A 56,944-nucleotide genomic window follows, 5' to 3' on the forward strand; every position below is an offset into this window, starting at 1 on the left:
AATGGTGACACCAACCAGTGGGGCGGCATGGACACCGTCCTCTGCGTGAACAATCTGTCGCGATTCCCGCAGCCGGTGGAACTGGACCTGCGGCGCTTCCGGGACTCGACCCCGATCGAATGCATGGGCGGCGTGCAGTTCCCCGCCATCGGAGAACTCCCCTACCTGCTGACGCTGCCGGGTCACGGGTTCTACTGGTTCCTGCTCCCGCCGCCGCCCGAGGAGCGGGACGAAGGAGTGATGTAGTCATGCGGCCGCCCGACCGTTCCCTGACCCGGCTCCTGGCGGGATGGCTGCCCCGGCAGCGGTGGTTCGGCGGCAAGGACAGCCCCATCGACGAGCTCACCATCGACACCTCGACCGAACTCGTCCCCGGCGACCCCGGCCTCCACCACCTCGTCCTCGACGTCCGCCAGAACACCACCACCGACCACTACCAGCTCCTCCTCGGCATCCGCCGCCACCTGCCCGAGCGGCTGCGCCCGCACCAGATCGGGCAGTTCGCCGGAGACACCCCCGGATACCTCTACGACGCGGCCCACGACCCGGAGCTCGCCCGCCCCCTGCTGACGCACATGGCCCGGGAGACGACCGTCGGCCCGCTGCGGTTCCGCCACACGCCCGGCGCGGACATCCGGACGGACCTGGACGGAACGCCCGTCACAGCCGAGCAGAGCAACACGTCCCTGGTCTTCGGCGGGACGTACATCTGCAAGCTCTTCCGGCGCCTGTCCCCCGGCGTGAACCCCGACCTGGAGGTCAACCTCGCCCTGTCGCGCGAGGGCTGCACGCACGTCCCGGCCGTGCACGGCTGGATCGAGATGGAGCCGCCGGACGGTGCGGGCGGCGAGCCCATCACCCTCGCGCTGCTCTCGGAGTTCCTGCGCACCGGGACGGACGGCTGGCGACTCGCGCTCACCAGCGTCCGCGACTGGTTCGCCCAACCCGAGCCGCTGCACGCCCCGCCCGGCTCTCCCGCCGCGCCACCGGGCCCGGCCGGCGCGCTGACGGTGGGCGACGCGGCGGCGGCCGGAGGCGACTTCGCCGCGGAGGCGGAACGGCTCGGCGCGGCCACCGCGCAAGTGCATCGCGACCTCGCGGCGGCGTTCGGTGTGACGCGAGCGGCGGCGGACGATCTGCGCGCGATGGCCCGAGGGATGGCCGCGCAGCTCGATCGGGTCGGTGCCGCCGTCCCCGAGCTGCGCCCGCACGCCCCGGCGATCCGCGCGGTGTTCGACCGGCTCGCGGCGAGCGACGACCCGCTGCCGGTGCAGCGCGTCCACGGCGACTACCACCTCGGCCAGGTCATGCGGACCGAGTCCGGCTGGGTGCTGCTGGACTTCGAGGGCGAGCCGGCCCGGACCCCCGCCGAGCGGCGCGCCCCCGCGCACCCGCTCCGCGACGTCGCCGGGATGCTGCGCTCGTTCGAGTACGCCGCGCGGTTCCTGCTGGCCGGAGGTGACGAGATGCCCCCGGAGTCGGCGGACGTGCTGGAGCGGCGCGCCCAGGTGTGGGCGGAGCGCAACCGGGCGGCGTTCTGCGCCGGGTACGCGGCGGCCGGCGGTCCCGACCCGGCCGCGCACACGGCGCTGGTGCGGGCGTTCGAGCTGGACAAGGCGGTGTACGAGGTCCGGTACGAGGCGCGGAACCGGCCGTCCTGGCTGCCGGTCCCGCTCCGTTCCCTGGAGCGCCTGGCGGGCGGTCAGAGGTCGATCGAGTAGTCGAGGATGACGCGGTCGGCGGGCAGGACGATGTCGCGGCACACCTCCATGACGCCGGCACCCGCCAGCATCCGGCGGGTGATGGCGAGGACGGGGACGCCGCCGGTCATACGGAGCGCTTCGGCCTCCTCGGGTGTCGGCATGCGCGAGCGGACGGCCTCCTCCACCCGTGTCGGCGGGTGGCCGAGGTAGGCCAGCTGCGCGAGCGTCCCGCCGGGCCACGGCTCGCGCCCCGGGTCGGAGATGGGAGTATCGCCGACGAGATCCCAGGGCAGGAAGTTGACGGAGATCTGCTGCGGCTCTCCGCGAGCGTAGAAGACGAACCGGCGGCGCAGCAGTTCGGTGCCGGTGGGCAGCTCGAAGAGCGCGCCCAGGTCGTCGTCGGCGCGCACGCGGGTGAACTCCTTGTCGAGGCGGTACTCCTCCCAGGTGATCCGCTGGTCCCGGGTGAAGGTCGTCTCGGGCACGGCCATCGGCCTGGTCACGGCACGGTAGCGGTCCATCGCGACGCGGCGCGCCGGCGGGATGACCCGCACGACGGTGCCACCGCCGCGGCGGGTCTCGACGAGCCCTTGCTGGCGGAGCAGCGCGATGGCCTGGCGCACGACGATCTCCGAGACACCGTGCATCTCGCACAGCTCCGCCATGGTCGGCAGCCGGGATCCTTGCGGAAGGCTGCCACCCCGTATCCCCTCTCGCAGCGTGTCGGCGATGCGCAGGTAGGCGGGACGGTCCGACACCGGCGTCACCTCCCCTTCGTTTCGGGCGCTGTTTCGGGCGCTGTTCCCGGCGCGGCCCCCCGTGTACGGCCCCCGTGATTCGACGCGGCGTTCGATCCTGACCCCGCCTCACACCCTCATCCATACCTTCTTCGCGCTATCTCAAGAGAGACGGTCCGCTTACGGACAGCTTGACACCTCTTAGACCGAGTAAGACTTTTGTATACAGAAGAGCCGCCTCGGGGAAAGGACGACCTTGATGGGCGACTTCGAGGATCAGAAGACGGCCATCGAGAGCGACTTCCCCGGCTGGCAGGTGTGGCGCAGCGATGCCGGCCGCTGGTACGCCACCCGCAGCACCGACCTGACGGACGCCCAACTCCAGGCGGGATACGCGATGACGGTGGCCGCGGACGACGCGGCCGGGCTGCGCGAGCTCCTGGCGGACCAGGCGCGCGAGGACCGGTGAGGCAGTGATGAGAGCCGCCGCGCGGTCCGGTTCGCACGCGGGAACGGGCACAGACAGGACGAACCGATACGGAAGGTACCTCTGGCGCTGAGGTGACACAGGAATGGAGGCCAGGGTGGTGGGGTCGATGTCACCCCTGGGCTCAGGAGACGTGACCGCATGGGCGACGCGTTCCGCGCGACCCCCCATCAAGAGTCGTGGCGCCCGTGCGGTCGCAACACCGGCCCCTGATCCACCACCGGTGACCCGCGTCACCTGAACAAACCGCAATCTCCTGGAAACAGGTCGCCCTCTCGCGTGAAACGTGCGGATCTCCGGGCACTCCTACTGAGGAACTGCCATCAGTGGACGAGGAGGCCATGACGTCATGGCACGGGTGACGCGCGCGGAGATCGATCGGCTCGTCGGAGGCGACCATCACGATCCGCACGGCATCCTCGGAGCCCATCCCGACGAGAGTGGCGTGACCGTGCGGGCGCTGAGGCCGCTCGCCGAACGGGTCGAGATCGTTCTGCCGAACGGCGACCGACATCCGCTCCGCCACGTCCACGAGGGCGTCTTCGCGCACACGCTGCCGGAGGGCGCCTCGCTCGCCGGTGACAGCGAGGACGATCCGCCCCTCGCGGTGCCCGACTACCGGCTCGCCGTGACGTACGGGGACGGCGTCGAGACCATCCAGGACGACCCGTACCGCCACCTTCCGACCCTCGGCGAGCTCGACCTCCACCTGATCAGCGAGGGACGGCACGAGGAGCTGTGGCGGGCACTCGGCGCGCGGGTCCGCACCTACGCCTCCGCGTTCGGCCCGGTCAACGGGGTCGGTTTCGCGGTGTGGGCACCGACCGCACGCGGTGTCCGGGTCGTGGGCGACTTCAACCACTGGGACGGCCGCGCCCACCCGATGCGCTCGCTGGGCTCCACCGGCGTCTGGGAGCTGTTCGTCCCGGGCGTCGGCGACGGCGTGTGCTACAAGTTCGAGATCCTCGGCGCGGACGGCGTGTGGCGCGCCAAGGCCGACCCGCTCGCGCAGGCCACCGAACACCCTCCGGCGACCGCGTCACGCGTGTTCACCTCCTCCTACGAATGGAGGGACGACGCGTGGATGGACGGCCGCAAGGGAAACGACTGGCTGCATGAGCCGATGAGCGCGTACGAGGTGCACCTCGGTTCGTGGCGGCCCGGCCTCGGCTACCGGGAACTGGCCGAGGAACTGACCGCGTACGTGAAGGACATGGGCTTCACGCATGTGGAGCTGATGCCCGTCGCCGAGCACCCGTACGGGCCGTCCTGGGGCTACCAGGTGACGTCCTACTACGCGCCGACCTCGCGGTTCGGGAGCCCGGACGACTTCCGGCACCTGGTCGACGAACTGCACCGGGCCGGCATCGGCGTGATCATGGACTGGGTGCCCGCGCACTTCCCCAAGGACGAGTGGGCGCTCGCGCGCTTTGACGGCACCGCCCTCTACGAGCACGACGACCCCACCCGCGGCGAGCACCCCGACTGGGGCACGCTCGTCTTCAACTTCGGTCGCGCCGAGGTCCGCAACTTCCTGGTCGCCAACGCCTCGTTCTGGCTGGAGGAGTTCCACATCGACGGGCTGCGCGTCGACGCGGTGGCCTCCATGCTGTACCTGGACTACTCCCGCAACGAGGGCGAATGGTCGCCGAACATCTACGGCGGGCGGGAGAACCTGGAGGCCATCTCGTTCCTCCAGGAGATGAACGCGACCGTCTACAAGCGCAATCCGGGCATCGTGACGATCGCCGAGGAGTCCACGGCGTGGCCAGGCGTCTCCCGTCCCACCCATCTCGGCGGGCTCGGCTTCGGCTTCAAATGGAACATGGGCTGGATGCACGACACGCTCGAATACCTGCGCCACGAGCCCGTCTTCCGGCACTACCACCACAACGAGATCACGTTCTCGATGGTGTACGCGTTCTCCGAGAACTACGTCCTGCCGCTGTCGCACGACGAGGTGGTGCACGGCAAGGGCTCACTGCTCAGCAAGATGCCGGGCGACACCTGGCAGCAGTTCGCCGGGCTCCGCGCCCTGCTCGCCTACATGTGGTCCCACCCGGGCAAGCAACTGCTGTTCATGGGCCAGGAGTTCGGCCAGGGCGCCGAATGGGCCGAGGAGCGCCCCCTGGACTGGTGGCTCCTGGAGAACGCCGCCGAGGGCGCCCTCCACCTCGGGCTCCAGAAGCTCGTCCGCGAGATGAACCGCGCCTACAAGGCGGAGCCCGCACTGTGGACGCGCGACAGCGACCACGAGGGCTTCCGCTGGATCGACGGCAACGATGCGAGCGGCAACACCCTGTCCTACGTGCGGTACGGGACGGCCGAGACCGGTGATCCCCCCGCCCTCGCCTGCGTCGTCAACTTCGCGGGTAACCCGCACGAGGACTACCGGCTCGGCCTCCCCTACGAGGGCGGCTGGCGCGAGGTCCTCAACACCGACGCCTATGAGTACGGCGGCAGCGGCGTCGGCAACCTCGGCCGTGTCGAGGCGACGGCCGAACCCTGGCACGGCCTCCCCGCCTCCGCCGTCCTCCGCATCCCGCCCCTGGGCGCCATATGGCTGGCGCCTTCGGATTCGATCCCGGCCCAAGAGGGCTCGCCTGGCGGCTCGCCCCCCTGACCGTGCTTGGGCGAGCGCTACAGCGCGTGGGGGCGGAGGTCGCTGGATCTGAGCTCCGTGGGGGTGGGCCGGGCGAATAGGGTGACGGGATGATCGCCGCCCAGCGCCTGCATATCGTTCCATCCCAGTTCATGGTGGAGCACCTGCCGAACGCGACGTTCCCCGAGGACGATGAATGGATCGCGCTCGTGCGGGCACCCGAGGGCCTCACCGTCGTCCGGGACGCCTCGCCGTTCGCGGAGGCGGAGCGGTGGATCGGCTTCTACGGCGACGCGGGCCACGGCCTGGACACCCCCGGGATGCTGGCGGCGATCGTCGGCCCCCTGGCCGAGGCGGGCGTGCCGGTGTTCGTCGCGTCCACCTACCACGCCGACCTGGTGCTGGTCCCCGAACATCGGCTGAAGCACGCCACCGACACCCTCACGGACGCCGGTCACCGCGTCACGGCTCCCTGACGGTCAGGGGAGGCGGTCGAGGAGCCAGCGGGGACCGGTGACGGCGGCGCCGGCACCCTCACAGCGGGCGCGGAGCCCCCGGTCGGCCGTCACGACCAGGTGGACGGTGTCCGGGCGCGGGTCGGTGAGCAGGCCGACGATATGGTCATCACCGCTGCCGGGCGCCGCGACGACGCTCACGCCGTCCCCCTGCTCGTCGGCCACCTTCCGCGCCGCGCCCTCGACCACCAGGACGACTTCCGGAAAAGCCTGGTCGTAGGAGACGAGCCCTCCTGGCACGCCCTGAACACCCCTGTTCAGCACCGAAAGCTCGTCACGAAGACGGGCGTTGGCGCCCGCACGGTCCTTCCACCAGCCGTCCGCGCGCGCGCCGACGACGTTCGCCGCGTCCACGACGAGGACGAGCTTCTTCATCGCGTCCTGAAGGCGGGGCCAAGAACGGGCGAACGGCGCGAACAGTTTGCGCTCCTCGACCTCCTCGGCGCGCACCCACTCGGCCCTGCGCGTCTCCCGTGACGCCGGTTCTACATGGACCCGCTCGGGCACGGCGGCCGTCACGGACGTGAACGACCAGCCGCCGTGATCCTCGACGCTGGTGCCCTGCACGTCCACGTCCCCGGGCGCGAGCGTGCACTCCTCGGACGTCTCCCGGAGCGCGCCGGTCACGGGGTCTTCATGGCTGTGCAGCGCGCCACCGAACATGCCCCACGTGCCGCCGCCGAGCCCCCACCAGGCCCGCTGCTGGAGCAGCACCCAGACCTGCCCGTCCGTGTCGCGGTGGTAGGCCAGCAGCCCGGCGGCGCCGAACCGGCCCCAGTGTGTGTGGCCCTGCCCGCATCCGGCCCAGCCGTCGCCGTCTCCCATGGGGCCGACGATATCCGCTGGACGATCCCAGTACGGTGGAGGCGTCGTTGGGGGGCGACGCCGGTGGACCCTGTCCATGTGAGACAGTCCCGAGGAGCCTGCAATGCCCGTCCTGCCGCTGGATCACGACGATCCCCGCGCCGCCGGCCGCTACCGGCTGACCGGCCGGCTCGGCGAGGGCGGTCAAGGCGTGGTGTACCTCGGGGAGGGGCCGTCCGGGGAACGCGTCGCGGTCAAGATGCTGAAGACCACCGATTCCTCGGCCCGCACGCGCTTCGCGCGGGAGATGCGCGCGGCCCAGCAGGTCGCCGCGTTCTGCACGGCGGCCATCCTCGATTCCTCGGCCGACGACGAGCTGCCCTACGTGGTCAGCGAGTTCATCGACGGGCCGTCCCTCCAGCAGCGCGTCCTGGAGCACGGGCCGCTGCGCGGCGGCGACCTGGAGCGGCTGGCGGTCAATACCGCGAGCGCGCTCGCCGCCATCCACGGCGCCGGGATCGTGCACCGCGACCTCAAGCCCGCGAACGTCCTGCTCGGCCCGGACGGGCCCCGCGTCGTCGACTTCGGCATCGCGCGTGCCATCGACGCCGAGACCCACACCCAGCTCGTCGGCACGCCTGCGTACTTCGCCCCCGAATGGCTGGACGGGCACCCTCCGACGGACCGCTCCGACGTGTTCGCCTGGGCGGGCACCATGGTGTACGCGGCCACCGGCCATCCGCCGTTCGGGCCGGCGACCAGCGTCCCGGCCACCCTGCACCGCATCGCCAACGGTGAACCCGACCTCGGCGGGGTGCCGCCGTCCCTGCTCCCGCTGCTCGCCGAGTGTCTCGCCAAGGACCCGTCCAGACGCCCCGCCGCCCGCGACCTGATGGTGCGGCTCGTCGACCCGTCCGCCGGTCCGCCCACCGTCCCGAACCCGATGGGCGCGCCGGTCCCGCCGCCGGGACACGGCATGCCGGGACTCCCACCGACCACGGACACCGCCGCCCCCGCGACGGCCCGCGGCCGCGGGCGGCTCGTCGCCGCCGCCGTCGCCCTGTGCCTCGTCGCGGCCGTGGCGGCGAGCGCGGCGGTGTACGTCCTGACAAAGGACGAAAAGGATTCGCCGTCACGGGCGGGCAGGCCGCCCAGCGCCACGGCCGGCCGGAACTCGACCACGCCGCCCACCGCCACGGCGGGGTCGACGGGCGGGCCGTCCTCGGCCGGCGGGGTTCCGGCCGGGTTCGACGGGACCTGGAAGGGCACGCTGACGCAGACGGGCGGGATCACCATGGGCGACTCGTCCACGACCGCGACGGTGAAGCTGAAGGCGGGCACCAACGGGGGTACCTCCGAATACGAGACGTGGGGCTGCCACGACACGCTCGTCGCCACCAGCGTGTCCGGGTCGACGGTCGTGTTCCAGGAGACTCCGCAGGACAGCAACGGGACGACCGGGTTCTGCATCGGCGGCACGGTGACGCTGAGACTGGTGTCCGGCACGCTGGAGTACACCTCGCCCGGCGTGGGGACGACCAGGGGAACGCTCCGCCGCGAAGGCTGAGCCCGTGACGAACCGCACAGTGCCGCCCGGTGCTCCGCGCGCATACGCTGCGGGGAGTCTCATGATCAGGGGGATCGAGTGAGGGTCGAGGCGAGCCCGGACCTCTCGTCCGGCGGGGAGACGATCAGCGGGGACGCGGTCGAGCTGTGGAACACGCTCTCGGGGGCGGAGCTGATCCAGGCCATGAGCGATGGGCGTTTCCCGCAGATCTCCGACATCAACGACTACATCCGCCAGGTGATCGTGTCCGCGGAGCCGGGCCGGGTGGAGATCTCCTGGACGCCGCACGAGGGCCTGTGCAACCCCGGCGGGACCGTCCACGGCGGCTACATCGCCATGATCCTGGACAACGCGGTGTGCCTCGCCGCCAGCAGTACGTGCGAGCACTTCATGCCGATGCTCACCCTCAACCTGAACATCGACTACCTGCGCGCCGTCAGCGCCGGTGAGACCTACACCGTGACCGGGACGTCCGTGCACCCCGGAAGCACCCGCATGGTCGCCACCGCGGTCATCGCCGATGCGCGGGGCCGCCCCGTCGCGCAGGCGTCGGGAAGCGTCCTGCCCAACCGCGCCTTCGCACGCTGAGGGCCCCCTCGCCAGCGCATAGGGTGGGGTCATGGTGGATCCCGGCACAGTCGTCAACGTCATCAAGCAGGCCCGGGACCGGCGGACGGCCCCGCTGATCCTGGAGCTGGACCTCACCGAGGGCCTGATGGAGTCCGCGCCCGCGGACCCGATCTCGGCGATCATGTCCATGCGTCGGACGAGCCTGCGCGACGTCCTGGACGGGCTGCGTCGCGCCCGCTCCGACAGCCGGGTGCGGGCCCTGGTCGTAAAGGTCACCGGCGGGGTCGGCCTGGCGCTCGCGCAGGAACTGCGGGAGGCCGTCCAGGGGTTCCGCGAGGCGGGCAAGCTCGCCGTCGCCTGGGCGGAGACCTTCGGCGAGGGCGGCCGCGGCACCGTCCCGTTCTACCTGGCCACCGGCTTCGACAAGGTCTACCTGCAACCCACGGGCGAGGTGGGCCTCACCGGCGTGGCGCTGGAGGAGCCCTTCTTCGCGGGCGCGCTGGAGAAGGCGGGCGTCCAGCCGCGCTTCGCCAAGCGGTACGAGTACAAGACCATGGCCAACACGTTCATGGAGAAGACGTACACGCCCGAGCACGAGGAGTCGTCCCAGCGGCTCGTGACGTCGATCGGCGAGCAGATCACCGCGGGCATCGCCGCCGCCCGCGACCTGCCCGTCGACAGGGTCCGCGAGCTCACCGACCGCGGCCCGCTCCTCGCCGACGAGGCACTGGAGGAGGGCCTGGTCGACCGGCTCGGCTACCGCGACGAGGTGTACGCCGACCTCCGCGAGCAGTTCGGGGAGTCGGTCCAGCTCCGCTACGTGGCCCGCTACAACCGCACGCACGGCCTCGCCCGCCGCATCCCGCAGCCGGGCCGGCAGGACGTCGTCGCCCTCATCAACGGGCACGGCCCGATCCGTCTCGGCCGCAGCGGTCGCGGCGGCCCGCTGCCGAACTCCGGCCCCGCGATGGGCTCGGACACGGTCGGCGCCGCGTTCCGGGCCGCCACCAAGGACGACCGCGTCAAGGCGATCGTCTTCCGCGTGAACAGCCCCGGTGGCTCCGCCGTGGCGTCCGACGCGATCTGGCGCGAGGTGGTGCTGGCCCGCCGCGCGGGCAAACCCGTGATCGTCTCGATGGGCGACGTCGCCGCCTCCGGCGGCTACTACGTGGCGATGGCCGCGGACACGATCGTCGCGCAGCCCGGCACGATCACCGGTTCGATCGGCGTCGTCGTCGGCAAGGCCGTCGTGAACGACCTGCTGGCCCGCGTCGGCATCGGCCTCGGCTCGGTCGCCGACGGCGAGCACGCCCGCATGTTCAGCGCCACCAAGGACTTCAGCGACTCCGAGTGGGAGCGGATCAACGCCTCCCTCGACCGGATCTACGACGACTTCACGGCCAAGGTCGCCGAGGGACGCGAGCTGCCGCGCGACCGCGTCCACGAGCTCGCCCGGGGCCGCGTCTGGACGGGCGCCGACGCCAAGGACGGCGGCCTGGTGGACGAGCTGGGCGGCCTCGACCTGGCCCTCGACCTGGCCCGCAAGAAGTCCGGTCTGGCCGCCGACGCCCCGGTCCGCACCTACCCGCACACCTCGCCGCTGGAGCGGCTGCGTCCGCCGGAGTCCAGCGAGGACCGCACCGCCGCGTCCGCCCGTTTCGACGGCTGGGGCTCCCTCGGCGGCCTCGCCGCCCGCCTCGGCCTGCCCGCCACCGGCCCCCTCACCCTCCCGGGTTCCTGGGAGATCCGCTGAGCACCGACTTCGTCGAGGCCGTCGCGGGCTTTGCCACAGGCGTGGTCGTGCTGACCGTCCGCGACGGCCGCGACGACCTCGGTACGACCGTGACCTCGTTCATGTCGGTGTCCCTTGAGCCGCCGATGGTCCTGGCGGGCGTGGCGTCATCGTCCTACCTGACCGAGGTCCTGCACCGCCGGGAGCGCTGGGCGGCGACCGTCCTCGCCGTGGGCCAGCGCGCCCTCGCGGGCCGCTTCGCCGCCGAGGGCCGCCCGAGCGCCCGCCTCCTCCTCGCGAGCGAGCCCCACCACCGCGGCTCCCTCTCGGACGCCCTGCTCCCCGACACCGGACTGGCCGCCCTGGAATGCGAGACCCGCCAGACCATCGAGGCGGGCGACCACACCCTCTTCATCGCCGAAGTCCTCGCGGCGGACTACATCACCCGCGGCGAAAAACCACTAATAAGAGTCAATCGCCGCTATCTCGGGGGTGAATAGAGTGCCGGATCGCGATGATGGCGACATGACAGCACACTCGCCGGAACTGCCCTTCGCTCTCACCCTCGACGACTACCTCGCCGCCGGTGAGGAGAAGTGGAACGACTTCGAGGTGGCAGAGGGCAACCTCGTCCTCCGCGAAGAGCGCAGTCGTCCCCACCAGAAGACGGCGTTCCGCCTCGCCGGCGCCTTCGAGACAGCGGTGCGAAAGTACCGGTCGACGCACCCGGGGGCCAACGCCCCCTGCTATGAGATCAACACCGAGGTGAACCTCCTGCTCTGGGAGGTCCCGCTGACGATTCGCAAGCCCGACGTCATCGTCCACCGCTGCCGGGAACAGTTCGAGATGCTCCAGGCAGGGGACGCGATCATTGTCGCCGAAGTGATCTCCCGTTGGTCGGAATCACGCGACCGCATCCACAAGATGGGCGAATACGCCAAGTCACGCATTCCGCACTATCTCATTATCCAGTTTGATGAGGTCGGGGCGACAATTGTGGAGCATTATGCCCTGATCGCCTCGGACACCACCTATTCCCGGATCAGCGTCACCCACCGAGACCGGGACATCTGGGCGCTCGACATCACCGTACCCTTCGAGATCCAGATCGGCTGGCAGGACCTCGATGTGGGGCCACCCGTCTGAATGGGGCGGGTTCAGACCTTGCGGCCGGCCTTCCAGACTGCGGCCACCTGGGGGACGCCAGGACGGTAGGCCAGGTGGATGTGGGACGGGGCGTCCAGCACCAGGACGTCCGCGCGTGCACCGGGGGCCAGATGACCGACATCGGTGCGGCGCAGGGCGCGGGCGCCGCCGGCGGTGGCGGACCAGACGGCTTCGGCAGGGGTCATGTGCATGTCGCGGACGGCGACGGCGATGCAGAACGCCATGCTGGAGCTGTAGCAGGAGCCGGGATTGCAGTCGGTGGCGAGCGCGACGGTGGCGCCGGCGTCCAGGAGGCGGCGGGCGTCCGGATAGGGCTGGCGAGTGGAGAACTCGACGCCCGGGAGAAGCGTCGCCACGGTGCGGGAGGACGCGAGGGCGTCGACGTCGGCGTCGCTGAGGAACGTGCAGTGGTCGGCGGACGCGGCGTCGAGCTCCACGGCGAGGCCGACGCCGGGGCCCTGGGCGAGCTGGTTGGCGTGGACGCGGGGGGCCAGGCCCGCCTTCATGCCGGCCTGGAGGACGGTACGGGCCTGATCGACGTCGAAGGCGCCGTCCTCGCAGAAGACGTCCACCCAGCGGGCGTGGGGCGCACAGGCGGCGAGCATGTCGGTGGTGACGAGGCCGACGTAGGCGTCGGTGTCGCCCCCGTACTCCGACGGGACCACGTGGGCGCCGAGGTAGGTGACCTCGTCGGCCAGTTCGGCGGCGATGCGGACGGCGCGTTCCTCATGCTCGACCGTGAGACCGTAGCCGGACTTGCACTCGACCGTCGTGTTCCCCTGCCGGGCCATCTCGTCCACGAGGCGGCGCAGGTTGGCGCGCAGATCGTCGTCGGACGCGGCGCGGGTACGGGCGACCGTGGTGCGGATGCCCCCCGCGCCGTAGGGGACGCCGCTCATGCGGGCGGCGAACTCCTCGGCGCGCTCGCCCGCGAAGACGAGGTGGGCGTGGGAGTCCACGAAGCCGGGGAGGACGGCCCGTCCGGCGGCGTCGAAGGACTCGTCGGCGGCGGGGGCCTCGGCGGTCGGACCCGTCCAGGCGATCGTGCCGCCGTCGATCACGACGGCGGCGTCGTGGAGGACGCCGAGGGGGCCTTCTCCGGTGCCGGGCTCGTTGGTGACCAGTTCCCCGATGTTCGTGATGGCGATGCTCACCACGGCAGGATCTCACGCTCCCGTCACGGTGCTGACGGCGCCTGCCAGGATGGCCGGAACGTCGTCGATGAGCAGGTGGCGACCGTCGTGGACGATCTGGCGCCCGGAGACGACCACGTGCCGGACGTCGGCCGCGGTGGCGGCGAAGACGGCGGTCTCGGCGAGATGCCCCGGGCCGGCCCCGGCGGTGCGGACCGAGCCGAGGTCCACGGTGACGAGGTCGGCGTAGGCGCCGGGTTCCAGGCGGCCCGCCTCGGGCCAGCCGAGGCCGTAGTGGCCGGCGGACGTGGCGGCGGTGATCAATTCCCCGGCCGTCCAGTGCCCGCGGACGCGGGTGCGGAGCCGCTCGTTCAGCTCGACGGCGCGGGCCTCCTCGAACAGGTCGAGGACGGCGTGCTGGTCGGAGCCGAGGCAGATCGGCGAGCCCGCGTCGGCGAGGTCGCGGGCGGGGCCGATGCCGTCGGCGAGGTCGCGTTCGGTGGTGGGGCACATGCACACACCGGTCATGGTGGTGCCGAGCAGGCCGATGTCCTCCTCGGTGAGATGGGTGGCGTGGACGGCGGTGGTCAACGCGCCCAGGGCACCGGCCTCGGCGAGGAGCCGCGTGGGCGTCATGTCGTAGACGTCCAGGCAGTCCTGGTTCTCGGCGGGCTGCTCCGACAAGTGGACGTGCAGCGGCGCCCGATGGTCGCGCGCCCAGGACGCGACGGCGCGCAGCTGCTCGGGGGGCACCGCGCGGACGGAGTGGATCGCGGCGCCGACGCGGGCGTGCAGGCGCGCCTTGTCGGTGTGCTCGTAGAGGCTGTCGACGCGGCGCGCCCAGTTGCCCGCGGTGCCGTCGCCGAAGCGGAGCTGCGGCCCCTGGAGCGGCTGCCCGATGCCGCCGGTGAGGTAGCAGGTGTCGAGGAGGGTGATCCTGATGCCCGCGTCCCCGGCGGCGGCGATCAGGGCTTCGCCCATCGCGTTGGGGTCGTCGTAGGGGGCGCCGCCGGGCTGGTGGTGCAGGTAGTGGAACTCGCCGACGCAACTGATCCCGGCGAGGGCCATCTCGGCGAACACCGCCCTGGCCAGCGCACGGTAGGAGTCGGGGTCGAGCCGGTCGGCGACCTTGTACATCTGGTCACGCCACGTCCAGAAGGTCCCCCGCTGGGTCTGCACACGGCTGCGCAGGGCGCGATGGAAGGCGTGGGAATGGGCGTTGGCCAGACCCGGCAGGGTCAGGCCGGGCAGGTGGAGCGCGTCCCCCGGGGAGGAGACGTCGCGGGTGACGCTCGTGATCCGTTCGCCGTCGGCCTCGATGAGCACGTCCGGGGCGACACCGTCACCGAGCCAGGCGAACTGGGCATGCCATTGCATATTGGATCTCTACCCGCAAGCCAGGTCAGCAAGTACCACGGTTAGTGCCTCCACTCCCGCCAGACAGTCGGCGGGCTCGGCGTGTTCGGCGGGCGCGTGCGAGATCCCGGTCGGGTTCCGGACGAACAGCATCGCCGCCGGCACGCGGGCCGACAGGACACCCGCGTCGTGGCCCGCCCCCGTCGGCAGGACGGGAACGCCTCCTGCCTGACAGGAGCCGACGGCCGTGCCGACGCGGTCGCGCAGCGCGAGGTTGAAGTCGACGATCTCGGTGTAGGACTCCTCGGCCAGGTCCACGCTCACCCGGTGCGCGCGGGCGGCGACCCTGGCCGCCTCGTCCACCTCCGCGACCGTCCGGCGGACGGCCTCGTCGGCGGGTCCGCGCGCGTCCAGCCAGGCGGTGACGGACGAGGCGATGGCGTTCACCCCGCCCGGCTCGACCCTGACCTTGCCGACGGTCGCGACGGTGCCGTTGCGCTCGGCGGCCTCCCGTGCGGCAAGGACCATCCCGGCGAACGGCGGCATCGGGTCGCGGCGGTCGCGCAGCAGGGTCGTCCCGGCGTGGTTGCCCTCGCCGGAGAAGTCGAACCGCCACCGGCCGTGCGGGACGATCGCGCTCGCCACCCCGACGGGCTGCCGGAGCGCGCGTCCTTGCTCGACATGGAGTTCGATGTAGCAGCCGATGCGCCCGAGGAGGTCCTCATCGGGTCCGATCGCCTGGGGGTCGAGCCCGGCGTTGTGCATGACCTCGGCGAAGGTGTGCCCGCCGGCGTCGGTGAGGCCGCGGGCCCGCTCCGGGTCGATCGCCCCCGACAGCAGCCGCGACCCGAGGCACGCGACCCCGAACCGCGCGCCCTCCTCCTCCGCGAAGGCCCCGATCCCGATGGGCCGCCGGGGTGTGGCACCGCGTTCGCGCAGCGAGTCGACGGCCGCGAATGCCGAGACGACGCCGAGCGGCCCGTCGAACGCGCCGCCGCCGGGCACCGAGTCCAGGTGGCTCCCGGTCAGGACGGCGTCGCCGCGCGCCCCGCCGTCCGGGTACCACCAGGCGACCATGTTGCCGTTGGCGTCGTGCTCCACCGGCAGGTCGCGGCGGCGCGCCTCGTCCACGAACCAGGCGCGGCACTCCAGCTCCGGCGGCGTCCACGCGAACCGGTGGTAGCCGCCGGTCGCCTCATCCCGTCCGACGGGCAGCAGCGCCGCCCACATCTCCTCGAAGCTCATGCCGTCTCATTGTGGGGGGACGACCCCCCACTCCCCCCGGACACCCGCGCATCATCGAGGGGGGACGACCCCCCACTCCCCCCGGACACCCGCGCATCATTGTGGGGGGACGACCCCCCACTCCCCCCGGACACCCTCATGGGAACCCGGACACCCCGCTCGTCCGCCACCTCGACAGCGCGCTCGTATCCCGCGTCGACATGCCGCATGACGCCGGTTCCCGGGTCGTTGGTGAGGACGCGCCGGAGCTTCTCCCCGGCGAGCGGTGTACCGTCGGCGACGCACACCTGGCCCGCGTGGATGGACCGTCCGATGCCGACGCCGCCGCCGTGGTGGATGGACACCCAGGTGGCGCCGGACGCGGTGTTGAGCATCGCGTTCAGCAGCGGCCAGTCGGCGATGGCGTCCGAGCCGTCCGCCATGCCCTCGGTCTCACGGTAGGGGCTGGCGACCGAGCCGCAGTCGAGGTGGTCGCGGCCGAGCACGATCGGCGCGCTGATCTCGCCGCGCGCGACGAGGTCGTTGAACAGTTCCCCGGCGCGGTCGCGCTCACCGTAGCCGAGCCAGCAGATCCGGGACGGCAGGCCCTGGAAGTGGACCCGCTCCCCCGCCATCCTGATCCACCGGGTCAGCGGCTCGTTGTCGGGGAACAGCTCCAGGATGGCCCGGTCGGTGCGGGCGATGTCCTTCGGGTCGCCTGACAGCGCCGCCCACCGGAACGGGCCCTTGCCCTCGCAGAACAGCGGGCGAATGTAGGCGGGGACGAACCCGGGGAAGTCGAACGCCCGCGTGTACCCGGCGAGCTGCGCCTCCCCGCGGATCGAGTTGCCGTAGTCGAACACCTCGGCGCCCGCGTCCTGGAAGCCGACCATCGCCTCGACGTGCGCGGCCATCGACGCGCGGGCGCGGGTGGTGAAGCCGGCCGGGTCCTTGTCGCGCTCGGCGGCCATGTCCGCGAACTCGACGCCCTGCGGCAGGTACATCAGCGGGTCGTGCGCGCTGGTCTGGTCGGTGACGACGTCGATCGGCGCGCCCCGCCGCAGCAGTTCGGGGACGAGGTCGGCGGCGTTCCCCAGCACGGCGATCGACAGCGGACGCCGCTGCGCCCTGGCCTCCTCGGCGAGCCGGAGCGCCTCGTCCAGGGAGTCGGCCCGCACGTCGCAGTACCGGTGGGCGACGCGCCGCTCGATGCGGGACGGGTCGCACTCGATACAGATCGCCACGCCCCCGTTCATCGTGACGGCGAGCGGCTGCGCGCCGCCCATCCCGCCGAGCCCTGCGGTCAGCGTGATCGTCCCGGCGAGGGTGCCGCCGAACCGCTTCTCGGCGACGGCCGCGAACGTCTCGTAGGTGCCCTGGAGGATGCCCTGCGTGCCGATGTAGATCCACGATCCGGCGGTCATCTGCCCGAACATCGTGAGGCCGAGCGACTCGAGGCGGCGGAACTCCTCCCAGGTCGCCCACTGCGGCACCAGGTTGGAGTTAGCGATCAGGACCCGGGGCGCCCACTCATGCGTCCGGAAGATCCCGACGGGCTTGCCCGACTGGACGAGCAGGGTCTCGTCCCCCTCCAGATCCGTCAGGGACCGGATGATCCCGTCGAACGCGTCCCAGCTGCGCGCGGCCTTCCCGGACCCGCCGTAGACGACCAGCTCGTCGGGGTGCTCGGCGACCTCCGGGTCGAGGTTGTTCTGGATCATGCGCAGGGCGGCCTCCTGCGGCCAGCCCTTAGCGGTCAGCGACGTGCCGCGCGGCGCGCGGACGGGACGGGGACCGGACATTGCGGACTCCTTAGGAGAGGGGGCCGGTGACGGCCTCGGCGGCGGCGACGAGCGCGCCGTCCCGGACGAGTTCGGTGGTGGCTGCGATCTCGGGCGCGAGGTAGCGGTCCGGGCCGGGCGGCGGGACGACCTCCCGCAGCCGCGCGACGACGGCGGCGGTCGCCGGGCCGGGGCGCAGCGGAGTGCGCAGGTCCAGGGCCCGCGCGGCGGTGAGGATCTCGACGGCGAGCACCTGGGTCAGCCCGTCCACCGCCTTGCGGAGCTTGCGGGCCGCGTTCCATCCCATGGACACGTGGTCCTCCTGCATCGCCGAACTGGGGATGGAGTCGGCGCTCGCGGGGACGGCCAGCCGCTTCAGCTCGGAGACGATCCCGGCCTGCGTGTACTGGGCGATCATGTGCCCGGAGTCGACGCCCGGGTCGTCGGCGAGGAAGGCCGGCAGCCCGGACGAGCGGCCCTTGTCGAGCATCCGGTCGGTGCGCCGCTCGGACATCGACGCGACGTCGGCGGCCGGGACCGCCAAGAAGTCCAGCACATAGGCGACGGGGGCGCCGTGGAAGTTGCCGTTGGACTCCACCCGCCCGTCCGGCAGCACGACGGGGTTGTCGACGGCCGACGCCAGCTCCCGTCCGGCGACCAACTCGGCATGGGCCAGGGTGTCCCGCGCGGCGCCGTTCACCTGGGGTGCGCAGCGCAGCGAATAGGCGTCCTGGACGCGGGTGCAGTCGGGCCCCCGGTGCGACTCCATGATCTCCGAGTCGGCCAGCAGCGCCCGCAGATTCGCGGCCGACGTGGCCTGCCCGGGGTGCGGCCGAAGTTCCTGCAGGTCGGCGGCGAACACCCGATCGGTACCCAGCAACGCCTCAACGGTCATCGCCGCCGCGACGTCCGCCGCGGTCAGCAGCCGGTGCAGATCCCCGATGGCGAGGACGAGCATGCCGAGCATCCCGTCCGTCCCGTTCAGCAGGGCGAGGCCCTCCTTGGCGCCCAGCGTCACCGGCTCGATCCCCGCCGCGGCCAGCGCGACCGCCGCGGGCTTGAGCTCGCCACCGGCGTCCCTGACCGACCCTTCGCCGATCAACGCCAGCGCGACATGCGCGAGCGGAGCGAGATCCCCCGAACACCCGAGGCTCCCGTACTCGAACACCTGCGGAGTGATGCCCGCATTGAGCAGCGCGGCCAGCGTCTTGGCGGTGGCGGGCTGCACTCCGGTCCGTCCGGTGGCCAGCGTCCGCAACCTGAGCAGCATGAGCGCCCGGACGACCTCCCGCTCCACCTCGGGCCCCGATCCCGCCGCGTGCGACCGGACGATGTTCAGCTGCAACTGGGCCCGCTTCTCGGGCGCGATGTGCCGGGTCGCCAGTGCCCCGAACCCGGTCGAGACGCCGTAGACGGGTGTGGGACGCGCCGACAGTTCCTCGATATGCGCCCGCGATTCGCCGATCAGCTTCAGCGCCTCATCGGTCAGCGCAACCTTCGCACCGTCCCGCGCGACCGCCGCGACCTGATCGAACGTCAGCGGATCCGGTCCGACGCGGACATCCGTGTCCCCCATAGCGAAACCCATACCCACCATCTGACCCTCTGGCCGGCCCCGAAGGCAGGGCCGCCCGGCGGCCTCTGTCTCGCATACGAGACAATCGGACAATGAGCCAGGTCCCCGCCGCCCGCCGGGCCCTCGCCGTCCTGCGCCTCCTGGCCGGGTCCGCGGGCCCGCTGCCCGCGTCCGCGATAGCCCGCACCCTCGACCTCCCCCGCTCCAGCACCTACCACCTGCTGACCGCGATGGCCGTGGACGGCTTCGTCGCCTACCTTCCCGAGGAGCGCCGCTGGGGCCTCGGCGTCGCCGCGTTCGAGGTCGGCTCCGCTTACCTGCGTCACGAACCCCTCGAACGCCTGGCCCGCCCTCTCCTGCGCCGCCTGGTGGACCGTGTCGGCGAGATCGCGCAACTGGGCGTCCTGCACGGCGCCGAGACCCTCTACCTGCTCAAGGAGCAACCGCCCCGGCACGCCACCCTCGTCACCGACGTGGGCGTCCGCATGCCCGCCCAGCTCACCGCGAGCGGCCGCTCCATGCTCGCCCACCTGCCCCGGGCCCAGGTCCGCGCCCTGTTCCCCGGCCTCTTCGTCGACCGCACCGGCAAGGGCCCCGCGACCCTGCGCGACCTCCGCCGCGTCCTGGCCGACGACACCCGCCGCGGCTGGTCGATCGAGGACGGCCACATCACCGCGGGTTTCGCGAGCATCGCCGCCTGCGCCTTCGACCACACCGGCCACCCCACGGCCGCCATCACGGTCACCTTCCGCCGCGAAGACCGCCCCGAAGACACCTGGCCGGCCCTGGCTGCCCCCGTCCAGGAAACGGCAAGAGCCCTGACGACCCGCCTAACTGGCCGCCCCCCTCAAATCCTCTGACCGGCGCTCACACATCCCTCGTTGCCGCAAACCCCGGCAGCTTGAACCTCAGCCGCCAGTTACGGGACAGGCACGCGCAGCGAGCTCTGCGAGCGGAGCGGGCATGCCCGGCGCGCCGCGCCCCCCGCAGCGAGCGCCAGCGAGCGAGGAGGTGGCGAGCCGCGCAGCCGGGGGGATTGGGAGGTCGCCCCCCAGGAAACAACAGAGCGAGTCCTACGAGCGAACACCAGAGGGGAAGGTGGCGCGGACGGTGCGTCCTTCGATGCCTCCTGTCCACGACCAGGTGGCGGCGAGCGCGTCCACGGTGAGGAGCCCGCGTCCGCCTTCTTCCAGGGCGAAGATGCTCCGCAGGTGCGGCTCCCAAGGCCCGCCCTGGTCGGCGACGTAGACGATCACGCCGGCGACGTCCATGCTGATGTCCACGGTGAATCGGCCGCCCGCCTGTCCGGAGCGGGTGTGGCGGATCGCGTTGACGGCCAGCTCGTCCAGGACGAGCAGCACGTCGTCCAGGGAGGGGAAGTCGACCAGCAGATGCCCGGCGAACGCGCGGACGAGCCGGATCTGGTCGGGCCTTCCTTGAAATTCTCTCCGCCAGTACATCGAGAGGGCAGGTTCCGCGGGAGCAACAGCGAGCAGCATGGGTTCACCTCAAAGGACGGGTGTCATCAGGCAGTTCCAATCCTCGGCGGCACCGCCACGCCAGTCCGCGAAGCCCCGGCCAGGCCGCCCGCTGCGAGGCCGGGCACACCGCCACCACGAACGTCCCGCCGGTTCACGTGTGTGTGAACGGAACTGTTCGCCTACCCAACATTCGCTCGCCGAGCGCTACTGGATTGCCGCGCGCTGGATTCTTTACGCGTTCGATCCGGTCCGGCTATCTCGCCGCGGCCGCGACCAGCTCCCGACTCGACAGTCCCGCCTTGGCCCGGTCCTTCCGCGGCCGGTGGGGCGCAAGGCCGAGGCCGGCACCGCCGCCCAGGTGCCCGACGCGGTCGAGCGCCACCGGCCCGACGTCGTCCTGATGGACATCATGCTTCCCGACTCGTCCGGCATCGAGGCCACGCGCACGCTCGGCGAGCGCGCACCCGACGTGCGCCCAGGACATCGGGCGCCGCAAAGTCGACCTCGTTCACATCACCGCCGGTAGCGGCGACGAAGGCGAGGCGGCACGATGCGGTCCGTTCAGGACGGAGAGAGGCACTCCCGAGTCCTGAGCACTGCGCCGGTCCGGCGGTGACCCGCGAGCGGGGGCGCGGGTCACCGCCCATTCGCCCGGGTGAAACGTCCGTGGGCGCCTCCCGGAGAGGGAGGCGCCCACGGAACGTGCGTGGCCCGGAGTCAGGCGAGGCCGGACTTCTTCAGCCAGTCCTTGGCGACCGCTTCCTGGTCGTCCTTGTCGATGGCGACGCGCTTCATCATGTCCAGGAGGTCCTGGGTGGTGAGCTTGGCCGAAACGGCGTTGAGCGCGGCGCGGGCGTCGGCGTACACCGCCGACTTGTTGATGAGCGGCGTGACGTTCTGGGCGCTGAAGACGTTCTGCGGGTCTTCGAGGACGACCAGCTTCTTCTGCTCGATGGTCGGGTCGGTGGTGAACAGGTCCGCGGCCTGGATCTTGTCCTCGGTCAGCAGCTTGACCAGCGTGGCCTGGGCGCCGGCGTCGAACGGCTGGAACTTCTTGAACTCCAGACCGTACTTGGCCTTGAGGCCGACGAGGCCCTGCTGGCGGGTCTTGAACTCGGACGGGCCGGCGATGATGAGCTGGTTCGCGACCGGCTTGAGGTCGGCGATGGACTTCAGCTTGTACTTCGTCGCGGTCTGCGGGTTGACGGTGACCGAGTCCTTGTCCTCCGCCTTGGCCGAGTCCAGGATCTCCACGCTCGCCGGCAGCTTGGCCTTCAGCGCGGCGTTGATCTCCTCGGTGGTGGCGGCGGTGCTGGCCTTGTCCACGGACGTGGTGAGCAGCGCGCCGTTGTACTCGGGCATCACGCTGATGCCGCCCTTGACGACCTGGTCGTAGTAGATCTCGCGGGCACCGATGTTGAACTTGCGCTGGACCTTCAGGCCCTTGGCCTCCAGCGCCTGCGCGTACAGCTCACCGATCAGGCCGCTCTCGGGGAAGTTGGCGCCGCCGACCGTGATCGTGCCCTTCTCACCGCCACCGGACAGCGGGTTCTTGCTATCGTCGTCGTCCCCGCCGCCGCAGGCGGACAACGCCAGGACCGTTACGAGGCCGAGGGCCGCTCCACGGATGATGTTCTTCATTGTCATTCCTTCTTTCGGGGCCGTTCACGACGAACGGGCTGAACCGAGCAGGCCCGGCGAGACGACGAGGCGGCGCAGCGCCGCGAAGATCAGCTGGACGATGACGGCGAGCAGCACGACCAGGACCGTTCCTCCGACGACGAGCTGGTAGTCGTTGCGGGCCAGGCCGTCGATGATGTAGCGGCCGAGGCCACCGAAACCGGGGTAGGCGGCGATGGTGGCGGTGGCCACGACCTGGATCGCGGACGTGCGCAGGCCGAGCAGGATGAGCGGCAGGGCCATGGGCACCTCGGCCCGCCACAGCACCTCCCATTCCGACATGCCCACCCCGCGCGCGGCGTCCTTGGCGTCGGGGTCGACACCGCGGAGCCCCTCGAAGGTGTTGACGAGGATCGGCGGGACGGCGAGGGCGACGAGGGCGATCAGCACCGGGGTGATGCTGTACTCGATCACCACGATGAACAGCACCAGGCCGAAGGTCGGTATCGCGCGGGCGATGTTGGCCACGCTGATCGCGAGGAAGCCGCCCCGGCCGGTGTGGCCGACCAGCAGGCCGAGCGCGAGCCCGATCACGGCCGCGAACAGCAGGGACACCCCGCTGTAGAACAGGTGCTGGAGCAGCCGGTGCGGGATGCCGTCCTCGCCGTGCCACTGGGACGAGGCGGTCAGCCAGCTCCAGGACAGGTCGATCTGGTTCCACAGATCGTTCATGACGCCCTCCCGCGCGCCCGGGCCCAGGGGGTGAGCAGCCGCTGGACGGTGACCAGGATCGCGTCGGTGACCAGGGCCAGCGCGACGATCAGCACCGAGGCGGCGATGATCTGGGTCTGGAATTGCAACTGATAGCCGCGGATGATGTCGTAGCCGAGCCCGCCCTGGCCGATGAGCTGGCCCACGGCGACGAGGCTGATGGAGGAGACCGCGGCGACCCGGACCCCGGCGATCACGATGGGCACCGCGATGGGCAGCTCGACCCGCAGCAGCCGCCGCAGCGTCCCGAATCCCATCGCGATGGCCGCCTGCCGGACGGGTTCGGAGACCGAGCCGAGTCCGTCCACCACGTTCGGGATGAGCACCGACAGGCTGTAGAGGGTCAGCGGGATCATGACCGTGGCCGCTTCCAGCCCGGTGTACTGGATGAAGATCATGAACAGCGCGAGCGACGGGACCGCGTAGAACACGTTCGACATGGTCAGGACGGGCGGGTAGAGCCAGCCCCAGCGGCGGCACAGCACCCCGAGCGGCAGCGAGATCAGCAGGCCGAACAGCACCGGCAGGAGCGCGAGCCGCAGGTGGATGAGCGCGTGGTCGGTGAGCGTGTCGGTGTGGTCGCCGATCCAGCCCCAGTCGATGTCCATCAGTCGGAGGCACCGTTCTCGGCGGCGGACCCCGGGGCGTCCTGCCCGGCCGCCGGGCGCGCTCCGGTCTCGCCCAGGCGGTGGTGGCCCGCGCCGTGGGTGGGCACGGCGAGCAACTCGGCCCCGCCGGTCACGCCGACGACAGCGCCGCCCTCGTCGACCCCGACCGCGAGTCCGGACGGGGACAGCACGGCGGCGTCCAGGGCGCCGCGCACCGAGTCGGTCCCGACCTCGAACGTCGCGCCGACCGGCGCCAGCGCCTCCTCCGCGAGCGGGCCGGCGACCTCAGGCCCCCGGGTCCACCCGAGCGGGCGCCGGCCCTCGTCGACGACCAGCACCCATTCCAGGTCCGCGGTGTCCGCGCCGGTGGCGGTCACCGGGAGGACGAGGTCGTCGCGCAGGCTCAGGTCGGCGGTGTCGGCGAAGGAGAGGCTGCGGATGCCGCGGTTCTGGCCGACGAAGCCCGCCACGAAGTCGTCGGCGGGGTGGGCCAGCAGGTCCTCGGGGCTCGCGACCTGGACGAGTTTGCCGCCCGTCCGGAACACCGCGATCCGGTCGCCGAGTTTGATGGCCTCATCGATGTCGTGGGTGACGAACACGATGGTCTTGTGCAGTTGCGCCTGGAGCCGCAGGAACTCGTCCTGGAGTTCGCCGCGGACGATGGGGTCGACGGCGCTGAACGGCTCGTCCATCAGCATGACCGGCGGGTCGGCGGCCAGCGCGCGGGCGACGCCGACGCGCTGCTGCTGCCCGCCCGACAGCTGGAACGGGTAGCGTTTGGCCATCCCGGGTTCGAGCCCGACCCGTTCCATCAGCTCGTGGGCGGTGTCGCGGGCCTTCTTCTTGTTCCAGCGCAGCAGGTAGGGGACGGTCGCGATGTTGTCCTCGATCGTCCGGTGCGGGAACAGCCCGGCGTGCTGGATGACGTAGCCGATCCCGCGCCGCAGTTCGGCGGGCTTGCGTTCGCGGACATCCTGCCCGTCGATGAGCACCCGGCCGCCGGTGGGCTCCACCATCCGGTTGATGGTGCGCAGCGCCGTCGTCTTGCCCCCGCCGGAGGTGCCGACGAACACCGTGATCTGGCCCGTGGGGCATTCGAGGCTCACGTCGTCGAGCGCGACGGTGCCGTCCGGGTAGCGCTTGGTCACGCTCTCAAAGGTGATCAAACGATTCACGTCCTCGTTGGGCGCCGCAACGCCGATGATCGATTTCGGCCTTTTACCCAACCGTAGCCAACGGCTACCGTCGACTCGGAGCCCCGGCGTGTCCGGAACATCGTATGTTGAGCATAACTATCTGAAATAAGGGGAAAGTAGCGTAGGCCCGTGGAGAACAGCCGAATCGTTATCGACGGCACCGCGCTCACCTGCGTCCAGGTCGTGCGAGTCGCGCGCGAGGACGTGACGATCGCCATAGATCCGGCGGGGATCGAGCGTGCGCGCGCCGCCTGGCGGGTCGCGCGCGAGGTATCGGAGACGCAGCCGGTGTACGGGCGGACGACGGGGGTCGGCGCCAACCGCGTCGTGGACGTCGAATGGGAGGACGCCGACGCGCACGGGCTGCGGCTGCTGCGCAGCCACGCGGCGGGCGCGGGGCCACTGGTCGCCCCGGAGATCGTGCGGGCGATGCTGACCGTCCGGTCGAACCAGATCGCCGCGGGCGGCTCGGGAGTCGAGAGTGGAGCGCTCCAAGCTCTCGCGGACGTCCTCAACCTGGGGCTTCTCCCTCCGGTGCCGGTGTACGGGGCGATCGGCACCGGTGACCTCACGGCGCTGGCGTCCACCGCGCTGTGCCTGCTCGGGGAACGTTCCTGGGTGGCCGGGCCGGACGGCGTGCCCGAACGGGGCCCCGGCTACACGCTGCACTCCGCCGACGCGCTGGCCTTCATCAGCTCCAACGCCGCCACCCTCGGCGAGGCGGCACTCGCCACCGCCGACCTGCGGGAGATGCTCCGGGCCTCCACCATCGTCGCCGCGCTGTCGCACTTCGCCGTCCGGGGTTCGGTGGAGCCGTACGCGCCGCCCGTCCACGACGCGTGCCCGCACCCCGGGCAGCGGGAGGCCGCCGCCACGATGCGGGCGCTGCTGGCGTTCGAGCCGCCGGCTCCCGCGCGCATCCAGGATCCCTACGGATACCGTGCGTTCCCGCAGGTCCACGGCCCGGCGCTGGAGGCGGCCGGGTACGCCGAGGAGGTCGTCACCCGCGAGATCAACGCCGCCGCCGAGAACCCCCTCGTGGACGTCACCGGACGGACCGTCTGGCACAACGGCAACTTCCACACCGCCTACGTCGGCCTCGCTCTGGACGCGGCACGCGCCGCGCTCTTCCAGACGATGGCGCTGGCCGCCGCCCGGCTCGGCACGCTCGCCGAGCCGTCCTTCACCGGCCTCTACCCGTTCCAGGGCGCCACCGAGGCGTCGTCCGGGATCATGATCCTGGAGTATGTGGCGCACTCATGCCTCGCCGACGTCCGGCGGCTCGCCACCCCCGCGGCGCTTGGCAGCGCGGTGCTGTCACGCGGCGTCGAGGAGCACGCCGGCTTCTCCACCCAGTCGGCCCGCGCGACCACCGACGCCGTCGCCGCCTACAGGCTCGGCCTGGGCTGCGAGCTGGTGGCGGCCGTCCGGGCGTTGCGGATGCAGGGCCGCGCACCCTCCGGCGGCCCGCTCCGATCGGCCTTCGACCAGGCCGGCGCCGTGCTGGACCCGCGCATAGACGACCGCCCGCTGGACGCCGACATCGCCGTGGCCGCGGACCTCCTCCCGAGCCTGACCCGCCTTCAGTTCTGACCCGATCAACAAGCCTGACCTCGTCTGCGACCTCGTCCCCACGCGAGCGCGCGATGACGCGCTCGCCCAAGCACGGTCAAGGGGGCGAGCCGCCGGGCGAGCCCCTCTGGGCCGGGATTGGACTAAACACAGCCCGTCGAGTCGCGCACGCGCAGCGAGGGCTCGCGGACGACGCGGCGCTTGCGCGGCTTGCCGTCGATGACGTCCACGATCAGCCGGACGGCGGCGTGCACGATGCCCTCGATGTCCCAGTCGACGGTGGTGAGCGGCGGGGTGAGCAGTGCCGACATCGGATGGTTGTCGTAGCCGCAGACCGCGACATCGCCTGGCACGGCGAGGCCGAGCTCGCGGGTGGCGGCGTAGACGCCGTAGGCGATGGAGTCGGCGAAGCAGAAGACCGCCGAGGGACGGTCCGGCCCCCCGAGCACCCGCAGGGCGATCTCGGTGGCCTCGCCCAGCGACTGCGGTGCCACCACCACGTCCACGCGCAGCCCGAGCCGCTCGGCCTCGGCGTTGACGTGCACGTCGGCGGGACGGTCGGGGGTGCTCGCCCGGGTCGGGGTGAACACGGTGAGCCGCTGGTGGCCGAGGTCGCGCAGGTGCTCCAGCGCCAGCGTGACGCCTCGGCGGTTGTCGAACACGACCTCGCCCTGCGCCTGACCGCCGCGCAGCGCGTCACCGATGGACACGACCGGGATCGTGTCGGCCAGCTCCGACCACAGCGCGGCGGACGGGTCGAGCGGCTGGACGATCAAGCCGTCCACCCGCTGATCGCGCAGCCGCCGGGCGAGGGCCAGTTCCCGCTCGGGGTCGCCGCCGGCGTCCACGATCAGGGCGTAGCGGTCGCGGGCGAGCAGCGCGCGGCCGATGCCGACCGCGAGGGACTGCTGCCAGTAGTCCTCCAGCGATCCGCACAGCATGCCGACCTGGTCGGTTCGGCCGCTGGCCAGGGCGCGCGCGATCGGGTGCGCCTCGTAGCCGAGTTCCTCGGCCGCCGCGCGGACCCGCTCCTGCGTCTCCTCCGATGTCTGGATGCCGCGCAGCGCATAGGACACGGCGGCAGGCGACAACCCTGTCGCCTGCGCCACCTCGCGGATGGTCGCGCGCTTGCGCCTGTCTGGCACCCCTCAACCCTAGAGGCCCACGCCGACGAAACCGGGGACGCGACTTGACGACCCGCCCTCTGAACCGGTTCACTGAAACGGTTAACTGATACGGTTCAGTAACGTGGGCGAGAGGAGGGCCCCTGCATGAGGGCGCGTGACGAAACACACATCGACGTGCACCAGCATCTGTGGAGCGCGCCGCTCGTCGCGGCACTTCGCCGTCGCCCCGCTCCCCCTTACCTGGACGGCTGGAAACTCCATCTGGCCGGAGAGCCGCCCCACGACATCGATCCCGCCGCCCACGACGTCGCGCTGCGCGCGGCACGCCTCCGCGACGACGACCTCGACCGGGCGCTGATCTCGCTCTCGTCCCCCCTCGGCGTGGAGTCACTGCCGCCGTCCGAGGCACGCCCGATCCTGGACGCCTACCACGAGGGCGCCGCCGCGCTCCCCGCCCCCTTCGGCGCCTGGGCCGCCGCCTGCGTCTGCGAGCCCGACCCCGCGTCCCTCGACCGGACGCTCGGTGAGGGGTTCGCCGGGCTCCAACTCCCCGCCACCGCGCTCGCGGACCCTCGGTCCATGGAACGATCCAGCCCCCTGTTGGCCGTCCTGGAGGACCATGACCTGCCCCTTCTCGTCCATCCCGGACCCGCGCCGCGGGACACGACGGGCGCGCCGGGATGGTGGGGGCCGCTGGTGCCCTACGTGCAGCAGATGCATGCGGCCTGGTTCGCGTTCCGGGCGTTCGGACGGCCGCGACATCCGAGGTTGCGTGTCTGCTTCACGATGCTCGCCGGGCTGGCGCCGCTGCACGGGGAACGGCTCGCGGCGCGCGGCGGGGGGCGCGGTGTCGTCGACCCGGACGTGTTCGTCGAGACGTCGTCCTACGGGCCGAAGGCCGTGGACGCGATGGTCCGCGCCCTCGGCGTGGACGTGATCGCACATGGCACCGACCTGCCGTACGCCGGCCCCCGCGACCTCGGTCTCGGCGAGGCCGCGCGCCACGCGTTCCGCGTGGCCAACCCGCATCGTCTGTTGTTCGGAGAGGAGCCACACCGTGTCGTCTGAGGTCCTGCCCCGCACGCCCGCCTTCGAGGGGCTCCCCGCCCGTACGCTGGACAAGCGCGAGCTGCGCGCGCTGGTCGACGAACTGGCCGGGCGTCCCGGCACGTGGCGGCAGCACGTGGCGTTCTCCGACGACCGGCGGCACTACGCGTCCCTCTACCGGGACGAGTACGTGGACATCTGGCTGCTCTGCTGGACCCGGCAGAACGACACCGGCTGGCACGACCACGACGTCTCCTCGGGGGCGGTCCGGGTCGTCGCCGGGGCGCTGGAGGAGAACAACCCGCGGATCGGCGGCGCCCACGTGCGGACGGTCGTGCCCGAAGGCCAGTCCTTCTGCTTCGGCCCCGACCACATCCACCGGCTCGTGGGGGCGGCGAACACGAGCGTGTCCATCCACGCGTACTCGCCGCCGCTATGGCGGCTCGGCCAGTACTCCATCGACAAGACGGGACTGATGCGCCGCCTCTCGGTCAGCTACGCCGACGAACTGCGCCCGCTGGACGCGGTGCCCTGACGTGCCGGTGCCCTGACGTGCGGGTGTCGTGACGTCCGGCCTCCGGCGGGCCCGACCGGGGGAGACGGACCCGCCGGAGGTGGGCGGTCGTCCGATGCCCGCTCACATCGGCCGGCCGCCCACACTTCCCTCAGCGACCCCCCGCACAAAAACGTCACACATCGGTCCAATCGACCACCCACTGGCGCAGTTCGCCGAACGCCGCGACCGGATCGGACCGGTAGGCGGCCCAGGGCCGCTCGGTGACGCGGTGGCCGATCAGCTCGAACATCTCCACCGCGGCGGGCAGTTCGCCGGCCATCACGAAGGCGAACGCGAACGCGTTGTGGATCACCGGCCAGCCGGGACGGGCCTGGTAGGCGGCATGCCAGATCGAGTGGTCCGCCGCCGAGAGCAGATCGTCGCGGACGGCCTCCTCCGCCATGTAGGGGCCGCGTCCGGCGCGCGGAAGCGACTGCCATAGGCCGATGTGGGCGTTCGCGACGAGGATCCCCAGCGGGCTGCCCGCCGGGGATCCGCCGACCGCGTCGCGGGCGAATCCCAACGCCTCGTCGTGGCCGCCCTGCTGTCCGAGATAGGCGAGCATCTCCGCATGCGCTACCAGATGACCGGGATGGAGGGCCACGACCCGCTCGAAGCGCCACTTCGCCTCCTGGGCGTCGAGCCGTCCGGCGCGGGCCGCCCCGAGAAGCAGGGCCCAGGCGACGGCATCGTCGGCGTCACGCGCGACGACCGCGCTCAGGCACTCCTCCGCGAGGCCCGGGGCGTTGCGCGACAGAGCGTGCGCGCCGCGGATCACCATGGGGAGCGTGGCCGCCGGCTGCGCCCGGCACCACTCGGTGATCCAGTCCTGTACGCCGGGCGCGCCCGCGCACACGCCGATGTGGAACGCCCGGTCGTCGGGGTCGGTGATCGCCTCGAAGAAGGCGGTCACCTCCGTCCAGTCGTGGCGCCGCATGGCCTCGCGGACCCGGTGCGCCGCCGGGTCGTCCATGCACGGGTCGAGCACCGCATCCGGCGGCGGATCCAGTTCCGAGCCGTGCCGGCTGAAGGGCGGCATACATCACCTCCTCGCCTGTGGCCCCGAATACCCAGGTCAGCGTTGACCAGCGCGAAAGCGTACCGCGGGCCCACCTCGCCGAACGGTGGTGCCGCCGTCAGTTGCGCACGAGTTCGGCGTCCGGCGGACGCGCGGCGGGCACGGATCCGACCGGCGCGGGCGACGCGGAGGACCCCGAGCCGGCCTGCCCGGACTGCGCCGTGGTCTCCCTCATCGGCTGGAGAGAGGCCAGCAGCCGCGCCCGCATCCACCGCGCACCCGGCTTCTCGATCAGCCGGTGCAGCGCGTACGCGAGCACCAGCGACGCCGTGATCGCGACCGCGAGCGCCGCCCACCTGTTCAGGCCCGGGTACACCGCGTCCAGCAGGGGAAGCGCGAGCTGCGAATGGACGAGGTAGAGCGGGTAGGTGAGCGCACCGAGCACCGTCAGGCCGCTCCAGCTGACGCGGCTCAACCGCCCTGTCGCGACCAGGATCATGACCAGGAAGATCCCCGTGACGACCACGGAGACGACCAGGTCGTCCGCCCCCTTGAACGCGTTCCCCGCCCGCCATGCGCCCCAGTGCAGCGCCAGCAGCCAGGACGCCGCCACATACCCCCACAGCAGCAGCGTCGGACCGAACCGGTGGATCATGTAGAGCGCCATGCCCGCGATGAAGTACGGACTCCACGTCGGCACCAGCATGATCTGCAGCAGTTCGTTCCCGGCCTCGTCGGCGAACACCCCGCCGAACATCCACGCGGCCATGAAGATCAGGCAGGACCGGTAGGTGATCCCGATGCCCGCGAGGACGGCGACCAGGACGTAGAAGTGCATCTCGACCCAGAGCGTCCAGTACACGGCGTCCACGTTCCGGAGGCCGAGCCCGCCCTGCATCATCGTCATGTTGGGCACCACCAGGCCAGGGACCCCGTTCCCCTCCCGGAACACCGCGTACACGGCCGCGCCGAGCAGCACGCTCGCCCAGTACGCGGGCATCAGCCGGACCAGCCGGGAGATCCCGAACTCGCCGGGCCCGCGTCCCCAGGCGCTCATCAGGATGACGAACCCGCTGATCACGAAGAACAGGTCCACGCCGAGGTATCCGTACCGCGTGATCCCGTCCAACTCCGGGAAGACGTTCCGCGCGGGCTCGGGCCACGGCCCGCCTCCGCCGAAGCCGGTGAAGTGGTAGAACACCACCGCCAGAGCCGCCACGAAGCGGAGTAGATCGAGTTCGCGCAGCCGCGCACGCCGGGTCACCCGCGGCACTGTCCCGGTGCCCGGTTGCGGTGTCCCGGCCGGGGGGTGAGGGCGCGGTGAACGGCGGGTGTAGGAAACGATGCGGTCTCGATCGGGGGAGGAAGCGCCCAGTCGGCGTGGACGGCCACGGGTTCGCGGCCCGGATCAGTAGGATGCCCGTACATTCCCCCCGGAACACTTGGTGGTCCTCCATGACATCTCGCCGCGCCCGACGCGGCGCGGCGATCCTCATGCTGTGCCTGAGCTTGCCCGTCGGCCTCTCGCTGGCAGGCTGCGGCGGGCTCGCGGGGCCGGTGCACCGGTCCGCCGCGGCGGCGGGCCCGGCCAAGGGACCGGGCCGATCCGTCCCGCCGGTGGTGATGTTCCTCGGTGACAGCTACACCGTCGGGGAGCGGGGCGCGGTCCCCGAGACCACCTACGCGCCGGCCACCGCGCGGCTGCTCGGCTGGCAGGTCATCGTCGGCGGCCGCGCGGGCACCGGGTTCGTCGCGCGGGGCGGGCAGGCGCACCGTGAGGCGTTCCTGGAGCTGTTCGAGAGCCAGCTCGGATGGCGGCCCGCACCCGACCTGCTCATCGTGTCCGGCGGGCACAACGACTGGCGTTTCCCGGCCACGAGGGTCGCGGTGGCGGCCCACATCGTACTGGAGCGCGCCCGGCAGCGCTGGCCGGGCACGCGGCTGGTGCTGATGGGCCCGTTGTGGGGCAACGGGAACCCGCCGGCGAGCGCGCTCGCCATCCGGGACGGGCTGAAGGCGCTGGCCACGCAGCTCGGGATCCCGTTCATCGACCCGATCGGCGAGCAGTGGATCACCGGCAGCCGGTTGTCCGGTCCCGGGAACGCGCACCAGTTCATCCGCGGTGACGGCACCCATCCGAACCAGGCGGGCCACCGCTACGTGGCGACCCGCCTGGTCGGCGACCTCACCCGGCTGAACCTCACCCGTCCCGCTCGCGGCTAGTCGTCGCGGCTACTCGCGCAACTAGTCGACTGTGGGGCGGGCCAGCGTCAGGGAGAAATCGCCGGCCTCGTCCGTCCAGAACGCGGCCAGTTCGAGGCCGGAGGCCGCGAGTTCGGACTCCATCCGCTCGCGCCGGAACTTCGAGGAGACCTCGGTGCGCATCTCCTCACCCGCCGCGAACGACACGTCCAGGTCGAGCCCGGCGACGCGGACGCGCTGGTCGCGGGTGGAGCGCAGCCGCATCTCGATCCACTCCTCGGCGGGGTCCCAGCGGGCGACGTGCTCGAACGCGGACGGGTCGAAGTCGGCGTCCAGTTCCCGGTTGATGACGCGCAGCACGTTGCGGTTGAAATCGGCGGTCACGCCGGCCGCGTCGTCGTAGGCGCGGACGAGCCGTCCGGTGTCCTTGACGAGGTCGGCGCCGAGGAGGAGGAAGTCGCCCTCGCCCATGGTGGCGCGCAGGCCGCCGAGGAAACCGACGCGGGCGGCCGGCGGCATGTTGCCGATCGTCCCGCCGAGGAAGGCGATGAGGCGCCGCTCCCCCGCGGGCAGCAGGTGCAGGTGCTGCTCGTAGTCGGCGACGACGGTCCGGACGACGAGGTCGGGGTGGTCGGCGGCGATGCCCGCGGCGGCCTCTTCGAGGAAGTCGCCGCTGACGTCCACCGGAATGTAGGAGTGCAGGGTGCCGTCGAGGGCGTCCAGGAGAAGGCGGGTCTTCTCACCGGAGCCCGCGCCGAGTTCCAGCAGCGTCCGGGCGCGGGTGGCGGCGGCGATCTCGGGAGCACGCGCGACGAGGATCTCCCGTTCACGGCGCGTCGGGTAGTACTCCGCCAGCCGGGTGATCTCCTCGAAGAGCGCGCTGCCGCGCTCGTCGTAGAACCACTTGGGCGGCAGTGTCTTGGGCGTGCCGGTGAGCCCCTCCCGGACGTCCTGGCGGAGCGTCTTGGCGAGGTCGTCGGCGGTCAGGAACCTGTCCACGCGGTTCTCCTTCAGAGCGGGTCGATACGAACGCCGGACGCGAGCGCGGCGGTGACGAGCGACCGGTCGGGGACGGCCTGCCAGCCGGGATCGCCGTCGAGCGGCTCGGAGGCGATCTGGATCTCGTCGTCGCCCTCGCGGACGAACAGCGAGTCGCCCCAGGTGGTGGCGGCCAGGGTCGTTCCGTCCGAGGCGAGCAGGTTGTAGCGGCCGGGAGCGAGCGTGGTGATGGTGTCGACGGCCGCGGCGAGGCCCTCGGCGAGCGGGTCGCCCTCCTCCCACTGCCGCGCGGCCAGGCCGAACAGCGGGGCGGAGTCGAGCGGCGCCCGCACGTCCGGGACGTCGGCGAGGTCACCGGCCAGCTCGCGCAGCTTGCCCTCCACCCCGGCGTAGCCTTCGATCTTGCCGTTGTGGCTGAACAGCCGCTTCCCTGCGCGGAACGGCTGCGCGCACGACTCGTCGACGGGGAACCCCACGGTCGCCGAGCGGATCGCCGCGACCACGCAGGTCGTCCGGATGGCGCCGGCGACCTCACGGAACGACTGGTCCGTCCAGATCGGCTGGGCACGCCGGAACCGGATCGCCGCGCCTTCCTGGTACCAGCCGACGCCGTACCCGTCGGCGTTGAGCAGGTTCCCCTGGGTCATGCGCGGCGCGTACGCCTGGTGCTCCAGGGAGTGCTCACCCTCGTAGATGAGCGAGTGGAGCGTCCGCTCGGGACCGAGGTATCCAAGGTGACGGCACATTCAGATCCCCTCCCCCGCCGACCTCGCGCAGCGGAAACCGCAGAAGATCTGGCGTCGGATCGGATAGTCCCAGTTGCGGAAGGAACCGCGTACGGCGAGCGGGTGCGTCGCCCAGGAGCCGCCTCGCAGGACCTTGTATTCGGGCCCGAAGAAGACCTCCGAGTATTCCTTGTAGGGGAAGGAGCGGAACCCGGGATATCCGTGGAAGTCCGACGACGTCCATTCCCACACGTCCCCGAGCAGGCGCCTCACCCCGTACGCCGACGCACCGGCGGTGTAAGAGCCGCTGTTGGACGGGTGGAGCATCTGTTGCCCCAGGTTGGCGCGTCCCTCCTCGTACACCTCACCCCAGGGGTAGCGCCGCGAGTGCTGTGCGGCGGGATCCCAGCGGGCGGCCTTCTCCCACTCGGCCTCGGTCGGAAGCCGCTTCCCGGCCCACCGCGCATAGGCGTCCGCCTCGTACCAGCACACGTGCTGGACGGCTTCCTCGGGCGGGACGGGTTCGAGGCGTCCGAATCGGCGCCGCACCCACTGGTCGCGTTCGCGGGCCCAGAAGCCGGGGGCCTGTTTGCCGCTGGAGTTGCGCCACTCCCATCCCGCGGGATCCCACCAGCGCGGGTCGTCGTATCCACCGGCTTCGATGAACGCCGTGTACGCGGCGTTCGTCACGGGCTCGACGTCGATGTAGAACGCAGGGACGTCCACCAGATGGACGGGGCGCTCGTTGTCGTAGGCCCATGGGTCATCCGAGGTGCCCATCTGGAACGGGCCCGCCTCGACCAGCACCTCGTCCGTACCGCTGGGTCCGCCAGGTTTCTGCAGGGGCTCGGCGGGCGGGTCGAGAAGCGCCGGGGCTCCCTTGCGGAGCTGGTGCGTGGCCAGCATCGTCTCGTCGTGCATGTGCTCGTGCTGGACGACCATGCCGTAGACGAACCCGCCGGACGTCAGCGGGTTTCCGGGGTCGAACCGGACGGACGACAGCGAGTCGAGCACCTTGGCGCGGACGGTCTCGATGTAGGAACGCGCCTCGCCGGGCGGCAGCAGCGGCAGGGACGGGCGCTCGGCGCGCGGATGCTCGAACGCGTCGTAGAGGCCGTCGATCTCCGGGCGCATCGGCTCGATCCCGGCGGCCGCGCGGAGCAGCCACAATTCCTCGTAGTTGCCGATGTGCGCGAGGTCCCACACGAGCGGCGACATCAGCGGCGAGACCTGCGCGGTGAGGTCGGTCTCCGGAAGGACGTCGGTGGTCAGGCCCAGGCTGCGGCCGCGGACCGCGCCGAGCTCGCGGGCGATCAGTTCCTTGAGCGCGTCCTCGTCGTGCTCGGCGGTCGAGCCCGGGGATCTCATTGGGGCCATGCTGAGTCCTCCTCGGACATCGGGGAATGGGGGGCGGCGTCGTCGGCGGGGCTGCGGCCACGTTCGACGTAGCGGACGGCGTACTCCTCCACCAGCGGGACGAGCCTGGGCGCGCCGAGCCGGGGCAGCGCGTCCAGTGCGGCGCGGAAACACGTCCGCGCGGCGCCGGCCAGCGCGGCGTGGGCGAGACCGCACCGCGCGGCCTCCGTCCACAGGTGCGCGACCGGCTCGGTGGCGGCCTCGGCCGTGTCCGCCGCGACGGGGTCGTCCAGCAGCGCGGTGGCGACAGCGACTGGAACCGGCCAGTACGGGCCGGGCAGCGCGTCGATCATCCTCAGCTCCAGCCATCCGCGCGGGCGGACGGGCGGGAACAGCGTGGACAGGTGGTATTCCAGGTCCTCCTCGTCGGGCTCGCCCTTGTCGAGCCACTCCCGGAAGGACATCCCGGGATGGGACACCCATTTGCCCTCAGCCGTGTGGACGAGCATGACCTGCGCGTCCAGCGCGTAGCGCATCCACGCCTCGGCCGGGTCGGTGTCGGTGCCGAGGCGCAGGACGGGCAACGTGCGGCACGGGTCCAGCTCCGTCCAGATGCCCTGCCGCGACGAGCGCAGCCCGGTGCGCCGGCCGGAGTGCAGCGGCGAGTTGGCGAACGCGGCGACCAGTACCGGGCCGAGCGCGTGCGCGAGGCGCCAGCGCCGGAGCGCGTCGGCGTCGTCGTTGCCGATGTCCAGGCACACCTGGACGGACGCGGTGGAGCACATCATCGCCAGGCCCACGTCGGCGAAGCCGCCCGACACGTAGTAGTCGCGCATGCACTGGTAGCGCGGGTGCTCGGCCTGGAAGTGCGGGCGCCGCACCGGGTCGACGCCGTGCCCGGCGAGCGCGAGCCCGGCCGGTTCCAGCGCGTCCTCGATGTGTGTGATGTCCCCCTGGAGCGCGCGGTGCAGCCGCTTGAGACCGCGGAACGGGGCGGAGCTGAGCTCCAGTTGGCCGCCGGGCTCGTAGGTCACCTTGCTCCCGCCGGACGGCGGGCCGGCCGCCTCCACGAGGTCGCGCACCCGCTCACCGGGGACATGCGCGGCGGGGTCGCGCGCATCGACCACGAACCACTCGGTCTCCGCGCCGACCGTGCCGGGCGGGCCCGTCTTAAAACAAACGCCGCATATGTGCTGGTAGACATCGTCCACCGTCAACCGGGTCACCCTCGACTCCTCCGAAATTCGATCACGGGTTCGAATCCTTCCCTGCTGAACCGGATCAGGAATCCGACAAATTTCGGGAACTTCCTTAAATCTCCATGAACGTCACTCTCCGCTGGTAGGCCGCATACCATTCGCGCCCGCGAGGCCTTCCCACCCGTCCCCCGGCGTCGCAGCTCTTGACGGGAGCCGCTAGAGTCCCGGTACCCGGCGGTATGTCCGCTTGCGGACGTTCGACACCGGCAGCGATACCACCGACCACAATTCCGGGAGGTCACATGCGCGGGGACCTTGGCTCCCTCTACGACGCGCACGCCGCCCGCCTCTACGCCTACTGCTGGTCACTGGTCGGCGACAGGGAGGCGGCCGCGGCGGTCGGCGACACCTTCGCCGCGGCGGTGCACCAGCCCCCGCGGGGCGACCGCGTGCTCTGGCTGTACTCGCTGGCCCGCACGGCCTGCGCCGGGGGCGACACGACCGACCGCATGTCCGGGCAGCTGTCCGGCGGACGTGGCACGCCGCTGTTCAGCGGCTCCGACCCGCTGCTGCGCGCCGCGGGCGGCCTGCGCTCCGACCACCGCGAGGTCCTGCTCCTCTGGGCGGGCGAGTGGCTCGAACCGCACGACATCGCCCGCGTTCTCGGCATCGCGCCCGACACCCTGGCCCAGTTGCTGAACGCCGCCCGGACGCGGCTGGAGCGGGCCGTCCTCGACACTCTCATGCGCGGGGCGCCGCACCTCGACCTCATCACCGCGTTCGAGAAGGGCACCCTGCCCCGGCTGCTCGCCCAGCGCGCGCCGTCACGCCCGCCCGGCTGGCTGCGCGACCAGGTCCTCGCCGCCTGCGAGGAGGAGGCCGTCCGGCCACTGCCGAGCGTCGCCGCGCCGAGCCCGCTCGTCGTCATCGGCCCCGACCGCAGGACCCGCCAGAACCGCGGCGGTGGGCTGTCCAAGGGCGCCGGAGCGGTCGCGGGCCTCGCCGCCTCGGCGGCCGCGGTCCTCGGACTGCTGGCGACCTGGCCGTCGGCGAAGGGCGGCAGCGCCGCGTCCCTGATGCCCACGGCCAGCACCGGTCACACCGAGCAGGCGTCGACGGGCGCGAACGGCGCCCAGGGCCGGCCGTCCGGCCTGACGGGCGCCGAGCGCGGCACGCACCCGGGCGCACCGGCCACGACCGAGCACGGGAATCCGGCTCAGCCGGTCGGCACATCTCCCGGCGGCACCACGCCGGGAGCGCCCGCCCGCTCCCCGTCCGGCACCCCCGTGCCGAGCGAGGAGCCGGTGACGTCCAAGCCGTCCAAGCCGAAGCCCTCCACTCCGGCGCCGGGCACGCCCACCACGTCCCCGACCGGCCCCACCGGCCCGACGACCCCACCGGGACCCACCGACCCGACGACGCCCCCGGGGACTCCGACCGACCCGCCCGCGCAGGAACCGGGCACGTCGAGCCCGAGCCCCACGGCCAACCCGGCACCGAGCCCCGGGCAGGGCTGAGCGTCCTTCTCCGGACGGCGGCGCTCGCGTGCCAGCAGTACGGCACCGACGAGCGCCCCGGTGAGCATGGCGACCAGGTGCCCGACGGCCGCGACCTCCAGCGCGGGCAGGCCGTCGAAGAGCACCGGCGCCAGCGCGCACCAGCCCGCCAGGGGCAGCAGCCGCCGGTACCGGCCGGGCCCGTAGAGGACGGCCGCGACGAGTGCCGCGCACAGCACGTACGACGGCCCGACGTCGGGAACAGTGCGAACGGACTCTGACAGCTGGCCCAGCTCGATCCGGACGAGCGCGATCCCCTGGCTGACCAGCGTTCCGAGGACGTGCGACAGGCCGACGAGCAGCACCGCGCGCGCATTGCCGAACCGGCGTGTCGTCGGGAACAGACCCAGCGCCGCGACGACCAGGAGCACGCCCTGCGCGCCCGGCGATCCAGACGAGGTCACGAACGCCGACGCGACCATCGTCCCGACCGGGTTCACCGCCAGGTTGGCGAGGTTCGTGCTGGCCCACGCGACGAGCGCGTCTCGCGCGTCCGGTGGCAGGAGCAGGCCCTCCACCAGCCACATCGCGGCGCACAGACCGAGGAAGACCAGCGGCATCGGATATCGCCTGACGAACCCGCCCATGACTCCCGCAGCCTATGTCCTCGCGATGTCAGGTGCTTGTAGGCAGGTGCCCGTGAAGCGACGCGGTACGCCGTCCCGGGGCGGCATTCATGGGACGGCGTACCGCGGGTCTTACGCGACGGCGGCGCCCTCGACGGGGGACACGCCGCGGCGGACGAGCAGGGCCGCCAGGATCGCGACCAGGGCGACGGCCCCCGCGACGGTCAGGGACGTCTGGAAGCCGTCCATGAACGCGAGGTGGCTGCCGGTCGTGATGGCGTCGGCGGCCGGTGCGGGGGTGCCCGGCGGGACGGGCGCGACGCCCTGCGCGACGAGCCCGCCCTGCCCGGACAACCGCTCCGCCGCGGGCCCGGGCAGGCCCTCGCCCGTCAGCCGGCTGACCAGCACGTCCCCGACCTTGGTGGACATCAGCACTCCGAGCACCGACGTGCCGAGCACGCCACCGACCTGCGCGGCGGTCTGCTGGAGGCCGCCCGCGACCCCGGCGAGATGGGCCGGGGCGTTGCCGACGATGGCCTCGGTCCCCGCGACGATCACCATTCCGAAGGCCAGGCCGACCAGCACGAACCACGGCCAGAGCTGAACGTACGGGGCGTCCACCCCGATGCGTGACAGGCCGAACATCGCGGTCGCGGTGAAGGCCATCCCGAGGACGAGCGGCAGCCGCGGCCCGTACCGGTTCGTCAGCGCGCCCGCCACCGGGGAGGCGACGATGAAGATGCCGGTCATGGGCAGCATCCGGACGCCCGCGCCGACCGGGCTCATCCCGTGCACCTGCTGGAGGTACAGGGTGATGAAGAAGATCGTCCCGAACATCCCGAAGAAGCCGAGGACGATGAGGCCGGTCGCCGCCGACAGCGACACCGACTTGAAGAGTCCGAGCGGCAGCAGCGGGCGCTCGACGCGCAGTTCGTTCCACACGAACGCCGCGAATAGCACGACCGAAGCCGCGAACGACACCAGCGGCACCGCGTCGCCGAACCCGTTCTCACCGGCCTTGATCAGACCCCAGACCAGCGCGAACAGCGCGCCGGTCAGCAGCGCGACGCCGGGCAGGTCGAACGAGCCCGTGGACTCCTCGTCCCGGGACTCGCGGATCACCCACAGGCCCATGACGAGCGCGAGCAGGCCGAGCGGCGCGTTCAGGAAGAACACCGACTCCCAGTTGACGTTCTCCACCAGCAGCCCGGCGACGATGGGGCCGCCGGCGATGGAGATGCCGACCGTGGAACCCCAGATGCCGATCGCGGCGTTGAGCTTGGCGGGAGGGAAGGTGTTGCGCAGGATGGCCAGGCTGGCGGGCTGTAGGAGTGCCCCCGCGAACCCCTGCACGACGCGCCAGAAGATGACCATGCCGAGGCCGCCGGACAGCCCGATCAGCACCGAGGAGACGGCGAAGCCGATCACTCCGGCGAGGAAGGTGCGCTTGCGCCCGAACCGGTCGGCGATCTTTCCGGCCGGGATCAGCGTGACGGCGAGCGCGAGGAGGTAGGCGTTGGTGACCCACTGCAGGCCGGACAGGCTCGCCCCGAGGTCCTTGGCGATGGCGGGGTTGGCGATGGAGACCACCGTGGCGTCCAGGCCGACCATCATGACGCCGAGCGCCACGGCGACGAGCGTGAGCCAGGGGTGCCCGTGCCCCGATCTTGTGCGCCGTCCGGGCGGCGCGGCGGGCTGGGAGGCACTCGGGTGGAGCACCTCGGCGCCCTGCGGCTGAGTCATCTTCGGCCTCCGTACGAGGGTGAGCGGCTGTGAAGGCTCCAAAACTGTCACAGCACGACACTTGTCGTCAAATGCCTGTCGTCAGGCAACGACATGATTCATATCACGACAGTATCCGGCAACGGCCGGTTGGCCTGAGGTCCACCGCTCGTTACACTTCGCACATGACCGCGACTGCCCCCGAGGCCCAGTCCGCGTGCCACGGCACCCCGCCCCCGGGCAGGCGCGAACGCAAGAAGCAGCGCACCCGGGAGGCGCTCGTCGACGCCGCGTTCACCCTCTTCGCAGAGAAGGGGTTCGACGCGACCACCGTCGAGGAGATCGCCGACGCCGTGGACGTCTCGTCCCGGACCTTCTTCCGCTACTTCGCCTCGAAGGAGGACGTCGCGCTCACCTTCCAGGAGGAGCAGACCCGCGCCGTCATGGCGGCGCTGGCCGACCGCCCGGCCCACGAGCCGATCATGACGGCGCTGCGCCACACGGTGGTGGAGATCGCCGGCGCCTGCGAGCGCGGCGAGCTGGGCTTCAAGCCCGAGCGCTTCCAGTGCCTGCTCAGCATGATGGCCGACAGCCCCACCCTGATGGCGGGCAGCCTGGAACACGCACAGAGGAAGCAGCTGCTGCTGACCCAGATCATCGCCGAGCGGATGGGGTTGGACCCCGCCTCCGACCTGCACCCGCACGTGGTCGCCGCCGCCGCGACCTGCGGCTTCCAGGCGGCGGCCGACGCCACCCGCCGGCACGAGGCGGCCTTCGGCTCGCTCGCGGAGGCGGTCGACCAGGCGTTCGCCATCCTGGAGCGCGGCCTCAACACCCCGCCCGACAAGACCTGCTGACGCCGGCGCGCGCCGAGGCTCGTCAGGACGAGACCGCTGGTGGCACGCTCGTTCCCACCACGACGATGATGTTGCGCATGTCCGGTACCGAGCCGGCCGAGGCGCCGCGCCACTGGCGGGCGGCCTCGGCCACCCCGTTCATGCCGTGGATGTACGCCTCACCCAGCTGACCCCTGCGGGGGTCGGCCGGGAGCCTGCCGCCGAGCTCAATGCCGCCGTCCCTGATGTAGTTCTTGACCTCACCCCGCCCGCCAGAACCCCGGTTCTTCACACTGAACCAGGACGAACGGGGTGAAATGATCGTAGAGGATCGCGGCCCGCACGTCATCGACCGACAGGCCGGACCGCCGCCCTCTCAGCGCGGGGCGCGGGGCAGCCCGAGACCGAGCATCGCGATCAGCTCACGCTGGATCTCGTTCACGCCACCGCCGAACGTGAGGACGACCGCGCCCTTCACCCGGTGGTCGAGCACCTCGATGAACCGGGCGGTCGCCGGGTCGCCGGGGTCGCCGTACCGGGCGAGCACGTCGCCGAGGATCCGGCCGACGTCCTGCATCCGCTCCGAACCGTAGATCTTGGTGGCGGACGCGTCGGCGGCGCCGAGCCAGCCGAGGTCCTGGTTCGCGGCGACCTGCCAGTTGAGGAACTCGTTGACGCGCAGGTAGGCGTAGACCCGCGCGACGGCGCGGCGGACGGCGGGTTCCTCGATGAGCGGGCGGCCGTCCGGGCCGGAGGTGGTGCGGGCCCAGTGCGCGAACCGGTCGTGCAGGTGGCCGATGTTCCCGGCGGGGCCGAGCGTGACGCGCTCGTGGTTGAGCTGGTTGACGATGAGGTCCCAACCCTTGTTCTCCTCCCCGACCAGCATGTCCGCGGAGACGCGAACGTCCTGGTAGTAGGTGGAGTTGGTGTGGTGCCGCCCGTCCATCGTGACGATCGGCGTCCAGGAGAACCCCGGATCGGCGCAGTCCACGATGAGTATCGAGATGCCCTGGTGCTTCCTCGCGGCGGGATCGGTGCGGGCGGCGAGCCAGACGTAGTCGGAGTGGTGCGCGCCCGAGGTGAAGACCTTCTGGCCGTTGACGATGTAGTGGTCGCCGTCCTTGGCGGCGATGGTGCGCAGGGACGCGAGGTCGGTGCCGGCGCCAGGCTCGCTGTACCCGATGGCGAAGTGGCACTCCCCCGCGAGGATGCGCGGGAGAAAGAACTCCCTCTGCGCGTCCGTCCCGTACTGCAGGATCGTCGGCGCGACGGAGTTCAGCGTGATGAGCGGGTACGGGACCTCGGCGCGGGCGATCTCGTTGGCGAAGATCTGCTGCTCCATCGGACCATAACCGCGCCCGCCGTACTCCACGGGCAGCGCGACGCCGAGCATCCCGTCTCGGCCGAGGCGCCTGCAGTGCTCCATGTAGGACGCGCCGAACGGGTCGCCGGCGATGGCGGCGCGCTGATCCTCGTCAAGGCAGCCGTTGAAGTACTCCCGCAGTTCGGCGCGGAGCCGCTGCTGCTCGCCGGTCAGGTCGATGAACATCAGGCCTCCTGTGCGACGAGCGCGCCCAGGGTGTCGAGGCGGTCTTCGGCGCCGCCGAGCAGGTGCCCGCAGTGTTTCGCCCAGGCGAAGTAGCGGTGCAGCGGGTACGTGACGTCGAGCCCGATGCCTCCGTGCAGGTGCTGGCAGGTGTAGAGCGCCCGCACGGCGGGGTCGCAGGCGTTGTAGGCGGCGATGGCGAGGACCTCGTCGACGTCGTCCGCGCCCTCGGCGAGGCGCCACACGCCCGCCCAGACCGCCACGTCCAGCGCGCGCTTGGCGATGTAGACGTCACCGATCTGCATCGTGACCGCCTGGAACTGCGCGAGCACCCGTTCGAACTGCTCGCGGGAGTTGACGTACTCCCTGGTGAGGTCGAGCGCCCCCGCGACGACACCGGAGGACAGGGCGACCGCGCCCGCGACGGCGGAGCGGCGGAGGGTCTTCCAGGCTGCGCTGTCGGCGGCGCCGAGCAGCGCATCGCGGCCGACCCGTGCGCCGCCGAGCGCGAGACGCGACAGCGGCTCGGCCGTCGCGGACGGTTGTGGAGTGATCGACACCTCGGACGGCTCGACCACGAACACCCCGACATCCGCGCCCTCGACGCGAGCGGGAATCAGGATTCTTGACGCCTCCCGCGCGTACGGGACGAACGTCTTGACGCCGTCGAGCACGTAGCCGTGGCCGTCCGGACGAGCCGTCGCGGCGACCGCCCCGGCCGGTCCGACCTCGCGGTAGGCGGCCGTCAGGACGATCTCCCCCTCGGCGAGCGGGGCGAGCAGCGCGCGCTGGGCGGGGGTACCGTGCCGTCCGATCGGGAGTGCCGCGAGCGCGAGCGACGCGTACACCGGAACGGGTGCGACCCGCGCTCCGACCTCCCGGAGGAGGACCGCCAGCTCGATCGGGCCGAGCCCCGCGCCGCCCGCGTCCTCGGGGAGCACGGCGCCGAGCAGCCCCGCCCGCGCGAGCGCCCGCCAGATGCCGGCGTCATAGGACCCGCCGCCCTTCTCGAACGCCTTCAACCGTTCCGGCGTGGCCTCACGCGTGAGCACGTCGGCGGCGAGCCCGCGCAGATCTTGCTGGGCCTCGTCCAGGTCGAAGTCCACTCGTCCGCTCCCTCTCCCGCTACGCTCGCGGGGCCGCCACCGTCCCGGCGCGCCTCTCGGCCAGAAACTAGAACAGATTCTAGTCTGTGTCCAGAGGTGTTGCCGGCACAAGTAAGTCCCCACTTCGCCTCGTACACAGGTGCCCGGCGCCCGTTTGCCACACCACCAGACGCGCCGGTATCGGACGATCAGATAACAGGTTCTCGCGAGGGCGGTACGCTGGATCACGAATCGGGCAGGGTGAACGGCGCGGGCCCGCCGAGCAGGGCGGGGCCCGTCCACGAAGGGAAGACGACCGTGACCGCAGATCCGACGGTGACCGGGGACGGGACCTCACGTCAGCCTGCGGCGGAGCGGGCGGCGGGGCAGAGCGTCCGCTCCCGCAGCCAGCACCAGCGGCGCAAGCGCATCGTGCAGGCCGCCGCCGCGCTGGCCTCGCGCGGCGGCGTCGAGGCGATGCAGATGCGCACCGTGGCGGAGCGGGCCGGGGTCGCGCTCGGGACCCTCTACCGCTACTTCCCCTCGAAGATGGACCTGGTCGTCGCTGTGGTCGGCGAGGAGCTCGACCTGCTGGAGAGCAGCATCGAGCGCCGCCCGCCACGCGCCGGAGCGCGCCCGCAGCGCGCCGTGGACGTACTGATGCGCGCCACCCGCGGCCTGATGCGCGAGCCAGAGCTGGCGGAGGCGCTGATCCGGTCGCTGCTGCTGTCGGACGTCCAGACCGACTTCGGCGACCGGATGACCGGGTTGCTGCTGCGCGCCGCCGTGGGGCCCGAAGCAGACATTCCGGCCGATGACCCGCGCCGCGTCGTGGCCAGGGCGCTGGCCGGCATCTGGACGATGGAAATGATCGAGATGCTGCGCGGGCACGCCACCGCCGAAGAGATCCAGAGCCGGCTGGAGATCTCCGCCGCGCGCCTGCTCACCGACGTCTGACGCCGGGCCGGGTGGGAGCACCCGCCGCGGATCAGGGCCGCTCACCGGCTCGTCGACGACACCCGCGCGAGCCGCGTACCCGAGGCCTCTCCTCCGCCGACGCCCCGCCGCGCGCCGGCGCTGCCCTTCTCGACCTCTTCGCTCCCCCTGTCCGAATCCATTCGACTAGAACGCAATCAACACTGAAAAACCACTTTAGAGCGATGAATTGTGGCCATTCTGACGTGGCCGTACAGTCCGGGCAGGGCAGCCCTTTTCTCTCCCCACCCCCCGCCACCACCCCCAGGAGAGTGACATGTCCCGCAAACACCTTGTGCTGGGCATAGGTGCCGCGGCCGGTCTCGTCGCGGCGCTGGTGACCCCAGCGCAGGCCGGCGAACCGGCCTTCCCGGCCGCACGTCAACAGGCCGCACCGGCCGCGCCCGTCGCCCCCGGCCCCGGCGACCGTGCGGCACGCGTGCAGAAGCAGCTCCGGCTGAGCCTCGGCGCGAAGTTCGGCGGTGCCTGGATCGCGCAGGGATCACAGGTCGTCGTCGCCACCACCGACGCGTCCGCCGTCAAGAAGATCGAGGCCGCCGGCGCACAGGCGAAGGTCGTGACGTACGCCGAGGCGAAGCTGACCTCCGTCCAGGCGGGACTGAACCGGCACGCCGCCTCCGCCGCCAAGACGGTGACCTCGTGGCGCGTCGACACCACGAGCAACCGGGTCGTCGTCAACGCCTCCTCCACGGCCGCCGCGAAGCGGTTCGTCGCCGCGAGCGGCGTGGACGCCAGCACGGTGAAGATCGTCCGTTCCACCGCGCAGCCCCGGCTCGTCCACGACATCGTCGGCGGCGAGCGCTACTGGACGACCCAGTACGGCTGCTCCGTCGCCTTCTCCGTCACCGGCGGATTCATCAGCGCGGGCCACTGCGGCAAGACCGGCGAGACGACCAAGGGCTCCAACCAGGTCGCGCAGGGCACCTTCGGCGGCTCGTCCTTCCCCGGCGACGACTACGCCTGGATCGACACCAACAGCCAGTGGACGCCGACGCCCAAGGTCACCAAGTGGAACGGCTCGTACGAGACCGTCCGCGGCGCGACCGACGCGGCCATCGGCGCGCGTACCTGCCGCTCCGGCGGCACCACGAACACCCAGATCTGGTGCGGCCCGATCCAGGCCCGGAACGTCACCGTCAACTACCAGGAAGGCGCGGTCAACGGCCTCATCCAGGCCAACATCTGCGCCGATCCCGGTGACTCCGGCGGCGCACTGATCACCGAGACCGGCGGCCAGGCGCAGGGCATCACCTCGGGCACCTCGGGCTCCTGCAAGAACGGGCAGGACTCCCAGGACACGACCTACTTCCAGCCGGTCGACGAGGTTCTGCAGATCATCGCCAAGAACGGCCGCCAGCTCATCACCCAGGGCAGCGGACCGGTCAACCCATGCGACGGCTTCCAGACCAAGGCCGCCGGGTCGCTGACCTCCGGCTCCAGCAGCTACCAGCCGGGCGGCAGCTACGCCACGACCGCCGCCGGCACCCACACCGCCTGCCTGGACGGCCCGGAAGGCGTCGACTTCGACCTGTACCTGCAGAAGCAGAACGGCGGCACCTGGACGACGGTCGCCAGTTCCACCAGCCCCAACCCCGACGAGAGCATCACCTACAACGGCGCCGCCGGCACCTACCGGTACCGCGTGCACTCCTACGACGGCACCGGTGAGTACACCCTGGGCTTCAGCAAGCCCTGACCGGCACGCCTGTCCGGCGCCTCCTGATCGTCCCCGGCCGTCCCTCCCCACACTGGGCGGCCGGGGACTGCTTTTCCAGTGGCGCGGGTCCCGCTCCCACTAGCCTTGGCGGTATCCAGGAGCCGGGACGAAGAAGGTGTGCAGTGACCGAGCAGGAACCGATCCTCAGCGACGGGGTCATCATCGAGTTCGTCGATGGCAAGGACGTGCCCGTCCAGCACAAGGACTTCGGTGAGCGGGCCGTCGTGATGCGCGACGCCAAGAACCCCGAGGGGCCGATCCTCTACTTCACCGAGGCCGAGTGGGACGCCTTCATCGCGGGCGTCAAGGACGGCGAGTTCGACGACCTGCTGGAGGAGGAACCCGCCGAAGGGGCCTGACGACCAGCGCCCGCGGCTCCGCCACGGGCCGCGGGGCCGTCACCGTCACCGGTGGGCGGCACCGGCAACGCTCAGTTCATATCCGGCTTGGGCGGAGAACTGGGCGACCACCTCGAACCGGTCACCCCGCACCAGCGTGCGGCGCCATTCCAGCGGGCGCCGTCCCTGCACGGCGAGCCGGTCGACCGCGAAGGCGGCGACACCGGCCTCGACACCGAGCAGCCGACGCTCGGCCGACGTGGGCACGACCGCGCGAATGTGTTCGCGCCCCCCGGTCGGCCGGACGCCACAACGCTTCGCCAGCTCGTCGTACAGACCGGTGTGGGCGAAATCCGCGTCCAGCAAAGGCGCGGCGACGCGAGCGGGAAGCCACACGCGGTCGAGGGCGAGCGGCTCCTCGTCGGCCAGGCGCAGCCGCTCCAGATGGAGCAGCGGCGTGGACTCCTCCAGCCCGAGCCGCGCGGCGACCACCCCGTCCGCCCGGACGTCGAGGACGCGAACGACGCTGCGCTGGTGCTGCCCGGCCGCCTCCACCGACGCGAACAGGCTGTACAGGGCGCCGACCGGCTGCTCGATCGCGACCGGCTCGGCGAGCCGGGGCACCCGACCGCGCTCGCCGACCACGATCCCGTCCGCCCGCAGGCGCCGCACCGCCTCCCGCACCGTGTGCCGGCTCACCCCGTACTCGGCGACCAGGGCCAGTTCGCCCGGGAAGACCCGCTGGAACTCCTCGTCCTCCAGCCGGCGGACCAGATCGGCGTGCAGCTGGGCCCACAGCGGCAGGGCGCTGGAGCGGTCAACCGCCCGTGCCCCCGGCATCCTTGACCCCCCATCCCCCACTCGCACCACGATTGCGCATAATGTACGTACATTCGGACCTTTAGGCAACAGGGATGGACATCGTGGACGTCGAGACCATCGAGACCGCGTCGCTGGGCGACCGCAGCTACGTCGCGCATGACGGCGAGCAGGCGATCGTCGTGGACCCGCAGCGCGACCTGGACCGCGTCCGGCGCCTGCTGGACGACCGGAACCTGCGCTGCGCGCTTGTGCTGGAGACGCACATCCACAACGACTACGTGTCCGGCGGCCTCCACCTGGCCCGCTCGACCGGCGCGACCTACGCGGTGTCGGCAGCCGCCCCCGTCGCCTTCGTCCGAAGGCCCGTCGCGGACGGCGACGCGCTGCGGGTGGGCGACCTGTGGATCCGGGTGGTCGCGACTCCCGGGCACACCGAGAACCACCTGGCCTACATCGTGAACGAGTCCGCCGTGTTCACCGGCGGGTCCCTGCTGTACGGCAGCGTGGGCCGCACCGACCTGGTCGACCCCGCCCGCACCGACGCGCTGACCCGGGCGCAGTTCCGCTCCGCCCAGCGCCTCGCCGAACTCTGCGAGGACGACGCGCGGGTGTACCCGACGCACGGCTTCGGGAGCTTCTGCTCGTCCGGCTCCATCACGGACGGCGCGTCCGTCTCCACCATCGGCGAGGAGCGGACCCGCAACGACGCGCTGGTCGAGACCGACGAGGACGCCTTCGTGTCACGCCTCGTGGCCGGGCTCACCGCCTACCCGCGCTACTACGCCCACATGGGTGCGCTGAACCTGGACGGTGCCGGCCCCGCCGACCTGTCACCCCCGTCGCCCGTGGCGCCCGAAGACCTCGCCAAGAGGATCGTCGCCGGCGACTGGGTCGTGGATCTGCGCAGCCGCACCGCCTACGCCGCCGGGCACCTGCTGGGCACCATCGGCATCGAGCTCGGCCAGAACTTCGCCACCTACCTCGGCTGGCTGATCCCGTGGGGCACGCCGCTCACCCTGCTCGGCGACAGCCCATCCGACGTCGCGGACGCGCAGCGCCAGCTCACCCGCATCGGCATCGACCGCCCGTCCGCCGCCCTCGGTCTACCGCCCGCGGACCTGCGCGGCTATCGCACCGCCACGTTCGCCGGCATCCCGCCCGGCGCCAACGTCCTCGACGTCCGCCGCGACGACGAACGCGCCGCCGGCTCCCTCCCGGGCTCGACGCACATCCCCCTGCACTCCCTCACGTCCCGGCTGGACGAGGTCCCGCCCGGCGAAGTGTGGGTGCACTGCGCGACCGGCTACCGAGCCTCCATCGCCGCAAGCCTCCTCGACCGCGCCGGCCGCGAAGTCGTCCTCATCGACGACACCTACTGACAACGACCGAAGGTCCTTTATGGGCGTCGCCGAAAATGCAGCCGCCCCCGCCATTCAGAGATCGCAAATAGAACTTTATCGACATTCGCAACCAGCCCACACTTTCCGGCGTCCGAAGAAAGGAACGGCACTCCGAGGAAGGGAGATCCCGCACATGGAGCGTCCTCCCCCGGAGCCGGGCGGCGTGCTGGTCGAGCGGATCGAGGGCGCGTTCCTGGGGGTGTACCTGACCCTGATCAGCATGATCCAGGGCGTCGGCCTCAGTGTCCTCGCGGAGCGCGCCTCGGCGTCGCCGTCCCCGGCGCCCCACGAGTGGATCGGCTACGCGATCTGCCTGATCGCCCTGATCGTCGTGTGGCAGGAGTACATGGTCGGCTCGGTCCAGTTCGCGTGGACGCCCACCATCCTGGACGCCGTCGTGCCGTTCACCGTCGGGATCATCGAGTTCATGCTCATCGCGTCCGTCCGCAAGTCGGCCGGCACCTTCCTGGTGTTCTATGCGGCCTTTCTCGGAGCGGGCATCGTCGGCTACCTCAACTGGCTGATCCACGCCCAGCGCGGCGCCCCCATGAACCGCACGTCGTACCCGCAGCTCAAGTGGTACATCTGGTTCGGCACCGCCGTCTGCGCGCTCGGATTCATGAGCACCATCGGCCTCATCGGCCTGCACGCCGCCGCCCCCGACCTGGCGGAGGTCTACCTGATGATCGCCGCGCTCCTGATCATCCTGCCGCTCTTCCTGCACTCCCTGGTCACCTGGACGCTGCCGCTCTACACCTTCCACCGCCGGCGCACGGACCCCGACTGGAAGTTCCGCCCCTGGCCCCGCCGCCGCCCGACCTAGGCGCGCCGGACCACCGAACGGCCCCCCGCACCTCAGGCGAAGACTTCGCGGAGAGCCTCAGCTGTGGCAGCACGCCGTCCCCACTCGGCGAGTTGCCGCTCGTCAACGCAGGTCGTGATCCGCTCACGCATCTCGTCCGACACGCAAAGCCCACGCCCCTCCAACACAAGAAGCAACATCTTGGCCTGGCCTATGGCCTGGCCTCGGGCCTCGCCTATGGCCTGGTTGCGGAGGGCGAAGTCGCTCTTGAACCTGTAGTCGGCGGTACTCACGGCTCAGGAGAAGATGTCGTCGGCGGATTCGGCTGTGCCGGCACGCCGTCCCCACTCGGCGAGTTGCCGCTCGTCAGCGCAGGTCGTGATCCGCTCACGCATCTCGTCCGACACGCAAAGCCCACGCCCCTCCAACACAAGAAGCAACATCTTGGCCTCGCCTATGGCCTGGCCTCGGGCCTCGCCTATGGCCTGGCCTCGGGCCTCGCCTATGGCCTGGCCTCGGGCCTCGCCTATGGCCTGGTTGCGGAGGGCGAAGTCGCTCTTGAACTTGTAGTCGGCGGTACCTGTGGTCACGAGCTCCTCCAGGATCTTCCGGGCGGCTTGTGGGAGCACGCCGAGCACCATGTCAGTGTACAGCGTGGCGTTTTCGTGCCCTGTGTTCTCGATGGTCGCCAGGGCGGCGTGGGTGATCTCCAGGGACTCTTCTGTGTGGGGGCTGACGTTGGTCAGGGCCGCGACGATGGTCAGTTCCGGCATCTCGGCCGCCTGGGCCGTGGACGTGACGAGGGGGCCGGTGCCGGGGCCGACCACGAGGGGGGTGAGGGTGAAGCCGGGGTGGCCGATGACGACGGGTTTGCGGGCCCAGTCGGCGACGCGGCGGGCGGGGCAGAAGACCAGGAGGTAGCTCGGGCAGCCGGATCTCGCGTGGAGGGCCGTCAGGTAGACGGGCCAGCTGCGGCATTTCCTCGGATCGACGGCGCGCTGCGTCTCGGCGACGACACTGATCTTCGGGGTGGGGGAACCCCGTTCGCGGATCTCGACGACGTTGTCGGCGCGGTAGGCGGCCGGGGTGATCTGGGTGAAGTCCTCCGAGACCGTCCGGACCACGATGTCGTCGGGCACCTTGATGTCGAAGGCGGTGCGGAGTAACTGCACGAGGACCTCGGGGTGGTCGCGGACGATCTGGATCGGCGACTCGTGTTCGACGGTGACCATGCGCAGAACGCTACGTTGCGACCAGCATTGGATACCGTCACTATTGAATGACTCTACGTGTGGTCTATGTCACGTTCCGTGGCAGAGTTCTTGCCACCAGGTGGTGAGGTGCCGCTCGGCCTCGGGGGTCAGGTCACCCCACAGGCGGAGGCGGGAGATGCCGCCGTCCGGGTGGATGTCCAGGCGGACGTGGGTGACCTCGGGGGACGTGAGGCGGAAGCGGTGGCGGGTGTCCGGCTGGAGGGGGGTCCGGGGCAGGAGGGGGGTGGTGGTGCCGTGTTCGTCGATGCCGGTGAGGGCGAAAGCGGCGGGGGCGTTGAATTTCAGGTGGGTGGTGTCGATCTCGGCGAGGCGGATGATGCCGGGGGCCGCGAGGGCGATCAGGGCCCAGTCGTTGGCGCCGTCGCGGCGGCGGGCGGTCTCCCATCCCTCGGCCTGGTTGCGGGCCAGGCCGGGGAACAGCATGTTGTCGGGGGACGAGTAGAACATGTTGGAGCATTCGGTGACGCGCGCGCCGTTCTCCAGGGCGGCCAGGTCGACGGTGAGGCCGGCCAGGTACGTGGGGTCCGGGACCACCTCGCCGTGGACGCGGAGCCGTGCGATACCGCCGTCCGGGAACATGTTCAGCCGGACGTGGGTGACCAGGCGGCCGTTGTCGACGAGGAAGGAATGGGCGGTGCCGCCCTTGAGGGGGGACCTGGGGACGATCTCGCGCCAGTCGGCGGCGGCGAGTTCCGCCGGGGAGGGGTGGCCGTCCAGGGCGCATGCCTCCACGGACGCGTGGGTGGGGAAGTTGCCCTCGAACCAGGCGGTGTCGATGACGACGCCGTGGACGATGCCGGGCAGGCCGAGGCGGATGAGGGCCCAGTCGTGGTCCCCGTCGCGGCGGCGGGCGGTCTCCCAGCCGTCGTACTCCTGACCCTTGGGGCCGAACGTTTCGGGGCGGAACGCCGGAGTCCAGGGGTTGAGCAGGTTCTCCTTGGCCGCGAAGGACTCGTCGCTCGCCGCGATGACGGATCCTCCGAGGGTCCGGACGGCGAGGTCCGGGAGCGTGGTGAAGCCGGTCAAGGTGTCTCCGTTCGGCTGAGCAGGCGTCCGCCGGGCACGTCGCCAGCGGGGGTGCCGCGCAGCCAGGTGGCTCGGACGGCACCGGTGAGAGTGTGGCCCTCGTACGGGGTGACGGGGTGGCGGTGGTGGAGGGACGCGGGGTCCACGGTGAACGCGGCGTCGGGGTCGAAGGCGACGAGGTCGGCGTCGCGGCCGGGGGCGATGCGGCCCTTGGGGAGGCCGGCGAGGGCGGCGGGCGCCTCGGACATCCAGCGGACGACGGCGGCCAGGTCGTGGCCGCGGGCGCGGGCGGCCGTCCAGACGACGGGAAGGCCGAGTTGGAGGGAGGAGACGCCGCCCCAGGCGGTGGCGAAGTCGCCGTGTTTGAGGTCGGGCGTACAGGGTGAGTGGTCGGTGACGACGCAGGAGATCACGCCGGCGGCGAGGCCGAGCCAGAGTTCGTGGCGGTTGGCGGCGTCGCGGATGGGCGGGCAGCACTTGTAGGACGGCCCGCGCACCTCCTCCGCGGACAGGGTCAGGTAGTGCGGGCAGGTCTCCGCGGTGACGCGCAGGCCCGCGGCCTGGGCCTCCGCGAGGGGGATGAGGCAGTCGGCGGCGGACAGGTGCAGGATGTGCGCGCGGACGCCGGTCTCCTCCGCCAGCCGGATGACCCGTTCGACCGCCAGGCGCTCCGCTGAGGGCGGGCGGGAGGTCAGGAAGGCCGCGTATCCGCCGTCGGACGGTGTCCCGAGGGCGGCCGGGTCCTCGGCGTGCACGATGACGAGGCCGTCGAACGAGGCGATCTCGTGGAACGCCTCGCGCATTCCGGGGAGGTCGAGCGGCGGGAACTCCGGGACGCCGGAGTCGGAGGTGAAGCACTTGAACCCGAACACGCCGGCTTCGTGGAGCGCGCGCAGATGCGGGACGTTGCCGGGGATCGCCCCGCCCCAGAAGCCGACGTCCACGGAGCACTTCCGGTCGGCCGCGGCGCGCTTGACGGCCAGGGCGGACGGGTCGACCGTCGGCGGCAGCGAGTTCAGCGGCATGTCGATCAGGGTCGTGACGCCTCCGGACGCGGCGGCGCGGGTCGCGGTGGCGAAGCCCTCCCACTCGGTGCGGCCGGGTTCGTTGATGTGGACGTGGGTGTCGACGAGTCCCGGCAGCAGGGCCGTCCGGCCGAGGCTGACCTCGGACCTGGCGGGCAGAGGGGCGTCGTGGTCGGCGACCTCGGCGACGCGGCCGTCCCGGACGGCGACCGCGGCGGGGCGCTCGCCGTCCGGCAGGACGGTCCTCAGGGACCTGATGACGAGATCGTGCGTCATGGGGTGCGGGTGATGTGCTCGGGACGTACCGGCACCCGGGTGAGGGCCTGGCCCGTGGCGTCGCGGACGGCGGCGACGATCGCGGGCGTGGAGGAGAGGGTGGGCGGTTCCCCGGCGCCGCGGAGCCCGTAGGGCGCCTCGGGGTCGGGGTTCTGGAGGATGTCGAGCCGCATCGGCGGCATGTCGAGGATGGTCGGGATGAGGTAGTCGGTGAAGGACGGGTTGCGGACGAGCCCGTCGGACACGACGATCTCCTCCATCAGGGCGAGGCCGAGGCCCTGCGCGGTGCCGCCGTGGATCTGGCCCTCCAGCGACAGCCGGTTGAGGATCTTGCCGACGTCCTGGACGGCGGCCAGCTCGACGACCTTGACCAGCCCGAGGTCCACGTCGACGTCCACGACGGCCCGGTGGACGCAGAGGGCGAGCTGGGTGTGACTGTCGCCCTGGCCGGTGACGGGGTCCATCGGCTCGGTGCGGCGGTGGTGGTACTCGCGGGTCTCCTCAAGGACGGTGTCGCCGAGGATGTCCTCGATCGTCGCGAGCACTCCGCCCGCGTGCGAGACGATCTTGCCGCCGGCGACGTGCAGGTCGGCCGTGGCGCGGGCCGTGCCGAGGTGCTGCCGGGCGAGCGCGAACAGTTCGGCGCGGACGGCCTCGCAGGCGGCCTTCACCGCGCCGCCGGACATGTAGGACTGGCGGGACGCGCTGGACGAGCCCGCGTCGCCGACCCGGTCGTCGGCCGGGGCGATGGTGACCCGCTGGACGCCGAGCTCGGTGCGGGCAATCTGCGCCTGGACCGTGACGAGGCCCTGCCCGACCTCGGCGGCGGCAGTGTGGACGAGCGCGGTCGCCTCCCCGCCGATGACCTCCAGCCGGACGCGGGCGGTGGACAGGTCGTCGAAGCCCTCGGAGAAGCAGATGTTCTTGATCCCGACGCCGTATCCGACGCCGCGGACGACGCCCTCGCCGTGCGTGGTCTGGGAGACGCCGCCGGGCAGGTGGCGAAGGTCGCCCGGGTCGAGGGCCGGGGGCATCGGCGTGGCCTCCAGCCGCGTCAGCATCTCCGCGAGCGGCGCGGGGGCCTCGATGAGCTGGCCCGTCGCGAGCCGGGAGCCCTGCGACACGGCGTTGCGGCGGCGGATCTCGACCGGGCCGATGCCGCAGGCCGCGCCGAGCTTGTCCATCATCGACTCGTAGGCGAAGCACGCCTGCACCGCGCCGAAGCCGCGCATGGCGCCGCACGGCGGGTTGTTCGTGTAGACGCCGTAGGCGTCGATGCTGATGTTGGGGATCTCGTACGGGCCGACGCCGAGCGAGGCGGCGTTGCCGGTGACGTTGATGGTGGACGAGGTGTACGCGCCGCCGTCCAGGATGATCTCGACGTCGGCGTAGAGGAGGCGTCCGTCCGCCGTGGCGCCGTACTCGTATCGCATGTGCGCGGGATGCCGGTGGACGTGCCCGAAGAACGACTCGTACCGGTTGTAGGACATCTTCACCGGCTTGCCGGTGCGCAGCGCGAGCATGCCCGCGTGGATCTGCATGGACAGGTCCTCGCGGCCGCCGAACGCGCCGCCGACGCCCGCGAGGGTCATATGGACCTGGTCCTCGGCGAGGCCGAGGCACGGCGCGATCTGCCTGAGGTCGTTGTGGATCCACTGCGTGGAGACGTACAGGTCGATGCCGCCGTCCTCGGACGGGATCGCCAGGCCCGCCTCGGGGCCGAGGAACGCCTGGTCCTGGATGCCGACCTCGTACTCCGAGGACACGACGACCTCGGCCGCCGCGCGCGCCGCCGCCACGTCGCCGACGCGGACGGGCTGGTGGCGGGTGATGCCGCCGCGGTCTTGGACCTTCAGCCGGTCGGGGTCGGCGATCACGGCGCGGGGGTCGGTGATCGGCTCCAGCACCTCGTACTCGACGGTGATCGCCTTCAGCGCGCGCCGGGCGGTCTCGGGGTGGTCCGCGGCGACGAGCGCGACGGGCTCGCCCTGGTGGCGGACCTGGTCGATGGCGAGGACGGGCTGGTCCTCGGTGTGGTCGATGCCGAACATCTTGCGGCCCGGCACGTCCTCGTGGGTGAGGACGGCCCGGACGCCGGGCATCGCGACCGCGGCGCCGATGTCGATCGCGTGGATGAGCGCGCGGGGGTGCGGGCTGCGCAGCGTCGCACCCCACAGCATCCCGTCGATCCACAGGTCGGACGCGTACGCGAACTCGCCCGCGACCTTCAGCGTGCCGTCCGGGCGCAGGGTGCTCGCGCCGACGCCGCCCACTCCCGGGGCCTCGACGTGACCGGGACTCTTCAACGGGGCCACCATCAGAGGACCTCCTCAGCGAGTGCCATCAACCGGCGGTGTGCGGCGGCGCCGCGCCGTCCCGCCTCGTCTTGCGGGACGGTGACGAGGGCGTCATCGCGCACGATCGTCCGGCCGCCGACGAACAGGCGCCGCAGCGGCGGGGTCTGCCCGAAGGTGAGGGCGACCACCGGGTCGTCGAGCGCGGCGTGGAAGCCGTCGACCCGCCACAGCGCGATGTCGGCGAGCTTGCCCGGCTCCAGGGAGCCGATCTCGCCGTCGCGGCCGAGGCAGCGGGCGCCGCCGAGGGTCGCCATCTCCAGGGCTTGGCGCGCGGTCAGCGCGTCCGGACCGTAGCGGGCGCGCTGCATGTAGATCGCCTGCCGCATCTCCCCGGCGAGCGGGACCAGTTCGGCGGACGCGGGCCCGTCCACGCCCAGCCCGACCGGCACGCCGGCCTCCAGCAGGTGGGACACGCGGGCGATGCCGGATCCGAGCCGGGCGTTGGAGCTCGGGCAGTGCGCGGCGCCCGTGCGCGTCTCGGCGAGGCGCTTGATGTCAGCGTCGTGCAGGTGAACGCAGTGGGCGAGCCAGACGTCGGGGCCGAGCCAGCCGATCGAGTCCATGTACTCGGCCGGGGTCATGCCGAACTGCTCGGCGGTGTGCTCCTCCTCGTCGAGGGTCTCGGCGAGGTGGGTGTGGAGCCGGACGCCCCGGTCGCGCGCCAGCTCCGCCGACCTGACCAGCAGTTCCCGGCTGACGGAGAACGGGGAGCAGGGGGCGACGGCGACGCGGAGCATCGAGCCGGGCGAGGGGTCGTGGTAGCGGTCGATGGCGGCGCCGGTCTCGGCGAGGATCGTGTCGAGGTCCTCGACGACCTCGTCCGGGGGGAGCCCGCCGTCGGACTCGCCGCGGTCCATCGAGCCCCGGCAGGGGTGGAAGCGCAGGCCGAGCTCGGCGGCGGCGTGGATCTCGGCGGCGAACAGGTCGCCGCGCCCCTTGGGGAAGATGTAGTGGTGGTCGGTGGAGGTGGTACAGCCCGACTTGGCGAGCCAGGCGAGCCCGGCGGTGGCCGCGCCCGCGGCGATCTCCGCGTCCATCTTCGCCCAGGGCTTGTAAAGCGTGGTCAACCACTCGAACAGCGTGCCGCCGGTGGCGATGCCCTGGCTCGCCCACTGGTAGAGGTGATGGTGGGTGTTGACCAGCCCCGGCGTGGCGAGGCAGCCGCGGCC

The 56,944-nt window shown here is 71.7% G+C and carries 53 protein-coding genes (1 of these 53 cut by a window edge); 22 read left to right on the forward strand and 31 right to left on the reverse strand.

All coding sequences use genetic code 11. From position 1 onward, the window contains the following. Positions 1-246, forward strand: a 246-nt coding sequence (locus AMA02S_RS09200; RefSeq protein WP_169806802.1) for an alpha-glucosidase C-terminal domain-containing protein, incomplete at its 5' end; no start/stop codon positions are given. Positions 247-248: 2 nt separating this feature from the next. Beyond that, positions 249-1,721 (forward strand): maltokinase N-terminal cap-like domain-containing protein, encoded by a 1,473-nt coding sequence (locus AMA02S_RS09205; RefSeq protein ID WP_067454827.1) that lies wholly within the window; start codon positions 249-251, stop codon positions 1,719-1,721. Here the strand turns inward: AMA02S_RS09205 and AMA02S_RS09210 are convergent. Continuing rightward, the gene (locus tag AMA02S_RS09210; protein ID WP_067456794.1) at positions 1,703-2,461 is read right to left on the reverse strand and encodes a GntR family transcriptional regulator; all 759 of its coding nucleotides are present in this window, start codon (positions 2,459-2,461) and stop codon (positions 1,703-1,705) included. The genes AMA02S_RS09205 and AMA02S_RS09210 overlap by 19 nt on opposite strands. Before the next feature lie 238 nt (positions 2,462-2,699). Between AMA02S_RS09210 and AMA02S_RS09215 the strand changes: the two genes are divergently transcribed. The 3 genes from AMA02S_RS09215 (at position 2,700) to AMA02S_RS09225 (ending at position 6,005) form a co-directional block, all read left to right on the forward strand. Further along, on the forward strand, positions 2,700-2,909 hold the full coding sequence (locus tag AMA02S_RS09215; RefSeq protein ID WP_067454830.1) for a hypothetical protein: 210 nt from the start codon (positions 2,700-2,702) through the stop codon (positions 2,907-2,909). 367 nt (positions 2,910-3,276) lie between these two features. Beyond that, positions 3,277-5,550, forward strand: coding sequence for a 1,4-alpha-glucan branching protein GlgB (gene glgB, locus AMA02S_RS09220; RefSeq protein WP_067454833.1), 2,274 nt, complete (start codon positions 3,277-3,279; stop codon positions 5,548-5,550). 89 nt (positions 5,551-5,639) lie between these two features. Then, complete coding sequence (locus AMA02S_RS09225) at positions 5,640-6,005, forward strand: ACT domain-containing protein (RefSeq protein ID WP_067454836.1); 366 nt, start codon at positions 5,640-5,642, stop codon at positions 6,003-6,005. A 3-nt stretch (positions 6,006-6,008) separates the two neighbouring features. Here AMA02S_RS09225 and AMA02S_RS09230 read toward each other — a convergent pair whose 3' ends face one another. After that, positions 6,009-6,869, reverse strand: a complete 861-nt coding sequence (locus tag AMA02S_RS09230; RefSeq protein ID WP_067454839.1) for an NUDIX domain-containing protein — start codon at positions 6,867-6,869, stop codon at positions 6,009-6,011. A 103-nt stretch (positions 6,870-6,972) separates the two neighbouring features. Here AMA02S_RS09230 and AMA02S_RS09235 point away from each other — a divergent pair, with 103 nt between their 5' ends. The 5 genes from AMA02S_RS09235 (at position 6,973) to AMA02S_RS09255 (ending at position 11,863) form a co-directional block, all read left to right on the forward strand. Beyond that, positions 6,973-8,415 (forward strand): serine/threonine-protein kinase, encoded by a 1,443-nt coding sequence (locus AMA02S_RS09235; protein ID WP_067454842.1) that lies wholly within the window; start codon positions 6,973-6,975, stop codon positions 8,413-8,415. A 78-nt stretch (positions 8,416-8,493) separates the two neighbouring features. Then, positions 8,494-9,003 carry a PaaI family thioesterase gene (locus AMA02S_RS09240; RefSeq protein WP_245667422.1) on the forward strand — a complete coding sequence of 170 codons (510 nt, stop codon included), beginning with the start codon at positions 8,494-8,496 and terminating at the stop codon, positions 9,001-9,003. A gap of 31 nt (positions 9,004-9,034) precedes the next feature. Continuing rightward, entirely contained in the window at positions 9,035-10,738 is a 1,704-nt protein-coding gene (sppA, locus tag AMA02S_RS09245) for a signal peptide peptidase SppA (RefSeq protein ID WP_067454845.1), read from the forward strand. Beyond that, on the forward strand, positions 10,723-11,217 hold the full coding sequence (locus AMA02S_RS09250; protein ID WP_067456800.1) for a flavin reductase family protein: 495 nt from the start codon (positions 10,723-10,725) through the stop codon (positions 11,215-11,217). Before sppA ends, AMA02S_RS09250 begins: the two co-directional genes overlap by 16 nt. 1 nt (position 11,218) lies before the next feature. Continuing rightward, a complete protein-coding gene (locus AMA02S_RS09255) occupies positions 11,219-11,863 on the forward strand; it encodes a Uma2 family endonuclease (RefSeq protein ID WP_157430481.1) in 645 nt (214 codons plus the stop codon). Between the two features lie 11 nt (positions 11,864-11,874). Here the strand turns inward: AMA02S_RS09255 and hutI are convergent, their stop codons facing one another. The 5 genes from hutI to hutH are packed head-to-tail and all read right to left on the reverse strand — an operon-like array spanning position 11,875 to position 18,954. Beyond that, on the reverse strand, positions 11,875-13,038 hold the full coding sequence (hutI, locus tag AMA02S_RS09260; protein WP_218004896.1) for an imidazolonepropionase: 1,164 nt from the start codon (positions 13,036-13,038) through the stop codon (positions 11,875-11,877). A 12-nt stretch (positions 13,039-13,050) separates the two neighbouring features. After that, entirely contained in the window at positions 13,051-14,394 is a 1,344-nt protein-coding gene (locus AMA02S_RS09265; protein WP_067454869.1) for a formimidoylglutamate deiminase, read from the reverse strand. 9 nt (positions 14,395-14,403) lie between these two features. Further along, complete coding sequence (locus tag AMA02S_RS09270) at positions 14,404-15,618, reverse strand: allantoate amidohydrolase (protein WP_067454872.1); 1,215 nt, start codon at positions 15,616-15,618, stop codon at positions 14,404-14,406. Further along, a complete protein-coding gene (gene hutU / locus AMA02S_RS09275; protein ID WP_245667424.1) occupies positions 15,615-17,399 on the reverse strand; it encodes a urocanate hydratase in 1,785 nt (594 codons plus the stop codon). The genes AMA02S_RS09270 and hutU overlap by 4 nt, the downstream gene beginning before the upstream one ends. 10 nt (positions 17,400-17,409) lie before the next feature. Next, a complete protein-coding gene (gene hutH, locus AMA02S_RS09280) occupies positions 17,410-18,954 on the reverse strand; it encodes a histidine ammonia-lyase (RefSeq protein WP_067454875.1) in 1,545 nt (514 codons plus the stop codon). 92 nt (positions 18,955-19,046) lie between these two features. Between hutH and AMA02S_RS09285 the strand changes: the two genes are divergently transcribed. Beyond that, positions 19,047-19,814 (forward strand): IclR family transcriptional regulator, encoded by a 768-nt coding sequence (locus tag AMA02S_RS09285; protein ID WP_067454879.1) that lies wholly within the window; start codon positions 19,047-19,049, stop codon positions 19,812-19,814. Positions 19,815-20,027: 213 nt separating this feature from the next. Here the strand turns inward: AMA02S_RS09285 and AMA02S_RS09290 are convergent, their stop codons facing one another. Beyond that, a complete protein-coding gene (locus tag AMA02S_RS09290; RefSeq protein ID WP_084264932.1) occupies positions 20,028-20,453 on the reverse strand; it encodes an ATP-binding protein in 426 nt (141 codons plus the stop codon). 304 nt (positions 20,454-20,757) lie between these two features. On the opposite strand from AMA02S_RS09290, the gene AMA02S_RS44940 reads away from it, so the two are divergent. After that, positions 20,758-20,961 (forward strand): response regulator, encoded by a 204-nt coding sequence (locus AMA02S_RS44940; RefSeq protein ID WP_174550948.1) that lies wholly within the window; start codon positions 20,758-20,760, stop codon positions 20,959-20,961. A gap of 191 nt (positions 20,962-21,152) precedes the next feature. Here the strand turns inward: AMA02S_RS44940 and AMA02S_RS09300 are convergent, their stop codons facing one another. From AMA02S_RS09300 to AMA02S_RS09315, 4 genes are read right to left on the reverse strand one after another with little or no spacing between them, the layout of a single operon-like run. After that, the gene (locus AMA02S_RS09300) at positions 21,153-22,076 is read right to left on the reverse strand and encodes an ABC transporter substrate-binding protein (RefSeq protein WP_067454889.1); all 924 of its coding nucleotides are present in this window, start codon (positions 22,074-22,076) and stop codon (positions 21,153-21,155) included. Between the two features lie 24 nt (positions 22,077-22,100). Further along, entirely contained in the window at positions 22,101-22,787 is a 687-nt protein-coding gene (locus AMA02S_RS09305; protein ID WP_067454892.1) for an ABC transporter permease, read from the reverse strand. After that, positions 22,784-23,434, reverse strand: coding sequence for an ABC transporter permease (locus tag AMA02S_RS09310; RefSeq protein ID WP_067454895.1), 651 nt, complete (start codon positions 23,432-23,434; stop codon positions 22,784-22,786). The genes AMA02S_RS09305 and AMA02S_RS09310 overlap by 4 nt, the downstream gene beginning before the upstream one ends. After that, the gene (locus AMA02S_RS09315) at positions 23,434-24,600 is read right to left on the reverse strand and encodes an ABC transporter ATP-binding protein (protein ID WP_067454897.1); all 1,167 of its coding nucleotides are present in this window, start codon (positions 24,598-24,600) and stop codon (positions 23,434-23,436) included. The genes AMA02S_RS09310 and AMA02S_RS09315 overlap by 1 nt, the downstream gene beginning before the upstream one ends. 159 nt (positions 24,601-24,759) lie before the next feature. Between AMA02S_RS09315 and AMA02S_RS09320 the strand changes: the two genes are divergently transcribed. Continuing rightward, the gene (locus AMA02S_RS09320; RefSeq protein WP_084264936.1) at positions 24,760-26,223 is read left to right on the forward strand and encodes an aromatic amino acid ammonia-lyase; all 1,464 of its coding nucleotides are present in this window, start codon (positions 24,760-24,762) and stop codon (positions 26,221-26,223) included. A gap of 122 nt (positions 26,224-26,345) precedes the next feature. On the opposite strand, the gene AMA02S_RS09325 is transcribed toward AMA02S_RS09320, so the two are convergent. Next, on the reverse strand, positions 26,346-27,347 hold the full coding sequence (locus tag AMA02S_RS09325; protein WP_067454900.1) for a LacI family DNA-binding transcriptional regulator: 1,002 nt from the start codon (positions 27,345-27,347) through the stop codon (positions 26,346-26,348). A gap of 126 nt (positions 27,348-27,473) precedes the next feature. Here AMA02S_RS09325 and AMA02S_RS09330 point away from each other — a divergent pair, with 126 nt between their 5' ends. After that, positions 27,474-28,397, forward strand: a complete 924-nt coding sequence (locus AMA02S_RS09330) for an amidohydrolase family protein (protein ID WP_067454903.1) — start codon at positions 27,474-27,476, stop codon at positions 28,395-28,397. Beyond that, on the forward strand, positions 28,387-28,911 hold the full coding sequence (locus AMA02S_RS09335; protein ID WP_067454906.1) for a cysteine dioxygenase: 525 nt from the start codon (positions 28,387-28,389) through the stop codon (positions 28,909-28,911). Before AMA02S_RS09330 ends, AMA02S_RS09335 begins: the two co-directional genes overlap by 11 nt. Before the next feature lie 154 nt (positions 28,912-29,065). Here the strand turns inward: AMA02S_RS09335 and AMA02S_RS09340 are convergent, their stop codons facing one another. Then, entirely contained in the window at positions 29,066-29,971 is a 906-nt protein-coding gene (locus AMA02S_RS09340; protein WP_067454910.1) for a tetratricopeptide repeat protein, read from the reverse strand. Positions 29,972-30,068: 97 nt separating this feature from the next. Beyond that, on the reverse strand, positions 30,069-31,214 hold the full coding sequence (locus AMA02S_RS09345; protein WP_067454913.1) for an acyltransferase family protein: 1,146 nt from the start codon (positions 31,212-31,214) through the stop codon (positions 30,069-30,071). 191 nt (positions 31,215-31,405) lie between these two features. Between AMA02S_RS09345 and AMA02S_RS09350 the strand changes: the two genes are divergently transcribed. Next, on the forward strand, positions 31,406-32,173 hold the full coding sequence (locus AMA02S_RS09350) for an SGNH/GDSL hydrolase family protein (protein WP_067454916.1): 768 nt from the start codon (positions 31,406-31,408) through the stop codon (positions 32,171-32,173). 21 nt (positions 32,174-32,194) lie between these two features. On the opposite strand, the gene egtD is transcribed toward AMA02S_RS09350, so the two are convergent. The 6 genes from egtD to AMA02S_RS09385 form a co-directional block, all read right to left on the reverse strand. Continuing rightward, positions 32,195-33,151, reverse strand: coding sequence for an L-histidine N(alpha)-methyltransferase (gene egtD, locus AMA02S_RS09355; RefSeq protein ID WP_084264939.1), 957 nt, complete (start codon positions 33,149-33,151; stop codon positions 32,195-32,197). An 11-nt stretch (positions 33,152-33,162) separates the two neighbouring features. Beyond that, entirely contained in the window at positions 33,163-33,897 is a 735-nt protein-coding gene (gene egtC / locus AMA02S_RS09360; RefSeq protein WP_067454919.1) for an ergothioneine biosynthesis protein EgtC, read from the reverse strand. After that, positions 33,898-35,244 (reverse strand): ergothioneine biosynthesis protein EgtB, encoded by a 1,347-nt coding sequence (egtB, locus tag AMA02S_RS09365; protein ID WP_067454922.1) that lies wholly within the window; start codon positions 35,242-35,244, stop codon positions 33,898-33,900. It abuts the gene before it with no gap. Continuing rightward, on the reverse strand, positions 35,241-36,458 hold the full coding sequence (egtA, locus tag AMA02S_RS09370) for an ergothioneine biosynthesis glutamate--cysteine ligase EgtA (RefSeq protein WP_067454925.1): 1,218 nt from the start codon (positions 36,456-36,458) through the stop codon (positions 35,241-35,243). The genes egtB and egtA overlap by 4 nt, the downstream gene beginning before the upstream one ends. Before the next feature lie 1,189 nt (positions 36,459-37,647). Continuing rightward, the gene (locus tag AMA02S_RS44945) at positions 37,648-38,574 is read right to left on the reverse strand and encodes a rhomboid-like protein (protein ID WP_067454931.1); all 927 of its coding nucleotides are present in this window, start codon (positions 38,572-38,574) and stop codon (positions 37,648-37,650) included. Positions 38,575-38,685: 111 nt separating this feature from the next. Further along, positions 38,686-40,296 (reverse strand): MFS transporter, encoded by a 1,611-nt coding sequence (locus tag AMA02S_RS09385; RefSeq protein WP_067454934.1) that lies wholly within the window; start codon positions 40,294-40,296, stop codon positions 38,686-38,688. Positions 40,297-40,460: 164 nt separating this feature from the next. On the opposite strand from AMA02S_RS09385, the gene AMA02S_RS09390 reads away from it, so the two are divergent. Beyond that, positions 40,461-41,132 carry a TetR family transcriptional regulator gene (locus tag AMA02S_RS09390; protein ID WP_067454937.1) on the forward strand — a complete coding sequence of 224 codons (672 nt, stop codon included), beginning with the start codon at positions 40,461-40,463 and terminating at the stop codon, positions 41,130-41,132. A 22-nt stretch (positions 41,133-41,154) separates the two neighbouring features. On the opposite strand, the gene AMA02S_RS09395 is transcribed toward AMA02S_RS09390, so the two are convergent. The 3 genes from AMA02S_RS09395 to AMA02S_RS09405 form a co-directional block, all read right to left on the reverse strand. Continuing rightward, on the reverse strand, positions 41,155-41,403 hold the full coding sequence (locus AMA02S_RS09395; protein WP_067454940.1) for a hypothetical protein: 249 nt from the start codon (positions 41,401-41,403) through the stop codon (positions 41,155-41,157). 84 nt (positions 41,404-41,487) lie between these two features. Beyond that, the gene (locus AMA02S_RS09400) at positions 41,488-42,660 is read right to left on the reverse strand and encodes an acyl-CoA dehydrogenase family protein (RefSeq protein WP_067454943.1); all 1,173 of its coding nucleotides are present in this window, start codon (positions 42,658-42,660) and stop codon (positions 41,488-41,490) included. Next, on the reverse strand, positions 42,660-43,763 hold the full coding sequence (locus tag AMA02S_RS09405) for an acyl-CoA dehydrogenase family protein (RefSeq protein WP_067454946.1): 1,104 nt from the start codon (positions 43,761-43,763) through the stop codon (positions 42,660-42,662). The genes AMA02S_RS09400 and AMA02S_RS09405 overlap by 1 nt, the downstream gene beginning before the upstream one ends. Before the next feature lie 411 nt (positions 43,764-44,174). Between AMA02S_RS09405 and AMA02S_RS09410 the strand changes: the two genes are divergently transcribed. The 3 genes from AMA02S_RS09410 to AMA02S_RS09420 all read left to right on the forward strand — a co-directional run bounded on the left by AMA02S_RS09410 (position 44,175) and on the right by AMA02S_RS09420 (position 46,814). Then, a complete protein-coding gene (locus AMA02S_RS09410; RefSeq protein ID WP_067456809.1) occupies positions 44,175-44,699 on the forward strand; it encodes a TetR family transcriptional regulator in 525 nt (174 codons plus the stop codon). Between the two features lie 295 nt (positions 44,700-44,994). Beyond that, positions 44,995-46,434: a S1 family peptidase gene (locus AMA02S_RS09415; protein WP_067454949.1), complete on the forward strand. Its 1,440-nt coding sequence runs from the start codon at positions 44,995-44,997 to the stop codon at positions 46,432-46,434. A gap of 143 nt (positions 46,435-46,577) precedes the next feature. Next, entirely contained in the window at positions 46,578-46,814 is a 237-nt protein-coding gene (locus tag AMA02S_RS09420; protein ID WP_084264940.1) for a DUF397 domain-containing protein, read from the forward strand. Between the two features lie 45 nt (positions 46,815-46,859). Here AMA02S_RS09420 and AMA02S_RS09425 read toward each other — a convergent pair whose 3' ends face one another. Further along, the gene (locus tag AMA02S_RS09425; RefSeq protein ID WP_067454954.1) at positions 46,860-47,633 is read right to left on the reverse strand and encodes a GntR family transcriptional regulator; all 774 of its coding nucleotides are present in this window, start codon (positions 47,631-47,633) and stop codon (positions 46,860-46,862) included. Between the two features lie 74 nt (positions 47,634-47,707). Here AMA02S_RS09425 and AMA02S_RS09430 point away from each other — a divergent pair, with 74 nt between their 5' ends. After that, complete coding sequence (locus tag AMA02S_RS09430) at positions 47,708-48,994, forward strand: MBL fold metallo-hydrolase (RefSeq protein ID WP_218004897.1); 1,287 nt, start codon at positions 47,708-47,710, stop codon at positions 48,992-48,994. A gap of 154 nt (positions 48,995-49,148) precedes the next feature. Further along, complete coding sequence (locus AMA02S_RS09435) at positions 49,149-49,838, forward strand: hypothetical protein (RefSeq protein WP_067454957.1); 690 nt, start codon at positions 49,149-49,151, stop codon at positions 49,836-49,838. Between the two features lie 32 nt (positions 49,839-49,870). Here AMA02S_RS09435 and AMA02S_RS09440 read toward each other — a convergent pair whose 3' ends face one another. The 6 genes from AMA02S_RS09440 to AMA02S_RS09465 form a co-directional block, all read right to left on the reverse strand. Then, complete coding sequence (locus tag AMA02S_RS09440) at positions 49,871-50,110, reverse strand: hypothetical protein (protein ID WP_067454960.1); 240 nt, start codon at positions 50,108-50,110, stop codon at positions 49,871-49,873. A gap of 3 nt (positions 50,111-50,113) precedes the next feature. After that, positions 50,114-51,049 carry a hypothetical protein gene (locus tag AMA02S_RS09445; RefSeq protein WP_067454963.1) on the reverse strand — a complete coding sequence of 312 codons (936 nt, stop codon included), beginning with the start codon at positions 51,047-51,049 and terminating at the stop codon, positions 50,114-50,116. Between the two features lie 69 nt (positions 51,050-51,118). Continuing rightward, a complete protein-coding gene (alc, locus tag AMA02S_RS09450) occupies positions 51,119-52,117 on the reverse strand; it encodes an allantoicase (protein ID WP_067454966.1) in 999 nt (332 codons plus the stop codon). Beyond that, a complete protein-coding gene (gene allB, locus AMA02S_RS09455) occupies positions 52,114-53,418 on the reverse strand; it encodes an allantoinase AllB (RefSeq protein WP_067454968.1) in 1,305 nt (434 codons plus the stop codon). The genes alc and allB overlap by 4 nt, the downstream gene beginning before the upstream one ends. Further along, on the reverse strand, positions 53,415-55,736 hold the full coding sequence (gene pucD / locus AMA02S_RS09460; protein WP_174550949.1) for a xanthine dehydrogenase subunit D: 2,322 nt from the start codon (positions 55,734-55,736) through the stop codon (positions 53,415-53,417). The genes allB and pucD overlap by 4 nt, the downstream gene beginning before the upstream one ends. Beyond that, positions 55,736-56,944: the 3' portion of an 8-oxoguanine deaminase gene (locus tag AMA02S_RS09465; protein ID WP_067454971.1), read on the reverse strand. The gene runs 144 nt beyond the window's last position; the window shows 1,209 of its 1,353 coding nt (coding positions 145-1,353); its start codon lies beyond the right edge, outside the window; the stop codon is at positions 55,736-55,738. The genes pucD and AMA02S_RS09465 overlap by 1 nt, the downstream gene beginning before the upstream one ends.

Source organism: Actinomadura macra NBRC 14102 (assembly GCF_001552215.1).
GTDB classification, from domain to species: domain Bacteria; phylum Actinomycetota; class Actinomycetes; order Streptosporangiales; family Streptosporangiaceae; genus Spirillospora; species Spirillospora macra.

Bases quoted from the DNA above. Each gene is read 5' to 3' on its own strand.
- AMA02S_RS09205 (WP_067454827.1), top strand. From the start codon at position 249: ATGCGGCCGCCCGACCGTTCCCTGACCCGGCTCCTGGCGGGATGGCTG.
- AMA02S_RS09215 (WP_067454830.1), top strand. From the start codon at position 2,700: ATGGGCGACTTCGAGGATCAGAAGACGGCCATCGAGAGCGACTTCCCC.
- glgB (WP_067454833.1), top strand. From the start codon at position 3,277: ATGGCACGGGTGACGCGCGCGGAGATCGATCGGCTCGTCGGAGGCGAC.
- AMA02S_RS09225 (WP_067454836.1), top strand. From the start codon at position 5,640: ATGATCGCCGCCCAGCGCCTGCATATCGTTCCATCCCAGTTCATGGTG.
- AMA02S_RS09230 (WP_067454839.1), bottom strand. From the start codon at position 6,869: ATGGGAGACGGCGACGGCTGGGCCGGATGCGGGCAGGGCCACACACAC.
- AMA02S_RS09235 (WP_067454842.1), top strand. From the start codon at position 6,973: ATGCCCGTCCTGCCGCTGGATCACGACGATCCCCGCGCCGCCGGCCGC.
- sppA (WP_067454845.1), top strand. From the start codon at position 9,035: ATGGTGGATCCCGGCACAGTCGTCAACGTCATCAAGCAGGCCCGGGAC.
- AMA02S_RS09265 (WP_067454869.1), bottom strand. From the start codon at position 14,394: ATGCAATGGCATGCCCAGTTCGCCTGGCTCGGTGACGGTGTCGCCCCG.
- AMA02S_RS09270 (WP_067454872.1), bottom strand. From the start codon at position 15,618: ATGAGCTTCGAGGAGATGTGGGCGGCGCTGCTGCCCGTCGGACGGGAT.
- hutU (WP_245667424.1), bottom strand. From the start codon at position 17,399: ATGTCCGGTCCCCGTCCCGTCCGCGCGCCGCGCGGCACGTCGCTGACC.
- hutH (WP_067454875.1), bottom strand. From the start codon at position 18,954: ATGGGGGACACGGATGTCCGCGTCGGACCGGATCCGCTGACGTTCGAT.
- AMA02S_RS09285 (WP_067454879.1), top strand. From the start codon at position 19,047: ATGAGCCAGGTCCCCGCCGCCCGCCGGGCCCTCGCCGTCCTGCGCCTC.
- AMA02S_RS09290 (WP_084264932.1), bottom strand. From the start codon at position 20,453: ATGCTGCTCGCTGTTGCTCCCGCGGAACCTGCCCTCTCGATGTACTGG.
- AMA02S_RS09300 (WP_067454889.1), bottom strand. From the start codon at position 22,076: ATGAAGAACATCATCCGTGGAGCGGCCCTCGGCCTCGTAACGGTCCTG.
- AMA02S_RS09305 (WP_067454892.1), bottom strand. From the start codon at position 22,787: ATGAACGATCTGTGGAACCAGATCGACCTGTCCTGGAGCTGGCTGACC.
- AMA02S_RS09310 (WP_067454895.1), bottom strand. From the start codon at position 23,434: ATGGACATCGACTGGGGCTGGATCGGCGACCACACCGACACGCTCACC.
- AMA02S_RS09330 (WP_067454903.1), top strand. From the start codon at position 27,474: ATGAGGGCGCGTGACGAAACACACATCGACGTGCACCAGCATCTGTGG.
- AMA02S_RS09340 (WP_067454910.1), bottom strand. From the start codon at position 29,971: ATGCCGCCCTTCAGCCGGCACGGCTCGGAACTGGATCCGCCGCCGGAT.
- AMA02S_RS09350 (WP_067454916.1), top strand. From the start codon at position 31,406: ATGACATCTCGCCGCGCCCGACGCGGCGCGGCGATCCTCATGCTGTGC.
- egtC (WP_067454919.1), bottom strand. From the start codon at position 33,897: ATGTGCCGTCACCTTGGATACCTCGGTCCCGAGCGGACGCTCCACTCG.
- egtB (WP_067454922.1), bottom strand. From the start codon at position 35,244: ATGAGATCCCCGGGCTCGACCGCCGAGCACGACGAGGACGCGCTCAAG.
- AMA02S_RS44945 (WP_067454931.1), bottom strand. From the start codon at position 38,574: ATGGGCGGGTTCGTCAGGCGATATCCGATGCCGCTGGTCTTCCTCGGT.
- AMA02S_RS09385 (WP_067454934.1), bottom strand. From the start codon at position 40,296: ATGACTCAGCCGCAGGGCGCCGAGGTGCTCCACCCGAGTGCCTCCCAG.
- AMA02S_RS09390 (WP_067454937.1), top strand. From the start codon at position 40,461: ATGACCGCGACTGCCCCCGAGGCCCAGTCCGCGTGCCACGGCACCCCG.
- AMA02S_RS09400 (WP_067454943.1), bottom strand. From the start codon at position 42,660: ATGTTCATCGACCTGACCGGCGAGCAGCAGCGGCTCCGCGCCGAACTG.
- AMA02S_RS09415 (WP_067454949.1), top strand. From the start codon at position 44,995: ATGTCCCGCAAACACCTTGTGCTGGGCATAGGTGCCGCGGCCGGTCTC.
- AMA02S_RS09425 (WP_067454954.1), bottom strand. From the start codon at position 47,633: ATGCCGGGGGCACGGGCGGTTGACCGCTCCAGCGCCCTGCCGCTGTGG.
- AMA02S_RS09430 (WP_218004897.1), top strand. From the start codon at position 47,708: ATGGACATCGTGGACGTCGAGACCATCGAGACCGCGTCGCTGGGCGAC.
- AMA02S_RS09435 (WP_067454957.1), top strand. From the start codon at position 49,149: ATGGAGCGTCCTCCCCCGGAGCCGGGCGGCGTGCTGGTCGAGCGGATC.
- AMA02S_RS09445 (WP_067454963.1), bottom strand. From the start codon at position 51,049: ATGGTCACCGTCGAACACGAGTCGCCGATCCAGATCGTCCGCGACCAC.
- allB (WP_067454968.1), bottom strand. From the start codon at position 53,418: ATGACGCACGATCTCGTCATCAGGTCCCTGAGGACCGTCCTGCCGGAC.
- pucD (WP_174550949.1), bottom strand. From the start codon at position 55,736: ATGGTGGCCCCGTTGAAGAGTCCCGGTCACGTCGAGGCCCCGGGAGTG.